This window comes from Acinetobacter sp. YH01024 (assembly GCF_013420195.1).
GTDB classification, from domain to species: Bacteria; Pseudomonadota; Gammaproteobacteria; order Pseudomonadales; family Moraxellaceae; genus Acinetobacter; species Acinetobacter amyesii.
In genome coordinates this window covers 1-41,647 of sequence record NZ_VOYQ01000030.1, presented here as the reverse complement: position 1 = coordinate 41,647, position 41,647 = coordinate 1, and the positions used below count along the sequence as shown (strand labels likewise).

The window sequence follows — 41,647 nt, the reverse complement described above, 5'->3', positions numbered from 1 at the left end:
GATCCTAGATTATCGGCGACCTGTGATCGAACCATTAATTTGGTGGATGGGAGAATTCAGAGTGATTCCAAACACGAGATGGAATGAGCCGGAATGTAGATCACTCTTCTGGTAAAAGCAGTTCAAAGCAGATGCCTTCTGCGCTATTGACTGCCTGATACATTCCCTGATGAAGCGTTAAAATGGATGCCACAATCGATAGGCCTAAACCACCCGTTTGATGAGGGCTTTGTCTGCTGGAACTGCACTGATAAAAACGCTCAAAGAGATGAGGCAAATGCTCAGGAGCAACTTCCAAACCACTGGTGATCACAGATAATGTAATCATCTGCATATTATTAATGTTCTTTCTGTGGCTAAGCACATAAATAGTTCGGTAATTGCTGCCGTGAATGAGCGCATTTAATATTAGATTATACAGCGCTTGTTGTAACAGTTCAGGATCTGCCAATAGCTCAGTCGCTTCAAGCCTTAAAACAAAATTGCAGTGTTGTTCTTCAGCTTGATACTCGAAAATACTGAATATATTTTCTATAAATGATTGAAGTTGAATCTTCTGTTTGTTTAAGCAAACTTTGTGTGCATCTGCGCGGGCGAGAAATAACATGCTGTCAATCATTCGTTTTAAACGTTGATAGTCCTCCAAGTTGGAAATCAAGAGTTCCTGATACTGTGCGGGACTACGTTCATTCATGAGTAAAATTTCGGTTTGCCCGATTAAATTATTCAATGGGGTTCTAAATTCATGGGCAATGTCTTCAGAGAAGCGATTCAGTTGGCTATATCCCATTTCAATACGGTCAAGCATGGCGTTGATATCGGATGCTAGTTGTTCAATCTCTTGAGGGGGATGAACCAGATTGAGTCGCTGCTCAAGTTGCTGAATATTAATGGCATGGGTTTGTTCTCGCAGAGTTCTTAATGCGTTCAATCCCAGACGGCTAGCAATGGCACAGAGTATGAAAATGGCTAAGATGCCTGTAAATACATAAATGAAAAGACGTTTTTGAAAAGGCGAGATGATGGATAAACGTTCAGACCACTGTTTGCCTGCAATTAACACATAGGGCTGCTGATTGATTTGAATGGTTTTCCAAGCAATACGGGTGGGGTAAGTATGAGCTGATAAATCTCGGAATTGAATCTGTGGCTGATGGGTAAATTCAGGCAGAGGAATGCCAAGAGGATTGATGTTGATGAGAATCTGATTGCCCTGAATCAATAAAAACAAATTATCCTGATTTCCCAACATGTTTTGATACAGCTTCGGGCGAGCGATAATCTGTTCAATATTACTACTGTCTTGCAGCAAAATTTCCAGTCGCTCAATTCGTTCAACCAAAGCCCGATCTTGCTGAGCAATTAAAATCTGGTTGATACCCAGATAGGTCATAAATGCTACAGCGCACAAGACCATTGCAGCACACCCTGTAACCAAGAGCGTTAATCGGAGTTCTAAAGAGCGAATGGGCTTGAACATTATGCTTCAACCGAAATTTTATAGCCCAAGCCACGGACAGTATGAATTAATTTTATCTCATGCTCCTCGTCAATTTTACTGCGTAAGCGTCGTACCGCGACATCAATAAAATTCGTATCGGTATCAAAATTGATATGCCAAACTTCGGAAGCAATTTGCCTACGCGTAATAATTTCATTTGGGTGCCGCAGCATAAAGTGCAATAAATTAAATTCTTTTTTACTGAGTTCAATTAACTGCTCATGTCGCCAAACTTTATGATGGATTAAGTCCATTTTTAAGTTGCCCATCCATAGCTCGTTTTCCTGAACATACTGTTGCCGTCTCAGTAAGCTTTTAATGCGCGCAAGTAATTCAATATAAGAAAAAGGTTTGGCCAGATAGTCATCGGCACCTAGTTCCAGACCTTTGACCCTATCAATAATCTGGTCTTTGGCAGTGAGAAAAATCACGGGTATATGGGAAAATTGACGCAATACTTTTAAGACTGCCCAGCCATCAATATCGGGCAGCATCACATCTAATATGACCAAGGTATAAGGTTGTATTTTTAGTTTTTCCAAGCCTTCGAGCCCTGAATGAACACATTCAGCGGCATAGCCAGATTCATTTAAGCCCTTCACGAGATATGAGGCGATCTTCACTTCATCTTCGATAATTAGAATACACATTTTGCTCAGACTCATTTTGAAGATGACAACTTTGTAATGTGATTGTCATGCTTCAAATCATTCAGGTTGTATAAGATTTTGTAAAACTTAATTCGGGGCAATCATGATGAACAACCTCAAAGGGTTTGTTTTAACAGTAATGCTGATGAGTAGCAGTACTTTTGCACAAACCATTCAATTGAATCAAGTTTATTCACTCGATTCCAACGCTGCACACATCCTTGTTGATGCCGCAGTGGCTGCTTGTCAAAAAATACAGCACAATATTGCTGTGGTCGTGGTTGATCGGGGAGGAAATACCTTGATGGCGAGTAGGCATGAAAATGTCGGCCCCCATAATTTGGGCGCAGCCGAAAAGAAAGCTTATACCGCTTTATCGACCAAAACAGCGACCTTGCTGTTAAGTCAAAATGCTCATGAAAACAGTGATGCAAAAAATTTAACCACTTTATCTAATTTGCTGTTGTTAGGAGGTGGTTTACCAGTGCGTTATGAAAATCAGGTGGTCGGTGCAATTGGGGTTGCGGGTGCAGGAGGCGCCAAAAATGATCAGTATTGTGCTGAGGCAGCCATTCAGTATAGTTTTAATCGTTAAGGATTCCATTATGTTTAAGAAGTTTTTACCACTCTCAACACTGTTATTAACATCAATGACGTTTGCACAAAATAACCCATTAAGTGTGCATGTGTTAAATCTAGAAAATGGCTTACCTTCTGCTGATGTTGAAGTAGTGCTCGAAAAGAGTTCTGGCAATAAATGGGTGCAGCTGAATCAGCAAGTTACAGGGTCGAATGGTCGTATTACAGCACTTTTTCCTGAAAATCAGCCGTTAGCGCAAGGGATTTATAAGGTTACGTTCAAAACTGGTGACTGGTTCAAAAAGAATAATCAGAGCACTTTTTTCCCAGAAGTCCCCGTTATTATCAAAGTTGATGGCAGTGTCAGTCACTACCACATTCCCTTATTATTAAGCCCTTATGGATACTCGACCTACCGAGGTAATTGATAATCTAAAGGGCTGGTAAAACTAGCCCTTTTAATTGCTTATAATTAGTAAACGTTAGAAAGAATCACAAAAAATTCATGCCCATATTTTTATACTCTTCACCGAATCAGAATAGATTCAAGTTGTACAAGGGATGTGATGAGGCTTAAAGGCCAAAAATTAGCTTTTACTATTATTTGATTAAAAATGAGAATGGCGTGAATCAATTTGCTGAACAAGATTTATCAAGAATTATCGAAATGGCCTGGGAAGATCGAACTCCTTTTGAAGCTATCCAACGTGAGTATGGTTTAAATGAAGCGACTGTGATTCGTTTGATGCGAAAAAACTTGAAAGTATCTAGTTTTAAAATGTGGCGTGAACGGGTTACCGGTCGAAAAACCAAGCATTTGCAGCTGCGATCACCTGATGTAATTCGGGCTTATTGTTCAAGGCAGTATAAACGTTTCTAAGCGCTTGACTTTGTACACCGTCTGGACTCACGTTTACATCGTTCAGAACAGTATCTGACTTCTTCCCAGCAACGTTGCCATTTCTTACGCCAGTTAAATGGGCGTAAGCAGTGAATACAGATTTTTTTAGGAAGATGATGTTTTTTCATTTTATAACTCATCAATCCGACTAAGGAGCTGCTGCGCATGGGTGATAATCTGCTGCCGATCTTGAAGTTTATCGAGTTGTCGATAGATCATGCCCATACGTGGATGAGTACGAAATATCGCTTCATGCCGAATCATAAAAAACCAGTATAGACTGTTAAATGGACAGCTGTCCGGCTCGGTACGGGTTTTGACATTGTAGGTACAGTGCTTGCAGTAATCTGACATTTTATTAATGTAATTGCCCGAAGCGGCGTAGGGTTTGCTGGCCATTAACCCACCATCAGCGTGCATTACCATGCCCAGCGTGTTCGGTAGTTCTACCCATTCATAGGCATCTGCATATACCGCCAGATACCATTCACTGATCTGCTGCGGGTCTACAGCACTTAACAGGGCAAAGTTGCCAGTAATCATCAAACGCTGGATGTGATGCGCATAGGCATTTTGGAAAGTATTGCGAAAACATTCCGCCATACAGTTCATCTGGGTATGACCAGTCCAGTAAAATTGTGGCAGCGGTGACGAATGCTGCAGTGCATTGCGGTTGGCATATTCCGGCATGTATAGCCAGTAAATGCCTCGTACATATTCGCGCCAACCCAGAATCTGCCGGATAAAACCTTCAACTGCATTCAGTGGTACATGACCGGCATGGTAGGCAGCTTCTGCCGCATCACAGACTTCTTTGGGCAATAGTAGGCCACAGTTTAAATAAGGTGAGAGCAGGCTGTGAAACAGCGTGTCTGTACCCTGTGCCATAGCATCCTGATAATCACCAAAATAAGGCAAACTATAGGCAATAAAATGTTCCAGAACACGCTTGGCATTACTGCGTGTGGTGGCCCAACGGAAATTGGCAAGACTTCCAGAATGCTGGCAAAACTCACGTTTAACCAGTGCAAGCACATCTAAATCAATCTGATCTCGTTCAAAATTAAGTTGCGGGGGCAAGGGCGGACTGCCCAACCAAGCCTTGCGATTGGCGCTGTCATAGTTCCACTGTTGCCCTATGGGCTGCTGTCTCTGCATCAAGTAACCAGTCTGCTTGCGCATTTCTCGGTAAAAATATTCCATACGCAGTGTTTGGTAGCGACTGGCAAAGTGGCGGAACTGCTCCAGACTACAGAAAAAACGGTCGTCATTCAGGCACTGTACGGGCAGTTGTAGCCGTGGGCTCCAGTGCTGTTGAATCTGCTGCTGTAGGCGGTATTCTCCACAGTGTGTAATTACCAGTCCTGTTACGGGGAGCAGTTGTTGTTGTGACTGCACAAAATCCAGCAGGCTACGAATAGGACTATCAGATTCAAAAGCATGATACCGTACACGCCAACCATCAGCTTTAAGCGCCTTGGCAAAGTGACGCATCGCACTAAAAATCAGCGCAATTTTCTGCGGATGATGGGCGACATAAGTGGCTTCCTCAACCACTTCGGCCATCAGAATTACATCCTGAGTGCGATCCAGTACTTTGAGCGTAGCTAGCTGATGATGAAGCTGGTCTCCCAGAATTAAACCGAAACGCATACCAATCTCAAAGTTTATAAACACTAGAACAGTGTAAATGTAGGCAGCTCAATTTTTTGTGAAAATACAGATCATCCCAAAGAGACTGTGTCAGATGCGGATCAACCATTGCACAGAAATCATCATCACTTGAGCAAAGCTGTATTTATCTATAAAAATTTCAAACCATTTTACAATACTCGAATTTAATTATTGTTTAATGCATAGTCGGTGTGAAAATTATGTGATTTTAATCAAAAAGATACAAATTATTGTGTTTGTAATTCAGGCAGCTTTCGCCTAGTATCTGGCTAGAAGTTACTCCATGTAAGCTTCCTTAGTTTTGTCCCATACATCCTCTGTGTGGGATTTTTTTTAATCAAGGAATTGTCATGAGCATACATTCAAAAGCGTATATTTTTAGACAGCAACAATTACTGGTGGATGAGCATTTCCAGTTGCCGCATGTAGAACGACTGCAGCATGACCTGAACCTGTTGGAAAATGGCGCGATCATTGCTCGTGACCTGAAAGAAGACGAACCGATACCGGAAGGTTATCAGCTGGTTCCGATCCGGCAACTGGTGCAAGTCTGGAGCATACCGCAGTTTGAACAGGCCAGCCGTGCGGTACAGTTACTGGAATGGCGCCGTAACCACCGCTTTTGCAGTAAATGCGGTCACGCCACCCAGCAGCATACCAGCCAGTATGCCATGGTCTGTCCATCCTGTTGCTATAACCAGTATCCGCGGGTAAATCCTTGTGTGATTACCATCATTACTCGAGGTGCAGATGAAATTTTGCTGGCAAGAAATGCCCGCAATAAAACCCAGATGTACAGCCTGATTGCAGGCTTTGTTGAAGTTGGAGAAACTCTGGAAGAGGCAGTACGCCGCGAAACGCTGGAAGAAGTGGGGCTACAAATCAAAAATATTCAATATCTGGCCAGCCAGCCGTGGCCTTTTCCCAGCAACCTGATGATGGCTTTCAGGGCAGAGTATCACTCGGGTGAGATTCAGATTCAGGAAGATGAACTCAGCGACGCGCAATTTTTCAAGTATGATCAGTTACCCGAAATTCCGTTCAAGGGTAGTATCGCTTATGCCATGATTCAGCACGTGATGCATGAAACGCCTGTTGCAGATGACAGTAAAGAATGGCTTTGAAATTTAAAAAGAGAAATGTTTGAATATTTAGATGATAATTTCAGGCTGAAATAAGAACGGAAATCTAGAAAAGGAACTCTCAGCACTTGCCACGGACTTTGCCCGTTTTCACTCTATAGACTGAAATAAAGAGCTTGGCAATGATGGTGCTGCATAGTTTTTTAGTGTGGTATCATCGGTTCGACCATGTGAATGTGCTGTATTTTACAGACCTCTATAAACAGATGCCGTCCTGAATAGGTTGGGAATAATTTAGATAATCTTGAAAATTTTTCCACTTGAAGAACTTTGGAAAAACATATCAAAGCTAGGTCGAATATCTTCACCATCCACGGTTATATATTTGATATGGGAGTAAGACTGGCTAGCGTCAAAATGGTGATTAACTGTGGCCTGAATAGAATATTTGATTCCGAATTGATCTTTTATATTTAGATTTTGTTTAAGCATTTACATATACCTTTAATAACAGCACGAAAGAGAAACAATTACATGGCTTCATTATTCATAAATTTTAAGTTAAATCACTTTATGATTTAACTTAAATAATTGATTCATGGAGATATAAAATGTACGACCATCTAAATTTAAATCCACTTCAACGCCAGATTCTAGACGTACTTTTTTACCAACTTCAATCGCTTTAAACCCTTCACGTGTATTTTGCATTTTATTTAAGGGGATTAACGAGACAATAATTTCAGTACCATTTGTAGATTTTGCCACTAATTCATTAATTTTTAACAATGTGTATCCTGTTTTTATGATTTTTTCGAAGAATATGATTAACAACTTTTGAATTAAAAAAGTACAGAGTCGTACTTTTTTAATTCATCTAATTACTTAGACCGCAGTAATATTAACTGCGTTTGGTCCTTTTTGACCTAGAGCAATACTAAATTCAACCTGTTGGCCTTCGAATAAGGTTTTAAAACCTGAGTTGGCAATTTCACTGAAGTGCGCAAAAACATCTGGACCTGATTCTTGTTGAATAAAACCAAAACCTTTAGTTTCATTGAACCACTTAACCGTACCTTTAACAATATTTGAGTTTGACATAATAAATCCTACTGATTTTTTAATAATTTTAGCCATTTTATTGACTGCTGATAACTTGGAAAATAATAATGAATGAGACTTAAAATCTAAAAAAACGAAGGATTATGAATAAAACGACGATACTTAACAGAGATTGAATGAAACAAGACTTTTTTCTAGTTACGCTCACTATACCTTAAAAATAAAATTAATCAAGTTTTTCTTATATGTATATTTAATTATCTTATAAAAGATGGCTGGATCGGGAGTTAATATTTTGATCTAGGTGACTTTTTTAAAAAATACTACCGACAATATTGCTACATTAAATCTGGAAAAACCAATTTACCGCGTTAAAAGGGGGATCCAAGAAAAATGATTTTCTCCATTTTCTCAGGCTTTAAGATTGAAATTTCGCCTACATTCATCCTGCATTTAATCTTCACACTTTGTTCACATCGACTTGGGTTATCTTAATCCTGAGATCCAACAAGGCTAAAAAATGAAGATGCGATTTAAGTCTGCTTTTGCAGCGATAGCACTGTCTATCATCAGCTTTACAACGACTCAAGCAGAAACTGCTGCGCCTCAGGCAGTTGAACGAGTAGATATACAGAAGTATGCCGGTAAATGGTATGAAATTGCGCATTTACCGATGTATTTTCAGCGTAAATGTATAGCTAATATCACGGCACAATATAGCGTCAATGCCGATCAGACTATGGGCGTATTAAATAGCTGCCGGATTGAAAATGGTGAAATGATCAGCTCTGAAGGGGTGGCCTATCCGCAAAATCAGGGCAACAGCAAACTAAAGGTCAGCTTTTTGCCGCCAGGTTTAAGATGGATTCCGTTTACCAAAGGGCATTACTGGGTATTACGCGTGGATCCGGAATATAAAGTGGCACTGGTCGGTGGACCGAGTACCAAATACCTGTGGATTTTATCGCGTGAACCGCAACTGGATGAAGCCATCTATAAGTCTTATCTGGAGACAGCAAAATATTATGGTTATGACATCACAAAACTGATCAAATTGTCGCATTAATCTGTTAACCTTTTGCCGAACTGACCACTCTCTCTACACAGTTCGGCTTTTTTTATTTCATTTCACATAAAATTCATATCTGACTGATTACACTCATCAAATAGAATAAAGACAATCGCTTGAAAATAGGATGAGTCCATGTTGAAAAGTCTGATGCGATGGATAGACAGCTGGTCTACACCCACAGCGCCCGAAACACTGACGGCTGAAAACAGCAAGATTCAGTGGCTGAGGATTTTACCCTTTATTCTATTACATCTAGCCTGTCTCGCCGTGTTCTGGGTGGGAGTGTCATGGTTTGCGCTGGGCTTTATGCTGGCGTTCTACCTCATCCGCATGTTTTCCATCACCGCTTTTTTTCATCGTTATCTGTCACATAAAACTTTTCAGACTTCGCGTTTAGTACAGTTCCTGTTTGTGTTGATGGGTACCATGAGTGCGCAGCGTGGCCCGCTCTGGTGGGCGGCGCACCACCGTTATCACCATCGCTATACCGATACCTTGCAAGACCCGCATTCCTCCACGCATGGTTTTTGGTACAGCCACGTTGGCTGGTTTTTAAACGAATATAACTTTGCCACGCGTAAAGAAGTCATTAGAGATTGGCTGAAATATCCGGAACTGATCTGGCTGGACCGTTTCAGTTTAATTGTGGTGCTGCTGACCGCGGGCGGGATTTATGCGCTAGGGGAGTGGCTGGCCACGGCTTTACCTCAACTCGGCACTTCCGGCCTGCAATTGCTGGTCTGGGGATTTGTGGTCTCCACTGTGTTACTGCTCCATGCCACTTTGTGTATTAACTCACTGGCGCATCATTATGGCAGCCGGGATTTTGACACTGAAGATCACAGTCGCAACAACTTATTCTTATCCATCATTACCTTAGGCGAAGGCTGGCACAACAATCACCATTATTATGCCGGCAGTACCCGGCAGGGTTTTTACTGGTGGCAGATTGATGTGACCTATTACCTGCTGAAACTCATGTCTTTGTTCGGGCTGGTCTGGGGACTCAAGCCGATTCCGGCACGGGTCTATGAAGCCAGTAAAATTGCCCAGGCTCGGAAACAGAAAAAATCCGCTACGGCAGGCACTCACACGATTCAATCGAAGGAATCACCATGAAAATTGCGATTATTGGTTCAGGTATTTCCGGTCTGTATGCCGCCTGGAAACTCAGCAAAGTGCATGAGGTCACGGTGTTTGAAAAGAATAATTATTTTGGCGGCCATACCGATACCCATCAGCTCAACATAGACGGTGAACAGGTCGCAGTAGACAGTGGCTTTATTGTGTTTAACGAGCACAACTATCCACTGTTCTGCGCCATGCTGAAAGAACTCGGGATTCAATCGCAAAGCAGTGACATGGGCTTTTCGGTGAACAATCAGGTCACGGGCTTGCAGTACAATCCATCGAAAAAATTCTCGCTGCTGTTTAGACCGCAAAACTTTTTAAAGGCTGATTTTCGCGCGATGTTGTCGGATCTGTTCCGCTTCTATGCCGCCAATAAAGATCTGGATGTGGAGCAGGTTGATGCACAGCTCAGTATTGATGAATATCTGAATCAGCATGGTTATTCTGAAGCCTTCCGTCAGGAACATCTCTATCCGATGTGTGGAGCGCTGTGGTCCTGCCCGGTGGAGCAAGCCGGACAGATTCCCTATAAATTTGTGGTGAGCTTTTTCCAGCACCATCGCATGTTGCAATTAAAAGACCGGCCGTTATGGCTTACGGTCAAGGGGGGATCAGCTCGCTACGTTCGTGCGATTCAGTCCCAGGCGAATATTAACTTCCGCAAGATGGGTGTTCTGCATGTATCCCGCAGTGCCAATGATGTACTAGTTGAAACAGCACAGGGCACCGAACGTTTTGACTGGGTCGTGTTTGCCAGCCATGCTGATGATAGTCTGAAATTACTGAAAGACCCGACCGCGCAGGAGCTGGACGTGCTAGGCAAGTTCCGCTATCAGGATAACCGCATGGTGGTACATTCCGATACCCGCATCATGCCCAAATCCCGTCGCCAGTGGGCCAGCTGGCATGTACACGTCACGCCGACTCAGGCCACTGAACAGACGCCATTCCAGCACAGTGGCACACATTATGGCTTTAGCTACTGGATGAACCAGTTGCAGAACCTGAACTGCAAAACCCAAGTCTTTGCCACCCTGAATCCTAATTTTGCCCTGAATCCGAAAAAAGTCTGGGTAGAGCGGTATTACCGTCATCCAGTGTTTGATGCCCCGGCGATTGAAGCACAGCAACGCTGGGTCGAGGTCAACGGCCAAAACCGCACTTCATACTGTGGTGCTTACTGGGGCTGGGGCTTTCATGAGGATGGGGCGCGTAGCGCATCATGGGTAGTCGATCAGCTATTGAAACAGGCCGAACAGGCCGCCTAGGAGCACATGATGCAGATGTATCCACTGGCGATTGCCTCTGCCGAAATCCGGCATCGCCGTTATTTGCCCAAAGCCCATGCTTTTGAGACCCAGCTGACCTATTTATGGTTTGATCCGGATCAGCTCGCGACCTTTACCCGAAAATCCTGGCTGTGGTCATCTAGGTGCTGGAATTTCCTCACCTTGGATGAGCGTGACTTTCTGACCATGGAATGTGGCTCGATTCGGCAGAAGGTCGCACGCCTGCTGATCAAGCGGGAAAACTATCTGTTATCGCATGCCGCTTCCATCCGGGTCCTGGCTTTGCCACGCACACTCGGCTTTCGCTTTAATTCCGTGGTGTTTTATCTGGTCTTTGGTGCCACCGATCAACTGCTCTTTGTGCTGAGCGAAATTACCAATACGCCGTGGAATGAACGTCAGGTCTATATCCACGACTGCCGGAACAATGCAGCTGAACATGCGCCGTACCAGAGTCACCAGTTTGATTTTAAAAAGGCTTTCCATGTATCGCCGTTCATGCCGATGGCACTGGATTACCGCTGGCGCTTCAGCTTCTCCGATCAGCAGAACGTGATTCATATGCAGCTGTTTGAGCAGGGCGTGCTGCAATTCGATGCCACCCTGAAATTTTCCCTGCAGGCCATCACGGTTCCTTCACAGCAGCATCGCTATGCTGTGCTGAAAGTTCTTGAACCCTTCAGGATGATCAGCGGAATTTATTTGCATGCCTTTCGTTTATGGAAAAAGAAAATTCCGTTTTACCGGCATCCTAAAAAAGAAAAAGGAAACACATTGCAATGAAAACACTATTCATGGGAGAGCAAAGCACACTGCCGGTAGTATTACGGCATTTGCTGAAATTACGGCATGGTCAGCTGATTTTTAAAGGCGTCTGGAACGGGTCGGTCGGGGAAAACAGCGATCTTGAGGCCGTGATTCAGGTGCATGATGCCCGTCTGATGGAACTGTTGTTCCGTAATGGTGTGCTCGGTGCAGCAGAGGGTTTTATCCGCGGTTACTGGAGCAGTGAAGATCTGGTGGATGTGATCCGCATTCTGGCACGCAACCGCGATGTACTGGACCGGATGAACCAGAATGCCGTGGCCAAGGCTAGCCAGTTGCTGTTAAAGGTCTGGTACCAATCGCGCAAGAATTCGATTGATGGCAGCCGCAAAAATATTGCCGAGCATTATGACCTGAGCAATGACTTTTTCAAGTTGTTCTTGGATAGCAGCATGATGTATTCCAGTGCGGTGTTTAAAGAGCCGGGCATGAGCCTGGAACAGGCTTCGGAGTATAAAAAAGAGCTGATCTGCCAGAAACTCAAGCTGAAACCGATGGATCATTTGGTCGAAATTGGCAGTGGCTGGGGCGGTTTTGCCATTTATGCCGCACAGCAGTATGGCTGTAAAGTCACCACCATCACCATTTCCAAGGCACAGTACGATGAAGCCGTAGCTCGGGTCGCTGCTGCCGGACTGTCACATCGCGTCACTGTCCAGCTGAAAGATTACCGTCTACTGGAAGGCAAATACGACAAGCTGGTGTCGATTGAAATGATCGAGGCCGTGGGTGAGCAGTATTTGCCGACCTATTTCCGCAAATGCCGTGAATTGCTAAAACCGAATGGTTTGGCCCTGATTCAGGCCATCACCATTGAAGATGCACGCTATGCCAAAGCCCTGAATACCGTGGACTATATCAAGCGCTATATTTTCCCAGGCAGTTTTATTCCCTGTATCAGTGTCATGACCCAGACCGCTTCCGAACAAAAACTGCATCTCAAACATCTGGAAGATATCGGCCAGAGCTATGCCCAGACCTTGCACCACTGGCGTCAGCGTTTCTTGCAGCAGCATGATCAGGTCCTGCAACTCGGCTTTGATGAGCGTTTTATCCGCATGTGGGATTTTTATCTGTGTTATTGCGAAGGTGGCTTCCGCGAAGGCGTGATCAGTGATGTACATCTGCTGTTCGAAGCCAGTGCCTACTAAGCCAAGATAAAACAGGAGGACTCAGATGCTGCTGAATTTACTGATGCTGAATGTCTTTATCATGCTCTGTAGCTGGGTGTTGGTGACCTATAACCACAGAGCAGGGCTGGTCGATGTCGCTTGGAGTTTCAGTATTGCACTCAACGTCATTATCGCGGCCTGGGTCGTGGAAACGGCTCCGCTGCCGGTGCGCATGTTTCTGGGACTGGCGAGTGGGATCTGGTTTTCACGGCTGACTTGGCATCTGTTACGGCGCTATGCCAGTGAAACCCAAGAAGACACGCGTTATGCCAACATGCGCCGAGCGATGGGGGATTATCAGCATCTTGGTTTTCTAATGTTTTTTATATTTCAGGCAAGTTTGGCTCTACTGTTTTCTTACCCAATGCTGAAGTTGTTAAGTATCTCGACCGAGCAATGGAATGACTGGACTTTGGTCACTGTGATTGTGGCGGGCATGATCATGTTGCTGGCGCTGATCGGTGAGAGTACCGCTGACCAGCAACTTTACCGTTTTAAGCTCGATCCGCAAAACCGGGGGAGAACCATGGATCAGGGTTTGTGGAAATATTCGCGCCATCCGAATTATTTCTTTGAATGGCTGCACTGGTTTGCCTATCCGGTCCTTGGTCTGGCAGCAGGTGCCTATGGATTATGGATTTATCCGCTGCTGATGTGGCTGTTTCTCTACTATATCACCGGGATTCCCTTTAGTGAACAACAGGCGCTGGCACATCGCGGCGACAACTATAAAGACTATCAACGACGAACTTCAATGTTTATTCCGTGGCCACCCAAACAGTAGGTAAATACATGGACTTTATGATTCAACAATCTTTAAAACTGGTCGAAAGCGGCAAGCTGCCCGATTCGGTCATTCGCGCCGGCATTCGCAGCCTAAGCAAAAAACGTCTGGCACAGGAAGGACGCTTTGACCCGGCACTGGCAGCCCGGCGCTATATGGATGTGCTGCATATGCTGAAAAACAGCGAGATTGCCATCGAGACCGACAAGGCCAATGAACAGCACTATGAACTGCCCACCGCATTTTTCCAGGCAGTACTGGGCAAGCGTCTGAAATACAGTGCCAGCCTGTTTGAACATACTCATACCACGCTGGATCAGGCGGAAGAAGCGGCACTGGCCAGCTATTGCCAGCGTGCACAGTTAAAAGATGGACAGGATATTCTGGAAATTGGCTGTGGCTGGGGATCTTTGAGTCTGTATATGGCCGAGCATTATCCCAAGGCCCGTATCACGGTGGTGTCGAATTCCTCGACCCAGCGCCAGTATATTCAGGAACAGGCGCGTCTGAAAAAACTGCAGAACCTGACGGTGATCACCTGCGACGTCAATGTGCTGCAACTGGAACCCGCGTCCTTTGACCGCGTGGTTTCGGTGGAAATGTTTGAACATGTGCGCAACTACCAGAAACTGTTTGAAAATATCAGCAGCTGGCTGAAAGCGGATGGTCTGCTCTGGTGCCATATTTTCTGTCACCGTTTCCTGCATTATCCGTTTGAAGTGAAAAATGAATTCGACTGGATGTCGAGATATTTCTTTAGTGGCGGACTTATGCCGGCAGCGTCGACCTTTCTGCATTTCCAGCAGCATTTGCAATTAGAGCAGCACTGGCAATGGGCGGGTACGCAGTATGAACGTACCGCAAATGCCTGGCTGGAGAACATGGACCGGAAACAGGTCGAGCTGCAGCCCCTGTTTGAACAGACCTATGGTGCAGATGCCGCCATCTGGTGGCAACGCTGGCGGATTTTCTTTATGGCCTGTGCCGAGCTGTTCGGTTATGAGCATGGACGCGAGTGGGTGATCGGTCACTTTCTGTTTAAAAAGAAAACCGTATAATTGAATGGCGAATCGGATGGGCCAGCGGGGAATGCACCAATGTTAAAGCTGTTCAGGGACAAACACGATCATCCTCTGGGTGAGGTGTTTAACCGCTATTACTGGCTGCAAATCGGATTCATTGCCCTGTCTGTGGTGATCGGGATTGGCTGTAGTGCTTGGGTAATCAAGGGTTCCCTGCTCAGAACTGCGCTAGAACAGGAAATGTCACACTACTGGCAGCGGCTGGAACGTAATCCGGCTGCTGAACTGCCCGACACCAAAAACCTGTATGGTTACCGCTGGAGCGATGTGCCGCCTGTCCAATTTCGCCACATGCAGCTTGAGCAAGGGGTGAACCGGCATTTTGTCGATGGCAAGGAGCGCATGACCGTGTATGGTGAAAAAGACGGACAGCATGTGCTGCTGGTGTTTGGCGAAAGCAACGTCAACAAGCTGGTCTGGCTGTTTGGTCTGGCACCGCTGATGGTCAGCCTGTTTGTGCTATATAGCGTATTGTGGTGGTGGAACCGTCGGGCCCGACGTTATTTTTCCCCGATTACCCGGTTGGCCAATGCGCTGGAACATATCGACTGGGAACATCAGAAAAATCAGGCTTCGCCTTTTCAGGACATCCGCACCGACTCCAATCTGGAAGCTGAATACCTCAAGCAGGCGCTGGAAAAATATCATCAGGTATTAAGCGAATTTATTCAGCGTGAGCGTGAATTTACCGGAGATGTTAGCCATGAGCTGCGCACGCCACTGACCATTTTAAAAGGCAATGTGCAGCTGTGTCAGGCACGCTATGGCGACAACAAGTCCTTTACCCGCCTGCATAACACCATTGAAGACATGCAGCTGCTGGTCGATACCTTGCTGGCCATTGCCCGCAATACCACCAATACTTTAACTGCTGAACCGACCATGCTTTCTGAATGTCTGGACAATCTTGTGCAGGATCTGGAGAGTGTCAGTCATAACAAAGGCATGCAGATAGACCTGCAAAAAGACCTCGATGAACAGCCGCGTAAACTTTATCCATCCATGACCAAAATGGTGTTTGGCAATATTCTGCGCAATGCGCTGAACTATTCACAGGGCACAGAAATTGATGTGATTATGGAAAAAAATAAAGTACTGATTGCTGACAATGGAGTCGGCATGCCTTTACCTAACAATTCTAAAGTTCAGGAACTGTCTGGTCAGCAGCTACAACTGGAAATCAAAGGGCATGGTATTGGATTGCAATTGGTGCAAAAGCTATGCAAACAGCTAGGTTGGCGTGTGGAGCTGTTTGACAGGCAATATTATCTTGACACTCATCAGAATGTTGATCTAGCAATGACCACTGGACTGATTGTTGTTGTGTACCTAAATTAGGCTTCATCTTCGAAAGCAATCTTTAAACCAATCCCAGATATGGTGTGAATCAGCTTTTGTTCAAAGGGTTTATCGACCATTTTGCGTAAATTATAGATATGACTGCGCAGAGCATCACTTTCTGGCTCTTCGTCACCCCAAAGCTCCATCATAATTTCCTGTTTGGTCAGTACTTTAGGAGAGTGACGCATCAGTAGCTTCAAAAGTTTAAACTGAATTGGAGGCAATTCAATGTTCTGGCCAGCTCGAGTTAGCTGCTGTGTTGCGGGGTCCAAAATTAGGTCATGAATTTGCAGACGACTGTTGGATACTTCACCCAGGGAGCGTTTGATCAGGGCCTTGACCCGAACCACCAGCTCGTTAAAGTCAAAGGGCTTGACCAGATAATCATCCGTGCCGGAATTGAAGCCTTTGAGTTTATCATCCAAGGTATCCCGAGCGGTAAGCATCAAGACAGGTAAGTCCAACCCCTCTTCATTGCGTAACCACTCGCACAATTCATAACCAGAACCATCAGGCAAATTAATGTCTAGTAGCAAGATATGGTAGCGTTGCTGTTTCAGTAATTGTCTAGCAGCACTCAGATTGCGGGCATGATCGACCACAAAGCCATGTTCTTCCAGAAACTCGCATAGGGTAGAGGCCAGTTCATAATGGTCTTCAACCATCAGGATAAAATGTTTCGACATAGCGGCAGATACTAATTTAATAATTGCTGTTTTAATTTAGCACTAAATGGCTGGGGACCCAGCCATATATTAAAATATTGTTGTGCCAGAGGATGTTTAAGCTGCCCTAAACCTTGCTGGTTCAAGGATAAGCTCAGGGTCTGTGTAGCATGGTTGTATTTTAAACGGTATAGGTCGCCTGATCTGACCGGACGATACAAATCGGTGATTGGGTTGAATAGAGCATGTATTTTTGCGTCTTTAACATTACGTTTCAGTAAATGTGTGGCCGCACGCTTAAATGCCCATTCCGGAATATTCTGTGTATAGGAAAAGTCCATCTGTATATTTTGTTTTTCCCAGAATTGGCTACAGTTTTGGGCAAAATAACTGGCCATACCGACCTGTTTTTGACCCACCATCAGCGGACCATTGCCGCATTGATTCAGGCTTTGTGCCTGTGCCCATGTACTGAAGCTACATCCCATCACTAACGCCGTGCTGATCGCTATTTTTTGAAAGGCAGTAGCCATGAGTAGACCCCTCCAACATAAGGCAGGGAACGGTACAGGCCGTTCGCAGGGTCCCAGAAATCCTGCTGGAAAATAATCTTGTTGTTTTCGTTGATCTTGATTTCACTGATACCGTAAGAGTCCATACTGCGGGTCGTGCCGAACATTTTAAAATCATAGGCCATATGCCAGTGCACATAGGCAGAGTCCTGATGATAAGAAGCGTTTAACAGCTTGACGCTGACCTTGCTGACCCGTTTGTTCATGCCTTGAAAGTGCTCCAGCAGATTTTGACGGGATGAAAATTGCGATAGAGTATCGTTAATAAACAGCTGGTCAGCATACAGCGATCCGGCTCTTTCCACAAATTCCGGTGTGCCCAAGGTATTAAAGGCTGAGGTAAAGCGGAGGCCGATATCCTGAGCTTTAGCCTGATCCAGCGCTATCCCCTGAATACCGTTTCTGGATTGGGCATAATCGGCTGAATAACTGGGAATACTTTTACATCCGGCTAACAACAGAAGCGGCAAGGATAAGGCTGTAGCAATAAGTGTTTTTACAAGTCTCATCATCAGTGTCCGTATGAAGTGTATCTTTATACCTTAGGCAGCACAGCGTGAACAGAATGTGAAATAGACGTTATAGATGAGCAATTGAATAGAATTTTTCAAATCAAAGATTAAATGTTTAACTTTTTTCTTCGGCCATTAACCAATCAATGATATTCATAACATCACGATTTTCGTTATTTTTTCTGACCATTGCATAAAAATTATAGTCACAATAGATAAAACCAAAAGGGGCAATGATCTTTCCATTTAACATTTCTTTTTCTACTAGAATTTGAGGTGCTATGGCAGTTCCTAACCCAGACACGGCAGCTTCTATCATTAAATTCAGACTATCAAAATAACGGTCATTGGATTTTGGGGAAAAGCCTATTTGAAACTGATTAAACCATGTATGCCATGCACTTTTATTTGAGTGGGTATGAAGTAATGGATAGTTTAAAAGATCATTTACGGAATGAAGAAGATTTATTTCACGATTACAAATAGGACCCATGTTATCGGGAAATAACAGAAATTTATTCAAAAAATTGGGAAGTAAATGATGCTCACTGACGCTATTGATAAATATATCAACCTTCTCTTTTTCTAACAATTTTAAGTCATTACATGTCATTAATTTGATATGGATATTGGGATAAATGACTTCGAGCTTTTCTAATCGAGGAATCAGCCAATTTGCCATAAAACTATGAGAAGCGCCTATGACAACTTCTACTTCTGAAGTTTTATTTGTTAACTCAAAGACGCATTGTTCTAAACGATTAAAAAGCTCCATACAAACGAGCGATAATTCTTCGGCATCCGCCGTCAGAGAGATGGTCGAGGAATGTCGAATAAACAATTTTTTATCCAACCATTCTTCTAACTGCTTTATTTGATGGCTAATCGCGCTATGGGTTACACATAATTCTTCGGCAGCTAAGCTGAAACTTTTATTTCTAGCGACAGCCTCGAATGCTTTTAAAGCATTAAGAGGAGGTAATGTTCTGCGTTTCATGTTGTAAAATTTTCTAACACCTTAAGCTCAAAATATATCAATTATCATCAAAATGAAAATATTTTAAGATCAAACAAGTTTTGATAGTAAAAGAGATATGAGATGACAACCCCTTATACAGGTAATGGTCCTGATGACTTGGGATTTTTTGGTCAATTTGGCGGATGTTATATGCCAGAAAGCTTAATGCCTGCACTTCAAGAATTAGAGCAAGCCTTTAATACTGTTCGGCACAAACCTGAATTTTGGGCTGAATATCAGCAGATTTTAACGGACTTTGTTGGTCGTCCTAGTCCTCTTTTTTATGCAAAAAACCTAACAGCTTATGCAGGCGGCGCTCGAATATATTTCAAGCGAGAAGATTTGAACCATACGGGTGCGCATAAGATCAATAATTGTGTAGGGCAAATCTTATTAGCCAAATTTATGGGTAAAACCAGAATCATTGCAGAAACGGGTGCTGGGCAACATGGTGTTGCAACAGCAACGGTTTGCGCGCTGTTTAAGATGAAATGTACCATTTTTATGGGAGAAACAGACATTCAGCGCCAACAAATGAATGTTGAACGCATGAAATTACTCGGTGCTGAAGTCAGAAGTGTTCAAAAAGGTCGTGGGACTTTAAAAGATGCCATGAACGAAGCATTACGTGACTGGATTCGTCATGTGGATACAACCTATTACCTATTGGGTACGGGTGCAGGCCCTCATCCATATCCCACCATGGTCAGAGAATTTCAGAAAATGATTGGTTTAGAAGCCAGAAACCAAATACTCCTGAAAGAAAATAAACTGCCTGATGCTCTAGTTGCTTGCGTTGGTGGGGGATCAAATGCATTAGGGTTGATGCATCCTTTTCTAGAAGATCTGAATGTCAAAATGTTTGGCGTTGAGGCGGGTGGAAAAGGAACAAATAGCGGTGAACATGCCGCCTCTATTTGCAAAGGTCAAGTCGGTGTGCTGCATGGCAATTTAACCTATTTATTACAAGACTTAGATGGGCAGATTTTAGAAGGGCACTCTATATCAGCTGGCTTAGATTATCCTGGCGTTGGTCCTGAGCATGGCCTTCTCTTTGAAACAGGGCGTGTGATATATACGGCGATCACCGATCAAGAAGCGGTAAATGCCTTTCAGCTTTTAAGCCAACAGGAGGGTATTATTCCTGCTCTTGAGAGTTCTCATGCGATTGCATATGCGATTCAACTTGCTCAAGAAATGTACCCAGAACAGATCATTATTGTCAATTTAAGTGGCAGAGGAGACAAAGACTTAAACACGGTCAAAAAATATCTTACAAGAGCTACAGCATGAACCGTCTAGATCAAAAATTAGAGCAATTGAAACTGGAAAATCGAAGCGGTCTGGTCTGTTATTTTACTGCTGGAGATCCTAATTTTACAGAAAGTTGTCGTCTGTTAAGCCAATTGGGTCAAGCAGGGGCTGACATTATTGAAGTGGGTATTCCATTTTCTGATCCAGTGGCAGATGGAGAGATCATTCAGGCAGCGCATCTTAGGGCTTTAGATGCAGGTCAAACGGTAAAACAGACCATTGAGTTGGTAAAAGTAATCAGGCTACATGATGACCAGACACCAATAATTTTCATGACTTATTTAAATCCGATGATGCAATATGGTTTTGAGACACTTATCGCCGAAACAGAAAATCTTATAGATGGAATATTGATTTTAGATGCTCCATATGGATATCGAGAAAAATTTGAGGTGCAATTAAATGAAAAAAATATGCATTTAATTGCAATGACCGCGCCGACGACTCCAGTTGAAAGGTTAGAGCAAATTTCAGCGCGCGCGACAGGGTTTTTATATCATGTTGCAGAAAATGGCTTAACAGGAGGAGACTTCAATCTATCTAATCTTGAGAAAAAGATTGCTGAAATCAAACCTATTTTTAATATTCCTGTTGCAATTGGCTTTGGGATCAAAAATGAAAACCACGTTAAAGCCTTAGCCAATAAAGTAGATCTTATTGTTATCGGTTCAGCGCTCGTCGACACTTTTTTTAATAAGGGAATGAATGCGACTTTAGAAAAAGTCACAGTTTTTTCGCAAATCCTGAGAGAAAATAAAGAATAAGCCAGCTTCTTTGATAGGTATTCTTTAAAACCATAATTGAATATAAAACAATATTTTATCTTGGCCTTCTCCCGTGAGGGAGATGGAACTTTATACGTGGATTTTTTTCTAAAAGTGATCGCTTTTTAAAAATCACTATTATCATATAGATGTGACATGCGTTTTTGCTTTGTTTCAAGATAAGCTTTGTTAAAGATATTTAAACCAACTTTTAAAGGAATACGTTCAACAACATTAATTCCTAAATCAGTTAAAGATTTAATTTTAAGGGGATTATTTGTAATGAGTTTTACATTCTTTATTTTTAAATAATCTAACATAATGGTACACATATCATATTTACGAGCATCTGCTGGTAAATTTAATAATAAATTGGCGTCAAGAGTATCATGTCCTTGGTCTTGAAGTGCGTAAGCTCGAATTTTATTGGTTAGTCCTATGCCGCGACCTTCTTGGCGCAAGTATAAGATCACACCTTGACCTGCATCATTAATCATTTTCATGGTTGAATGTAATTGGGGGCCACAATCACATTTGACTGATCCAAAAGCGTCACCTGTTAAGCACTCTGAATGAATTCTAACGAGTACAGGTTGATTAGAAATAGTACCCATGCCTTTGGCAAGAGCGATATGTTCTTCACCAGTACTTTGGTCTTGAAATGCTATAATTTCAAAATCACCAAATGCAGTCGGTAGTTTTGATTTTGAAACAAACTCTATAGCCATTGAAGAATACACCTATATAAATTTATATTTGGTACAATTTACTTAATCTAACTTGAAAGCATTGGCCGAATTTTTTGCAGTTATAAATTTCAGCGTTTTACTCTCAATTAAAGAGTATGTATCTGATAGTGAATTTTATGTGAAATGTTATTTAGAATATTTTTATTAGCGTTCTGCTTTGTTGCAAAAACACTCAAAAGCTGAGGCTTGTCTAAACCATCAATATTTAAGATAAGTTGGTTTTTTTTGTATAGTTAATTAAATTTATTGAATAAGTTAATAAAATTAGGTTTGTGGTAAGGTCAATTCTTTGTATGATAGATTCTATGTGTAGGCTTCTTCATTCTGAAATTATATTGCTGAACAATTTTTTGATAACAGCATTAGGCAACAAGGCTCTAATAAACAAAATGTCCTAAGCAGCAGTACAAATAAAGAAATATATAAATGGGAGTAACTCTAAATTCCTAAAATTATCTGATATGGTTTAAATCCTTCGATCACTGCTTCAGAAATCAATTGGATAAAAGCTTCAGTTTTGTCATAAGCCATCCACTGATCCAAAGCTTCATAGTAAGCCACGCGATTTTTCAACTGTAATAACGCAAGGTGGATATCCAGATTTCAGCAACTTAAGGTTCATCAATAGACGTGATGTGCGTCTATTACCATCAATAAAAAATCCAGGTGTACTTTAGCTGCACGTTCAATAGGATGACGCTGATGCGCTTCCGACTTGTACCAACCGACTAGTTGAGCCATTTTGTCATTCAACAATGTATAGTCATGTGGGGTAGTCGTAGCACCTGAAATCAATATATTTCGTTGGTGGTAATGACCTACATTGCCATCATCAATATTTTTTAGAATGCTGAATTTTTACGGTATTTTTTGCGGTACAATGATGTGGGTTGGGTTTAAATATTTATAATAAACAATTGGTTAAATTGTATTTACGGTGCGCGCTGAGCGCACCATTTTTTAGTTTTGACTGTTTAACTAAATTTTGCGAATCAATAGCTTTTTTTATTACTACTTTTCTATTCAACCCGATCAATCTCAAAGCCCAATATTGCTTTAGCCATCATTGATGTATCTTTTTCTATATATAAAATTCAAAATATTTCTCAGTTCTTTTTATTCTAAGTTCAAAGTCATACAAAACATCTAAATTGAAAGCTTATAAAGAGTGAAAATAGAAAGTTCACTGTATTTATATCTGCATCTAAATGAAAAGAATCTATTGAAAACACGATTATAAAAGTCATGCACCAAAATAGTGGAGCTTGGAAACTTAATAGAACACTTATCGTTTTGTATTGCCTAAATAAAATAGGAAAACGATTGGTGTTTTAGTATTAACATACTGAAAAATAACAAAAAATTAATTTTGGCATAATGTGTGCAATACAGTATTCAAACTTGGATACAAGAATGAGCACATCAATGAACTCAATAAAAACTTTAGGCTGGACTTTAGCGGAATGGAAAGCGGGCTACACGAATAACACAATTCAACTCGAAGACTTATATGCCTTGGTCGAGCAATTTGATTTTGCAGATCCAGCATGGATTTCCATTGCATCTATAGAGCAATTAACTGCGCAGATTGAAGCCTTAAAACAAAATGAAAATGCTGCGGCCTTACCTTTATTTGGTGTGCCTATTGCAGTGAAAGATAATATTGATGTGGTGGGTTTTGCATCGACGGCTGCCTTTAAATTATTTACCGAAATTAAAACTGAAGATGCCTTTGTGGTGCAACGCTTAAAACAAGCGGGTGCGATTATTGTAGGCAAAACCAATTTAGATCAATTTGCCACAGGATTGGTCGGTACACGTTCACCATTTGGTGCAGTGCCGAATACTTTTAATTCTGACTATGTAAGCGGTGGTTCAAGCTCTGGTTCAGGCAGTGTGGTGGCGCGTGGTTTAGTCCCGATTGCACTCGGTACAGATACAGCAGGCTCAGGACGAATTCCCGCAGCATTTAATAATATTGTTGGTTTAAAACCGACCAAAGGTCGCTTTTCAAATACAGGCTTATTGCCTGCGTGTAAAAGCTTAGATTGCATTTCAATTTTTGCCTTAACCGTCGCTGATGCGACTGCTGTGGCAGATGTTATGGAAGGTTTTGATGTAAGCGACAGCTATTCACGTGTGAATCCTGCAACAGCGCCTGCAACGTTCAGCGCACAATTAAAGTTAGCCATTCCAAAACAATTAGAATTTTTTTGCGATGCTCAATCGGCGGATGCATTTCAGCAAGCACTGACTAAATTAAAAAACTTAGGCGCAGAACTGACAGAAATTGATTTCAGCGCTTTTAGTCAATTGGCGAGCCAACTTTATCAAGGGTCATGGGTAGCAGAGCGTACGGCAGCCGTAGCTGAAATTTTAGACAGCCATGCAGATGACTTTGATCCAACAGTTTTAGAAATTATTCAAAAAGGGCAGCAGTACACTGCGGTGGATGCTTATAACGCCGAATATTTAAAGCAAGATTTGGCACGCCAAATTCAGCAAACCTTAGCGCAATTTGATGCTTTAGTGGTGCCAAGTTCGCCAACCATTCACACACTGGCTGAAATGGCAGAAGCGCCAATTGAAAATAATAGCCACTTTGGCACCTATACCAACTTTACTAATTTAGCTGACCTCAGTGCCATCGCTGTACCTACAGGCTTTCGTGCCGACGGGCTGCCTTTTGGAATCACATTCATTGCGCCGGCTTGGCACGATACGGCTCTAGCAGACTTTGCAGAAAAATGGCAAAACCACCTGCAATTACCGCTGGGTGCAGTAGCTAAAACATTGCCTGACGCAGCTTCAGTCATTTCTGCACCATCAGCACAGCATTTTCGTGTTGCTGTTGTAGGCGCACATCTCACAGGTATGCCACTCAATTTCCAACTGACAACACGCCAAGCCGTGCATGTTGAAACCACAACGACTTCTGCCGATTACGCCCTCTATGCACTGCCGGGCACAGTACCGCCGAAACCAGGTTTAGCGCGTCAGGAAGCGGGTCAAAAAATTATTGTCGAGCTTTGGGATATTCCAAAAGCACGCTTTGGTGAATTTGTCGCCGAAATTCCAACACCACTAGGTATGGGCAATGTTGAGCTTGCCGATGGACGTTGGGTGAAAGGCTTTATTTGTGAACCTTATGGCCTAAACGGTGCAAAAAATATCAGTGAATTTGGCGGCTGGCGCGCCTATATCCAGTCACTGCACGCAACAACAGCAAAATCAAATTAAAAAATTCGGGGAAATAATCATGTTTAAAACAGTTTTAATTGCAAACCGTGGTGAAATTGCTGTTCGTGCGATTCGTACATTAAAGAAACTCGGTGTTCAGTCAGTTGCCGTGTATTCAGAGACAGACCGTTATGCACAACATGTCTTAGATGCAGATGTGTCAGTTTCACTTGAAGGTGTTAAACCTGCAGAGACTTATTTAAGTATTGAAAAACTGATTCAAGCAGCCAAACAAACCGGTGCTGAAGCTATTTTTCCTGGTTATGGCTTTTTGTCAGAGAGTGCTGACTTTGCCCGTGCATGTGAGGAAAATGGTATCGCCTTTATGGGGCCAACGGCTGAACAAATTTTAGAATTTGGTTTGAAGCATCGTGCGCGTGAATTGGCTGCTGCAGCCAATGTGCCTATGACACCGGGCACAGGTTTATTGGCAAGTTTAGATGAAGCACTCGCATCTGCGGCAGAGATTGGCTATCCCGTCATGCTGAAAAGCACCGCGGGTGGTGGCGGGATTGGTTTAACCCGGTGTGATGATGAGCAATCATTAAAAGATGCGTATGAAAGTGTAAAGCGTCTAGGCGAGCAGTTCTTTAAAGATGCGGGCGTGTTTCTCGAACGTTTTGTCGATAAAGCTCGTCATGTCGAAGTACAAATTTTTGGTGATGGTTTAGGTCAAGTCGCTGCTTTTGGTGAGCGTGACTGTTCCTTGCAGCGCCGTAACCAAAAAGTGGTGGAGGAAACACCAGCACCGCATTTACCAGAAGCAACACGTCAAAAATTGCACCGTGCTGCCGTAGAGCTCGGTCAATTGGTGAAATACCGCAGCGCAGGCACAGTTGAGTTTATCTATGATGCTGCCCGTGATGAAGTGTATTTCCTTGAAGTGAATACCCGTTTGCAGGTTGAACACCCAGTCACTGAAATGGTGACAGGATTAGATCTGATTGAATGCATGCTTAAAGTGGCGGCAGGTGATGCTCTGGACTGGGAAAAACTCAGCAATATTCAGCCCAATGGTGCTGCCATTGAAGTGCGAATTTATGCGGAAGATCCAGTGAAAAACTTCCAGCCAAGTCCGGGTGTACTCACAGATGTGTATTTCCCTGAAGATATTCGTGTGGATACTTGGGTGTCTACAGGGACTGAAATTTCACAATATTTTGACCCGATGATTGCCAAAATTATTGTGCATGCTGCAGACCGAGACAGTGCGATTGCTAAGTTAAAAATAGCCTTGGCGGAAACCCGCTTGAATGGCATCAGCACCAACTTAGACTATGCACATACCGTAGTATCAGATGCACGCTTTGAAAATATGCAAATCTGGACACGTCTACTGGATGATTTTAAATATGTGCCAAATGTGATTGAGGTGCTGCAACCAGGTACACAAAGTACGATTCAGGATTATCCGGGGCGTGTGGGCTATTGGGATATTGGTGTACCACCATCAGGCCCGATGGATGATTATGCATTTCAGTTGGCCAATCAAATTGTCGGTAATCCAAAATCGGCAGCAGGCTTTGAGTTTACCTTACAAGGGCCGAGTCTAAAATTTCATGCAGACAACATTGTAGCCCTTGCAGGTGCGCCATGTAGCGCGACTCTAGATGGTGTGAATGTCGATTTTTGGCAACCGATCAGCATCAAAGCAGGGCAAACATTAGTACTTGGACAAGTTGAGTCGGGTTGCCGTACTTATCTTGCGATCCGTAACGGGCTAAATGTACCTGAATATCTAGGCAGCCGCTCAACCTTTGCATTGGGTAATTTTGGCGGTCATGCAGGGCGAGTGCTGCGTGCAGGTGACATGATTAAAATGGTCAATCCAAGCTTGCCTTTAGATGGATTGGAAATTGCAACAGCAGCACCGCAAGCTTTAGCTGCAGACCGTATTCCAAGCTATGGCAAAGAATGGAAAATTGGTGTGCTCTATGGCCCGCATGGCGCACCAGATTTCTTTAAACCTGAATATATTGAAGAATTTTTTGCTTCAACATGGAGTGTGCACTTTAACTCAAACCGTTTAGGTATTCGCCTAACTGGCCCGACACCAAGCTGGGCACGTGAAAATGGCGGTGAAGCAGGTTTGCATCCATCCAATGTGCATGATTGCGAATATGCCATTGGAGCAATTAACTTCACTGGAGATTTCCCAGTGATTTTGGCGAAAGATGGCCCAAGCCTCGGTGGCTTTGTTTGCCCAGTGACGATTGCCAAAGCAGAACTTTGGAAGATTGGTCAACTTAAGGCGGATGACAGCATCAGTTTCTATCCGATGAGTGTGGAACAAGCCAATGTCTTGGAAGCTCAGCAAATTGCCGATATCCAAAACTTTGCTCAAGCACCTGAAAACTCAGAGGTGGCAAATTTTGAATGTAAGCCTGAAGGGATATTGGCTGTGCGTGAAGCTGATGCACATGCGCCAAAAGCGGTGTACCGTCAGGCAGGTGACAGTTACATCTTGCTTGAATATGGCGAAAACGTCCTCGATTTGGCTTTACGCTTACGTGTCTATCGTTTGATGCAGCTGATTCGTGAAGCGAACATTGATGGCATCTTAGAGCTTTCTCCAGGTGTGCGTTCACTGCAAATTAAATATGATGGATTGCGTTTCAGCCAAGCGAATTTGATCCAGTTTTTATTGGGACTCGAAAATGAGATGGGCGATTTGAGCCAAATCAAAATTCCATCACGAATTATTCACTTGCCGATGACATTTGAGGATTCGGCCACTTTAGGGGCTGTAGAACGTTATCAAGAAAGTGTCTGTGCAAAAGCGCCTTGGTTGCCAAATAACGTCGATTTCATTCAGCGCATTAATGGCTTAGACAGCCGTGAGCAAGTCAAAGACATCATTTTCGATGCCAATTACTTGATTTTAGGTTTGGGCGATGTGTATTTAACTGCACCTTGTGCTGTGCCAATTGATCCACGCCATCGTTTACTCAGCTCGAAATATAACCCTGCACGTACGTTTACCGCAGAAGGCACAGTTGGTATTGGTGGAATGTACATGTGTATCTATGGCATGGACTCACCAGGCGGTTATCAATTGATTGGTCGTACCTTGCCTATTTGGAATAAGTTTAAAAAGAACAAGCAGTTTAGCGATCAGCAATGGTTCTTACGTTTCTTTGACCAAATTAAATATTATGAAGTGACTGAAGCTGAACTTGATCAATTTCGTGCTGACTTTGCCAATGGTGTGGCTGAAATCAAAATTGAAGAAACAGAGTTTGATTTTGCAGCTTATCAAGCCTTTTTAGAAACAGAGAAAGACAGTATTGCCGAATTTAAAGCACAGCAGCAGCAGGCATTTACAACTGAAGTTGAACGCTGGAAAGATGAGTTCGATGCACCTGCGGAAATGGAAATCCTGCAAGATGATACCGACTATAGCCAATTTGCAGCCTTGAATGCATCGATGACCGGCAACATTTGGAAAATTTTTGTCGAAGCTGGACAGTCTGTGAAGAAAGGTGAGACTGTAGCCATTATTGAAGCGATGAAAATGGAGCTTCCAGTCTATGCCGATGATGATGGTATCGTGAAAGCGATTATCTGCCGTGCAGGACAAACGGTACATAGCGGTGAACCGCTGGTTTATATGGAATAAACATGACCACAACCACCATTGTTGGGAAAAGCTCAGACAACTTGTCTGAGCTGGTTTTCCAAAAAATAAAAAACGATATTTTTGATTTCCAGCTCAAACCGGGCGCACGTTTTACCGAATCTGAAATTGCTGAATTGTATGAAGTAAGCCGTACACCCGTACGGCAGGCTTTATACCGTTTACAGCAAGATGGCTATGTAAGGGTGCATTTTCGTAGCGGTTGGGAGGTGAAGCCACTCAATTTTAAAGCCTATGAAGAACTCTATGATTTACGGATTTTGCTGGAATGCTATGCCATTGAGCAGCTCTGCAAAATGGAAACAGAACAACTCAAACAGGCTTTACAGACATTGGTGAATTTGTGGTGTATTCAGCCCGAACAGTTTTTGCATGATTTAAAAACTTTATCGATGCAAGATGAAGCATTTCACTGTCAATTGGTTGAGGCAATCGGTAATAGTGAAATGGCGAAAGTGCATCGGGATGTGAGTGAAAAAATCCGTATTATTCGACGTTTAGATTTTTCTAAAGATTATCGAATTGAAGCCACTTATGCAGAGCATCAACAGATTTTACAATTGATCCTTGGACATAACGTGACAGCGGCATTGGAGAAAATGCGCAGCCATATTCAGCAAAGTAAAGAAGAGGTGAAAAAAATTACTTTGGAAATGTTGGCGCGAATGGCATAGAAGTATTTGCAAAAGATCTACCTCATGGAAAGTCTTGGAAAATATGCATTTTACGAGTCAATCTGTGTCGTTCAGGTCGCGCTTAGAGCTACTAATATCTATATTCATTGGTTAATATGATGGAGCAAAATAAAAAAAACCACGAAGGGGAGGTTCTATATTTCAACTTTAGAAAACGCGATTTCTTTGGCGACTGAACGCCATTTCGGACAAGTCGATAAAGCGGGACAAGCCTATATTCAGCATCCACTTCGTGTGATGCAAAATGTGCAGCATCTTGATGCTAAAATCGTCGCTGTATTACATGACATTTTAGAAGATACTGCGACAACGACGGATGAGCTTAGTGCTATGGGTTTTCAAGCGCATATTATTGACGCGATACTGGCACTGACTAAAACAGCAGGTGAGAACCGATTTCAAGCTGCGCAGCGTACCGCTAAAAATGCAATTGCTTGTGAAGTAAAACTCAGTGATTTGTATGACAATATGGATTTATCTCGCCTAACAACGGTCACAGCAAAAGATCGACGTCGTTATCATCAATATTTAAAAGTTAAACGTAGATTAGAGCGTGCTCGGAGCGTCCATTTACATCTGATCGATTTAAATCTAACAACAGATTATCCGAGATTGCAATTTCAAAGTTCACAGCAAAATTTTCAATATCTGCTCAATGCGATGTTTGATCTTCAGCATTCATTAGGTGGCATTCAGATTGGAAGTCCACAGGAGTGGTGGATTTTATTTGAAGATGTCAGTGCATATTTTGCATATTGCCAAAGAAAGGGAGTGGTTCCTAACCAAGCAACGTTCTTCGATTTAATTTTAAACACAGATCGGGACTATTTCGGTGGCATCTTTCAATCTGAACAAGATCGGCAATTATTTTTCTCTATGTTTAACGTCTTTATGCAAAATCATTTTTATCGCGTGGAAACTGAAGGCTGATTAGATAGATTGCATCAGCAATAGAATAAAATCACCTTTGATTGATGAATTTTATCTAGATAATTAGATGCTGAGTGTCATTTAAGAATATCTCGAAATGCTTAATTTCGAGATGTTTAAAGTGATTCCATCCATTGACATCTCCAATGAAGCATGATGCCATGCTTGCTGAACCTTATGCCTCAATCCTACATGACATCATGGTGGCTGCAGGGTTTATCATTCCAACTTTGGTGTTGATGTGGTTGTATAAACGCAGTGAACGCCTTAGCCAAGCTGGATAAAAAAGCCCTCACATTTGAGGGCTTTTAGTTATTTTACTTCGGGTAAATCAAACCAAATCACTTGAGCATCTTCAAGCGCTTCAATTTGGCTATCTTCTAAGAACGCAATTGCACCACCAGCTTCAACTTTATGTTCAGCAATTTGCACTGAACCTGAAATAACATGGATATAGTTGATATGCTGCGTTGCATGGATATCTAAAGCTTGACCTTTCGTCAAAAATGCAGATTTAACTTCCGCTTGCTGGCGAATATGCATAGCTGCATTGTCATTTGGACCGACAATTAAATGCCATTGATTGGGTTGATCGCGTGGATCACATTTAATTTGTTGATAGGTCGGTTCAGCATCACGTTCATTTGGAACGATCCAAATTTGTAGTAAATGTACATCTTCATCACCTTGGTTCATTTCGCTATGACGCACACCTGTACCTGCGCTCATCAGCTGCCATTCACCCGCAGAAATGCCACCATGGTTGCCCATGCTGTCTTTATGCGTAATGGTACCTTTTAACACACAGGTCAAAATTTCCATGTTGTCATGTGGGTGTTGACCAAAACCTTCATGTGCTGCAATTAAGTCATCATTAATTACACGAAGCGCACTAACGCCCATGTATTTCGGGTCATACCAGTTACCAAAAGAAAAGCTGTGTTTAGACTCAAGCCAGCCCATTTTTACGTGACCACGGTTTTCACTTGGATGTAAAAAAGCATTCATGGCATTCATCCTTATCTTAATTATTGAACATATGCCTATTTTAGGATTGAACTAAATAGTGATATATAGTTTTTTAGCGACAATTCATCCTATTTTTGCAACGCTCAGCCAAGATAGAGTTTTTTGTTATACATAAAGGCGCAACTATAAAAAAAGCCTGCACGAAGCAGGCTTTTTTAAATATGACTAAAATTATTCTAAGAATTTAACAGTCACACCAGATTTCACTTTCTTACCTAAGTCATTTGCATCCCAGTTAGTCAAACGAATACAACCGTGTGATGCTGTTTTAGAGATAGCAGATGGGTTCGGTGTACCGTGAATACCGAATGATTTTTTGCTCAAGCCAATCCAGATATTACCAACAGGACCATTTGGACCAGGTGGTAAAGACAATGGTTTTCTGTTGTTGCCTTGAACAAAGTTAGAAGGTGAGTAGCTGTACCAAGGATTTGGTGCAACACCTGTAACTTTGTATGTACCTGTAGGTGATGGCGTATCTGAACTACCAATCGTTGCAGGGAATGAACCGATCATTTGGTTGCGGCTATTAAACAAGTAAAGTTGTTTCGCGCCTTTATGTGCAACGATTAAGTGAATATCTTCAGGAACTTCGTTACGAATATTCGCAACTAAGATTTTTTCACCAGCTTTTTTAAATGTCGCTTTTGGATTCAACTTTTTCAAAAAGTCTTCGTCCATGTGGAATTTTTCACCCAACATTTCAGTCACACGTGTGTAGTACAAGCCTTTCATTTTTGCTTGTAATGCATAGTCGTGTGGAATTGATGCTGCATAAGGACCTTTCAAGTCTGCATCAGTCAACGTGTATTCAATGAATGCAGGTTTAGAACCTTGTTTCGCAATCAGCGCATCCCAAGTTTCTTTAGTTAAAGTCCCTGTAGGTTTCAACCCATTCATTTGTTGGAATGAAGCGATCGCCTTTAGGGTATTTTTACCACTGGTACCATCAATTGCACCCGGTGAAGCATGTGCATTATTGAGCATGACATGCGCACGTGCATAAACAGGGAATTGACCTTTACCAATGTTGTCATACCACTGAGCATTATTTAGGTCATTTAAACCCCAAGCAACTTTGGCAGCAGGCGAAGTTGGTGTTGGAGTTGTAGCAGTCGATGTAGCAGGTGCAGCACCGATGTCGGCTTTAACATCTTCTGATTGTTGCAGGCTGTCTAAAGTTTGCGATGCTTGGTTCAGATCTTCTTGTTCTTGAGCGCTAATCTGGCTAGTTGCAGATGAAGCTTCAGTCGCTAACGGATCAATGGGATCCTGAACTGCAACATTAGTCACTTTTTTTGGCGTTAATGGTTGTTCAGCAGTAGATGCGGCAATAGCTGTACCAGCAAATATGCAACTTAGGCTCAGTGCGAGCATGGTGCGAACGAACATGTAATTCAACCTTAAGAATTATTCATTTACTGTGTATTAAAAACTGGCTAAGTATTACAGAAAAAAAGTGGAGATGCAGTAGTTGTTTTGTGTAAATATCATTTTTGGCACTCAACATGATCGGTTTTTAAATGCATGAGAAGTTATTATATTTACGACCTTTTTGATATGATGATGCCAATATCGAATTAAGTTGGGAAAGTGAATGACGACCTTAAAAAATGATCGTTTCTTGCGTGCCTTATTACGTGAACCGGTAGATGCAACTCCGGTTTGGATGATGCGTCAGGCTGGCCGTTATTTACCAGAGTATCGTGAAACACGTGCACAAGCGGGTGATTTCCTATCCCTTTGTAAAAATACAGAATTTGCTTGTGAAGTTACTTTACAACCTTTGCGTCGTTATGACTTAGACGCAGCCATTTTATTTTCAGACATTTTGACTGTACCTGATGCGTTGGGTTTGGGACTGTATTTTGAAGCAGGTGAAGGTCCGAAGTTTCATAAAACTGTACGTACCGAACAAGATGTACTGAATTTACCTAAGTTTAATGCCAAATCTGACTTAGATTATGTCATGAATGCTGTGACTACGATTCGTTCAGCATTGGGCGGACAAGTTCCTTTGATTGGCTTCTCAGGCAGTCCTTGGACATTGGCAACCTATATGGTGGAAGGCGGTTCAAGCAAAGATTTTCGTTTTACCAAACAAATGATGTATGCACAACCTGAAGTACTGCATGCTTTATTAGACCGTTTGGCTGTGGCGGTGACTGAATATCTCAATGCGCAGATTGATGCAGGTGCCCAAGCCGTACAAATCTTTGATAGTTGGGGTGGGGCATTAGCACACCGTGAATACATTGAATTTTCACTAAACTACATGCAAAAAATCGTGGCAGGATTACAGCGTGAAAAAGATGGACGCAAAGTTCCTGTGATTTTGTTTACCAAAGGTGGTGGTCAATGGTTAGAGCCAATGATTGCAACGGGTGCAGATGCCTTTGGTTTAGATTGGACTACGCCATTAAATGTGGCGCGTCAAACAGTCGCAGGCCGTGCAGCATTGCAAGGCAACTTAGATCCAGCAACATTATATGGTTCGCCTGAAGCGATTGCGAAAGCGACGCGTGCCATGTTAGATGATGCATATGCCAACGGTGAAAAAACTGGTTATGTGGCGAACTTAGGTCATGGTATTACTCAGTGGGTAGATCCAGCCAATCCAAAAGCCTTTATTGATACGGTACACGAATATAGTGCCAAGTATTTATAAGGCTTCAAGGAAATAGGTTTAGGATTCAACCGTGGTCAAGATGATAAAATCATGTTTTGAGTTCTCTTATAAGGCAGCTTCGGCTGCCTTATTTGGGATATTACTGTTGATTGCTTTTGCATTAACAGCAGCAATGGGAAGTCAGGAATATTTTGGCTTTTTCCGTTATGACTATTTATTGTTTTATGCACTGATCATTCAAGTGTGTTTGCTCTGCTTAAAACTTGAGTCTTGGGCGGAAGCCAAAGTCATAGCACTGTTTCATATCCTTGCAATGGGGATGGAAATATTTCTGACCCATCCACACATTGCCTCATGGCAATATCCGCAGCCTGCCGTTTTCAAACTGCTGACCGTGCCATTATTTGCAGGTTTCATGTATTCGGCAGTAGGAAGTTTCTTTGCACGTTCGTTACGTCTATATCAGGTGTCGTTCAGTAACTTACCGCGTTTTGGCAATATGCTGTGCTTAGCCGTTTTGTCATATCTTAATTTTATGACCAAATTTTTTGTGCCAGATATTCGTATGCTTTTGTTTGCTTGGAGTGTGGTGATCTTTTGGAAAACCAAGCTCAGTTTTCAATTACAAAATCATGTGATTCAGTTGCCCATGTTACCAGTACTGTTGATTTTGGCATTTTTGATTTGGATTGCAGAAAATATCAGTACCTTCTATCAAATTTGGTTATACCCAAGTCAGGTCGATGCATGGCATATGGTCGGTTGGGGGAAACTTGGTTCTTGGTATTTGTTGCTATTACTCAGTCTGGTTTTAGTACTCAAAATCCTTGGAAAACGTGATGAAAATGGTACTTGGTTGCTCAAAAAATAGTGAAAAAGAACGTATTATTTTTAGCCAAAAGTTTTAGATGAAAATGTTTTGCCTTATCTAAAAGATCAAGTTAATCTACAGGTGTGTAATCAAAATTACACATGTTTTAATAATTAAAAACAATGGAATAAAATTCCCTGGAGAAGTGCTATGTTAAAAAAATTAGCTTTAGTTGCAGTCGTTGCACTAGGTTCTACAGCTGCTTTTGCTGACCGTGACGTAGGTTGTGGTGTTGGTTCACAGGTGTGGGCTGGTCAATCAGGTAAAATTCCTAAAATTTTAGCTGCGACTACCAACGGTATTTTTACTAACCAGTTACTTGGTATTACTTTTGGTACTTTAGGTTGTAGCGGTACTGGTACAGTGACTGCTCAAGCGGTAACATTTACCAATGAAAATGCTGAATCACTTGCTCGTGATATGGCGGTTGGTCAAGGTGAGAGCCTGAATGTTTTGGCTGAGCTTTTAAACATCCAATCAACAGATAAAGCACGTTTCTTTGCTGTGTCTAAAGCAAATTTTGCTGAAATCTATTCAGCTGAAAACCAGTCTTCTCTACAAGTACTTGCTTCATTACAAAGCGTAATGGCGAAAGATGAAGTACTTAAAGCATACGTTTAATCGATGCTTTCAAAACCCTGTCTCTCGGCAGGGTTTTTTATTATCTAAAATATATAAAAATGGATTTGAATATAACTGAATGAAATCAATTGCTTTATTTTGTACCTTTATGATTCCGAGCATCTTATATGCTCAGCAAGTTGTAGATCGAAACCTCTCTAAAACTGTAGAGGTGCAGCGATATATTGAACTTGCACAATCAAAAAAACTGTCTGAACACATCAGTTGGCAACGACTTTTATATACAGATCATAAAGGACAAAGTGAAGTTGCCTATACAGGTTATTTTTTAGCTGAAAATGGCCGCCAAAGTGCTCAAGCTGAATTAGAGGCAGATGTCGCTGCACTGTTTAAAACCGCCGAACCTAATCAAGCCTTTCGTTGTCGTTTCCCTGCGCGTAGTCAGTGGCTGATGCAAGAGTTAGCCATCCGTTCGGAGCAGTTACCAGTGGTAAGTTGCCCTGAGTTTGATGAATGGTTTGGGAAAATTAAGCCGTATAAAGCGACATTAATTTACGCCACAGACTTTATGGGTAATCCAAGTTCTATGTTTGGACATACCTTATTGCGTCTCGATCCGAAAGATCAAAAAGAGCTAAATTTGGTGTCCTATGCCATTAACTATGCAGCGACAGTTGCAGGTGAAGATAACTGGTCTTATGCATGGAAAGGCTTAACAGGACAGTATCCTGGTGAATATTCCTTGATGCCGTACTACCGAAAGGTGAAAGAATATGGTGATTTTGAAAGTCGTGATTTGTGGGAATATGAGCTAGCACTGACCGAGCAAGAAACCAGTTATTTGGTTAAACATCTTTGGGAAATGCAAAATGTCAGTTTTCCCTATTATTTTGCCAGTGATAACTGTGCATATCGATTATTGGGCCTAATGGATTTGGTTCGCCCGACACTGAATTTAACCGAAAAATTTAAAGTTGCTTCCATTCCCGTTGAGACGATTAAAGCGATCAATGATGAACAACTGATTCAAGCAGCGGTGTATCGTCCTGCATTAGAAACGCAGCTTTTATCACAAGCGCAGCAACATGGATATCGTTTAGCACGTGAAGCGCATAAGCTCGCTGAAATTGAACCTGCGATGATGTCGACAGCACTCGCTCAGTTTAATGAAGCAGAGCAAGCGAAAATATTAGAAATGGCGTATGACCATCTGTATTTATTGCTGATTGGTCGAAAAGTGAGTGCGGAAGAAACGCAGCCTAAATTGCGTCAAATCTTGGCCTTACGTAGCCAATCTTCACAACCCAAACAACGGACTGAACCTAAGCAGCCAAGTCTAGACCCAGTCAATGGACATCATGCGCGAAATTTTTCAGCCGCAGTAGGCGAAGTTCAAGGTGAAAAATATATCGAACTCGGGCATCGTCAGGCATATCATGACTTGATCGATCCGCAAGGTGGCTTTCGGATTGGTACGCAGTTGATGTTTTGGGATGGCTCGATCCAATATCGAGACGACCAACTCAAACTCAATCATTTTGATTTTTTATCGGTCAATTCTTACAACCCGATCACGCCATTTAAAACACCGCTAAGCTGGGGTTTTAATTTTGGCTGGCAGCAAGTGTCAGTAGATGCAGGTCAATTTAGCGAAACGGAACAACATGGTGTAGCTGAATTAAAAGCTCAATCTGGATATAGCTGGGCCAATCAGGAACGCACACATTTGTGTTATGTGCAGTCTCAAATGCAGGTGCAGGGCGGCAAGTCACTAGATGATGGATGGCGAGTGGGCCTTGGGCCGACATTGGGTTGCCAAAATATTTGGTCGGAAAAATTCAATAGTTTGGTTCAGGCAGAGCTTCCGTATTGGGAAGACACACATCAATGGAATCTGAAACTCGATGCTGAATTACAATATATCGTCAACCAACAAAATGCTTTAAAACTAGGCTATGAATACCAGCAGCAAGATGATCAAGATTGGAATAAATTGAAATTGAGTTATGTATTTTTCTATTAATTTTTAAGATAGATAAAATATGAAATATCAAATAAATTTGTTTTTTTATGTAAGTAAAGCAAGGTATGATTGCTAGCTTTGTAATAGCTGTGGTTTGTGTCACCGAATGAATCAAGAATGTATTACAGGTCTAAGTCAGGCTTGGAAAGATATTTGTGATCAATATACTGAAAATGAACATCTTGCAGCATTGCAATTTATCCAAAGGCATGTTGAACATTTAGTTACTGTTTTTTATGAACAAATGTCACGTGAGCCAGAGTCAGCTGAATTTTTTAAAGACGATATCATTCAAAAAAGGCTCATCGACACTTTAAGAAAATGGTTGTTAGAAACGTTTAATGTCGCACTGAATGGTGAATTTGAAAGCTCAGTCAAAAGACAGCAGAAAGTTGGAATGGTACACGCGCGTGTTGGTATTCCGTCATGGTTCATCATACGTGGTGTGCGTGAAATAGAACGTAAAATATTTGAAATTTTAGAGTTAAACCAAACACAAAATATTCTCCATATGTGTAGTTATATTGTACAAATTATGGGGTTCAGCACTGAAATCATGTGCCGATCTTATGAGATCAATACGGAAAAAAACCAAGAAACAAAACACAATTATCGCTTATTTTCTGCGATGCAAGATGTAGCAGTGCATAAAGATAAACAACGTGGTTCATTGCTCGATTGGGAAAATGAACTGATGTTTAAAATCTTTTCGGGCAATGTTGGTTTTTATCATCCCTTATTTTCAAAATCAGAGTTTGGGCTATGGTTCATTCATAAAGCGGCATATGCTTTTTCAGGTTCAGATCAGGTGCAACTGATTATTGACCGAATTTATGAAGTCGATCAATTAACCCAGCAAACGATGCAGATGACGGAAAAAGATCAGCTGCAACAGTTGATTCAACAGATTCGTGAATTGAACCGTGAAATTCAGCATTTAGTCGATCAACTATTTCAAGTGGCTGAATATATTGAGTCTGGCAATGATTCTTTAACTCAACTTCTGAACCGTCGTTATCTCAGTACTATTATTTCACGTGAAATTACCTTTGCGCGGCAAAATGAAACGCCGTTGTCTTTGCTCGCCTTTGACGCGGATTATTTTAAAATGATCAATGATAAGTTTGGTCATGCGGCAGGTGATCTTGCACTTAAATTTATTGCCGAAGCCTTACAGCGTTATAGTCAAGGTAGCGATTATGCATTCCGTATCGGTGGGGAAGAGTTCTTATTACTCTTGGTGGATACTGGTGTAAACCGTGCGATGAAAATTGCAGAAAATATTCGCCAATATATTGAAAAGGGCCTGATCCGAACGGCACAAGGTCAGCAATTTAGTTTTACCGTAAGTATTGGTTGTGTGCAGTATGATGGACATCCTGACTATCAGCGCTTTTTAGATGCAGCAGATCATGCCTTGTACGCAGCAAAAAATAATGGTCGAAACTGTATTCAAGTCACAAAGCATTTGTCGTATATCTAATTCATCCTGAGAATAAAAACTCCCACATATGGGAGTTTTTTTTATGGGTAAATACGCTTTATGCGAGATGTACCGTAATTTAAACTTCGACAACCACATAGTATTTTTTGACGGCTTCGACAACTTCAAACTTGCCCTGAAACGATGGGGGAATAATGCCCGCTTGGCCAGCGGAAACCTCGATATATCCGCCTTGTTGATCATGAATACGTACTAATCCTTCAAGGATAGTAAAAAACTCTTGTTTGTTCGGTGCAAAGACAATATTCCATGCGCCAACTTCACATTGCCAAATCCCGCAGTCCATATTGGGGTGTACATACAGGCTTGCAGTTTCACGTTTGGGATTGCCCTGAACCAAACGGTCTGGGCGAGGGAAGTCTATGCTGTGTTTGGCTTGCGCTAAACCCTGACCGGCAATATATACATCTGACATGATTCATCCTGAAAATAGTGCTTTGCTATCAAAGCAAACGATTTGCGACATTAAAACACAAATAAAAAAGGCCTCAAGAGCTCGAGGCTTTTTTTATGAGTGCTAACGCTGAATGTTCTATTAATAGCTTTCAGGCACAGCACTTAAGAATTCACGGCGTTCTTCTTTATTGGTTTTAAAGTCACCGACAAAAGAAACGGTACGTGTTGTAGACTCTTGTTTACCTACACCACGCATCATCATGCACATGTGAGCTGAATCAATCACCACAGCAACACCACGTGCACCAGTCACTTCAGCCACAGCTTCAGCGATCTGCTGAGTGAGGTTTTCCTGAATTTGTAAGCGACGGGCAAACATTTCTGTAATACGTGCAAATTTTGATAAACCTAAAACATTGCCTTCTGGGAGATAAGCAATATGTACGCGACCATAAAAAGGTAATAAATGGTGCTCACACAAAGAATAGAATTCGATATTCTTAACTAAGACCATTTCACGGTTATCTGATGGGAAAACCGCATTGTTGGTCACTTCTTCAAGTGTCTGGCTATAACCAGAAGTAAGATATGAAAAAGCTTTAGCAGCACGCATAGGCGTATCTTTAAGACCCGGGCGATTCAGATCTTCACCAACGGCAGTTAGGATATTTGCGTAGGATTGCTGCATAGACATAAGACGTGTTCACTTACACTGAGAGATTGAACAAGGACGGCATTGTAGCAGAAAACTATTACAATGCCTTCTTTTGGAGTTAAATCCGATTATTGTTTAAACTGTGGGTTCTTTTCTGCACGTTTAAGCAGAACCAGTACAGCACCTGTGCCGCCTTGTTTTTCTGGGGCGCTCACAAATGCCAATACATCACGATGTTGACGTAACCAACTATTTACATAAGTTTTTAAAATTGCTTCTGGACCTTTGCCATGCACAATTTTAATGACGTTTTGATTGTCATCTTTCGCCATTTGAATAATTTGCAGCACGGCAGAACGGGCTTCTTCAACAGTGCAACCGTGTAAGTCGACAGCTTCAAACCAACGTAGATTACCAGCTTTTAAATCTTCAAAAACTTTATGTTGTAAGGTTGCAATGCGATAGCTTAAAGCAGCTTGACTGGCAACAGGGTTGAGCATCGCTTGCGTATCAGAAAGTAATGCATCATCTGTTTCCATAGGACCAATTGCAGCAGCACGTTTAGCCAACGTTTGCGCATCAGGTTTTTTACGACCCACTTTTTCCATTTTTGCAGTATTTCCTGCATTCATTTTTTGAACACCTTGCATTTGCTTTTGGAAAAGCGCGAAGTCTTCTTCCTGCTCTTGTTCAACAGTCTTTGGCGTTGGCTCAGGCTGTTTAGCAATCGTAGAGGAATGTGGATTCGTAATTTGCTTTTTAAAAGATTTCAGTAGGTTGTACTGATCTTTTGAAAGCGAAGAATCGTGTTTGCTCATAATGAAAAAACGGGAAATATACAAAAATTTAGAGCAATTATAGCCTTAAATGGCACTGATTTGAACTGGAAAGACTTTATATCAAGAAGATCTCTTAATTCATTACAAGTCCTATTTGGGCTTCAAAGTTGAATTAATTAATTTAATAACTTTTTTATTTTTATATTGTTCTGCAAGAGCTAATGCTGATTGTTCTTCATTAAATTTAGAAAGACACACGATTTCGGTTGAAGCGCCTTTTTCAAGTAAATAAGAAATTATCTGATATTGATTTAGGCGAATAGCTTTACCTAATGGGGAGCATCTAGTGAAATAATATGTTTGTGGTTCAACTTCATCTACTACAAGTTCATTTATTTTTCTCAGCTTCATTTTTTTGATGAAAGAAATATCTGTGTGCTCGATTGCCGCCATAATTAAGGTGGTATCATAAAATTCATTGTTTTCACCTAAATTTAAATATTCAAGATACAAATTTTTGGCTTTTTCATAATTATCAATATCATTTTTCTGTGTCAGGTTCTTTATCGCATTTTGGAAAAAATCATTCATATCATCAAAATCATTTATTGCTGCATGGAACATGAATAGATTTATTAAATATGGCTCATCAGCTAAATTCTTTTTCAATAAATGAGGGTTATCTTTATAAAAAATCTGTTCAAAATGATATAATTTTTCCATGGAAAAAGGGTGCGATTTAATATTGATTGGTTTTGATAAAGAATTTTTATGTTCTTTAGAAATAGAAAAATAGGTTGAATTTTCAATATTGAACCGTACCGGGTTTGTCGGAGACTCAGTATTCTGAGAGAATGTTCCGATGACCAAATTAAAATATACCCCTGAAATCAGAGAAAGAGCGGTTCAATTATTGATTGAATCTGAAAAAGACTATC

41 protein-coding genes and 3 pseudogenes are annotated in these 41,647 nt (G+C 41.9%); 25 read left to right on the top strand and 19 right to left on the bottom strand.

The annotated features are described in order from the left end of the window. A pseudogene (locus FTT88_RS12315) lies at nt 1–87 on the top strand (ABC transporter ATP-binding protein); the annotation flags it as partial. A 13-nt stretch (nt 88–100) separates the two neighbouring features. Here FTT88_RS12315 and FTT88_RS12310 read toward each other — a convergent pair. Further along, nucleotides 101–1,483 (bottom strand): heavy metal sensor histidine kinase, encoded by a 1,383-nt coding sequence (locus FTT88_RS12310; protein ID WP_180173971.1) that lies wholly within the window; start codon nt 1,481–1,483, stop codon nt 101–103. Next, nucleotides 1,480–2,151 carry a heavy metal response regulator transcription factor gene (locus FTT88_RS12305; RefSeq protein ID WP_168378005.1) on the bottom strand — a complete coding sequence of 224 codons (672 nt, stop codon included), beginning with the start codon at nt 2,149–2,151 and terminating at the stop codon, nt 1,480–1,482. The genes FTT88_RS12310 and FTT88_RS12305 overlap by 4 nt, the downstream gene beginning before the upstream one ends. 106 nt (nt 2,152–2,257) lie before the next feature. Here FTT88_RS12305 and FTT88_RS12300 point away from each other — a divergent pair, with 106 nt between their 5' ends. The 3 genes from FTT88_RS12300 to FTT88_RS12290 all read left to right on the top strand — a co-directional run bounded on the left by FTT88_RS12300 (nt 2,258) and on the right by FTT88_RS12290 (nt 3,610). Then, nucleotides 2,258–2,746 carry a heme-binding protein gene (locus tag FTT88_RS12300; RefSeq protein WP_180027295.1) on the top strand — a complete coding sequence of 163 codons (489 nt, stop codon included), beginning with the start codon at nt 2,258–2,260 and terminating at the stop codon, nt 2,744–2,746. A gap of 10 nt (nt 2,747–2,756) precedes the next feature. Further along, nucleotides 2,757–3,158, top strand: a complete 402-nt coding sequence (gene uraH, locus FTT88_RS12295) for a hydroxyisourate hydrolase (protein ID WP_180173970.1) — start codon at nt 2,757–2,759, stop codon at nt 3,156–3,158. Between the two features lie 197 nt (nt 3,159–3,355). Continuing rightward, a complete protein-coding gene (locus FTT88_RS12290) occupies nt 3,356–3,610 on the top strand; it encodes a TIGR03643 family protein (RefSeq protein ID WP_180022958.1) in 255 nt (84 codons plus the stop codon). On the opposite strand, the gene FTT88_RS12285 is transcribed toward FTT88_RS12290, so the two are convergent. Both FTT88_RS12285 and FTT88_RS12280 read right to left on the bottom strand, forming a co-directional pair. Beyond that, nucleotides 3,607–3,759 (bottom strand): DUF2256 domain-containing protein, encoded by a 153-nt coding sequence (locus FTT88_RS12285; protein WP_168379796.1) that lies wholly within the window; start codon nt 3,757–3,759, stop codon nt 3,607–3,609. The two genes, FTT88_RS12290 and FTT88_RS12285, sit on opposite strands and share 4 nt — an antisense overlap. Before the next feature lies 1 nt (nt 3,760). Then, on the bottom strand, nt 3,761–5,284 hold the full coding sequence (locus tag FTT88_RS12280) for a cryptochrome/photolyase family protein (RefSeq protein ID WP_180027294.1): 1,524 nt from the start codon (nt 5,282–5,284) through the stop codon (nt 3,761–3,763). Nucleotides 5,285–5,655: 371 nt separating this feature from the next. On the opposite strand from FTT88_RS12280, the gene nudC reads away from it, so the two are divergent. Beyond that, complete coding sequence (gene nudC / locus FTT88_RS12275) at nt 5,656–6,429, top strand: NAD(+) diphosphatase (protein WP_180027293.1); 774 nt, start codon at nt 5,656–5,658, stop codon at nt 6,427–6,429. A 252-nt stretch (nt 6,430–6,681) separates the two neighbouring features. Here nudC and FTT88_RS12270 read toward each other — a convergent pair whose 3' ends face one another. From FTT88_RS12270 to FTT88_RS12260, 3 genes are all read right to left on the bottom strand, one after another. After that, on the bottom strand, nt 6,682–6,879 hold the full coding sequence (locus tag FTT88_RS12270; protein WP_180027292.1) for a hypothetical protein: 198 nt from the start codon (nt 6,877–6,879) through the stop codon (nt 6,682–6,684). A gap of 69 nt (nt 6,880–6,948) precedes the next feature. Next, the gene (locus FTT88_RS12265) at nt 6,949–7,176 is read right to left on the bottom strand and encodes a hypothetical protein (RefSeq protein ID WP_131324836.1); all 228 of its coding nucleotides are present in this window, start codon (nt 7,174–7,176) and stop codon (nt 6,949–6,951) included. A 96-nt stretch (nt 7,177–7,272) separates the two neighbouring features. Continuing rightward, on the bottom strand, nt 7,273–7,488 hold the full coding sequence (locus FTT88_RS12260; RefSeq protein ID WP_180173969.1) for a cold-shock protein: 216 nt from the start codon (nt 7,486–7,488) through the stop codon (nt 7,273–7,275). 481 nt (nt 7,489–7,969) lie between these two features. On the opposite strand from FTT88_RS12260, the gene FTT88_RS12255 reads away from it, so the two are divergent. The 8 genes from FTT88_RS12255 to FTT88_RS12220 all read left to right on the top strand — a co-directional run bounded on the left by FTT88_RS12255 (nt 7,970) and on the right by FTT88_RS12220 (nt 16,142). Then, on the top strand, nt 7,970–8,515 hold the full coding sequence (locus FTT88_RS12255; protein WP_180173968.1) for a lipocalin family protein: 546 nt from the start codon (nt 7,970–7,972) through the stop codon (nt 8,513–8,515). A 138-nt stretch (nt 8,516–8,653) separates the two neighbouring features. Beyond that, on the top strand, nt 8,654–9,640 hold the full coding sequence (locus FTT88_RS12250) for an acyl-CoA desaturase (RefSeq protein ID WP_180173967.1): 987 nt from the start codon (nt 8,654–8,656) through the stop codon (nt 9,638–9,640). After that, on the top strand, nt 9,637–10,920 hold the full coding sequence (locus FTT88_RS12245) for an NAD(P)/FAD-dependent oxidoreductase (RefSeq protein ID WP_180173966.1): 1,284 nt from the start codon (nt 9,637–9,639) through the stop codon (nt 10,918–10,920). The genes FTT88_RS12250 and FTT88_RS12245 overlap by 4 nt, the downstream gene beginning before the upstream one ends. 9 nt (nt 10,921–10,929) lie before the next feature. Then, complete coding sequence (locus FTT88_RS12240; RefSeq protein ID WP_180173965.1) at nt 10,930–11,724, top strand: DUF1365 domain-containing protein; 795 nt, start codon at nt 10,930–10,932, stop codon at nt 11,722–11,724. Then, entirely contained in the window at nt 11,721–12,917 is a 1,197-nt protein-coding gene (locus tag FTT88_RS12235) for a cyclopropane-fatty-acyl-phospholipid synthase family protein (RefSeq protein WP_180173964.1), read from the top strand. The genes FTT88_RS12240 and FTT88_RS12235 overlap by 4 nt, the downstream gene beginning before the upstream one ends. Before the next feature lie 25 nt (nt 12,918–12,942). Continuing rightward, nucleotides 12,943–13,722: a DUF1295 domain-containing protein gene (locus tag FTT88_RS12230; RefSeq protein WP_180173963.1), complete on the top strand. Its 780-nt coding sequence runs from the start codon at nt 12,943–12,945 to the stop codon at nt 13,720–13,722. An 8-nt stretch (nt 13,723–13,730) separates the two neighbouring features. Next, nucleotides 13,731–14,780 (top strand): cyclopropane-fatty-acyl-phospholipid synthase family protein, encoded by a 1,050-nt coding sequence (locus FTT88_RS12225; RefSeq protein ID WP_005177277.1) that lies wholly within the window; start codon nt 13,731–13,733, stop codon nt 14,778–14,780. A gap of 39 nt (nt 14,781–14,819) precedes the next feature. Continuing rightward, nucleotides 14,820–16,142 (top strand): sensor histidine kinase, encoded by a 1,323-nt coding sequence (locus tag FTT88_RS12220; RefSeq protein ID WP_373685452.1) that lies wholly within the window; start codon nt 14,820–14,822, stop codon nt 16,140–16,142. On the opposite strand, the gene FTT88_RS12215 is transcribed toward FTT88_RS12220, so the two are convergent. The 4 genes from FTT88_RS12215 to FTT88_RS12200 form a co-directional block, all read right to left on the bottom strand. After that, on the bottom strand, nt 16,139–16,831 hold the full coding sequence (locus FTT88_RS12215; RefSeq protein WP_078194299.1) for a response regulator transcription factor: 693 nt from the start codon (nt 16,829–16,831) through the stop codon (nt 16,139–16,141). The genes FTT88_RS12220 and FTT88_RS12215 overlap by 4 nt on opposite strands. 11 nt (nt 16,832–16,842) lie before the next feature. Then, a complete protein-coding gene (locus FTT88_RS12210; RefSeq protein ID WP_180046964.1) occupies nt 16,843–17,343 on the bottom strand; it encodes a chalcone isomerase family protein in 501 nt (166 codons plus the stop codon). Continuing rightward, nucleotides 17,319–17,891 (bottom strand): nuclear transport factor 2 family protein, encoded by a 573-nt coding sequence (locus FTT88_RS12205; RefSeq protein WP_026438210.1) that lies wholly within the window; start codon nt 17,889–17,891, stop codon nt 17,319–17,321. The genes FTT88_RS12210 and FTT88_RS12205 overlap by 25 nt, the downstream gene beginning before the upstream one ends. Before the next feature lie 118 nt (nt 17,892–18,009). Next, nucleotides 18,010–18,891: a LysR family transcriptional regulator gene (locus FTT88_RS12200; protein ID WP_180173962.1), complete on the bottom strand. Its 882-nt coding sequence runs from the start codon at nt 18,889–18,891 to the stop codon at nt 18,010–18,012. Nucleotides 18,892–18,993: 102 nt separating this feature from the next. Here FTT88_RS12200 and trpB point away from each other — a divergent pair, with 102 nt between their 5' ends. Together trpB and trpA are read left to right on the top strand one after the other, a co-directional pair. Continuing rightward, entirely contained in the window at nt 18,994–20,205 is a 1,212-nt protein-coding gene (gene trpB / locus FTT88_RS12195; RefSeq protein WP_180173961.1) for a tryptophan synthase subunit beta, read from the top strand. Further along, nucleotides 20,202–20,990, top strand: coding sequence for a tryptophan synthase subunit alpha (gene trpA / locus FTT88_RS12190; protein ID WP_180173960.1), 789 nt, complete (start codon nt 20,202–20,204; stop codon nt 20,988–20,990). Before trpB ends, trpA begins: the two co-directional genes overlap by 4 nt. Nucleotides 20,991–21,115: 125 nt before the next feature. Here trpA and ribA read toward each other — a convergent pair whose 3' ends face one another. Continuing rightward, nucleotides 21,116–21,718, bottom strand: a complete 603-nt coding sequence (gene ribA, locus FTT88_RS12185) for a GTP cyclohydrolase II (protein WP_180173959.1) — start codon at nt 21,716–21,718, stop codon at nt 21,116–21,118. 459 nt (nt 21,719–22,177) lie between these two features. Continuing rightward, nucleotides 22,178–22,588 (bottom strand): annotated as a pseudogene (locus tag FTT88_RS12180) (Fic family protein); the annotation flags it as partial. Between the two features lie 576 nt (nt 22,589–23,164). Here FTT88_RS12180 and atzF point away from each other — a divergent pair. From atzF to FTT88_RS12155, 5 genes and pseudogenes are all read left to right on the top strand, one after another. Continuing rightward, nucleotides 23,165–24,979 (top strand): allophanate hydrolase, encoded by a 1,815-nt coding sequence (gene atzF, locus FTT88_RS12175; protein WP_180173958.1) that lies wholly within the window; start codon nt 23,165–23,167, stop codon nt 24,977–24,979. Between the two features lie 19 nt (nt 24,980–24,998). Continuing rightward, the gene (uca, locus tag FTT88_RS12170) at nt 24,999–28,598 is read left to right on the top strand and encodes an urea carboxylase (protein ID WP_180173957.1); all 3,600 of its coding nucleotides are present in this window, start codon (nt 24,999–25,001) and stop codon (nt 28,596–28,598) included. Nucleotides 28,599–28,600: 2 nt separating this feature from the next. Next, nucleotides 28,601–29,290, top strand: a complete 690-nt coding sequence (locus FTT88_RS12165) for a GntR family transcriptional regulator (protein ID WP_180107134.1) — start codon at nt 28,601–28,603, stop codon at nt 29,288–29,290. Nucleotides 29,291–29,449: 159 nt separating this feature from the next. After that, nucleotides 29,450–29,851 (top strand): annotated as a pseudogene (locus FTT88_RS17375) (guanosine-3',5'-bis(diphosphate) 3'-pyrophosphohydrolase); the annotation flags it as partial. Between the two features lie 536 nt (nt 29,852–30,387). Next, nucleotides 30,388–30,525 carry a hypothetical protein gene (locus FTT88_RS12155; protein ID WP_180173956.1) on the top strand — a complete coding sequence of 46 codons (138 nt, stop codon included), beginning with the start codon at nt 30,388–30,390 and terminating at the stop codon, nt 30,523–30,525. A 28-nt stretch (nt 30,526–30,553) separates the two neighbouring features. On the opposite strand, the gene FTT88_RS12150 is transcribed toward FTT88_RS12155, so the two are convergent. Continuing rightward, on the bottom strand, nt 30,554–31,249 hold the full coding sequence (locus FTT88_RS12150) for a pirin-like bicupin family protein (RefSeq protein WP_180173955.1): 696 nt from the start codon (nt 31,247–31,249) through the stop codon (nt 30,554–30,556). 192 nt (nt 31,250–31,441) lie between these two features. Continuing rightward, nucleotides 31,442–32,662, bottom strand: a complete 1,221-nt coding sequence (locus FTT88_RS12145) for a L,D-transpeptidase (RefSeq protein ID WP_180173954.1) — start codon at nt 32,660–32,662, stop codon at nt 31,442–31,444. Nucleotides 32,663–32,867: 205 nt separating this feature from the next. On the opposite strand from FTT88_RS12145, the gene hemE reads away from it, so the two are divergent. From hemE to FTT88_RS12120, 5 genes are all read left to right on the top strand, one after another. Continuing rightward, the gene (gene hemE, locus FTT88_RS12140) at nt 32,868–33,938 is read left to right on the top strand and encodes a uroporphyrinogen decarboxylase (RefSeq protein ID WP_180088027.1); all 1,071 of its coding nucleotides are present in this window, start codon (nt 32,868–32,870) and stop codon (nt 33,936–33,938) included. A 40-nt stretch (nt 33,939–33,978) separates the two neighbouring features. Beyond that, nucleotides 33,979–34,770: a DUF817 domain-containing protein gene (locus FTT88_RS12135; RefSeq protein ID WP_180109405.1), complete on the top strand. Its 792-nt coding sequence runs from the start codon at nt 33,979–33,981 to the stop codon at nt 34,768–34,770. Between the two features lie 150 nt (nt 34,771–34,920). Then, nucleotides 34,921–35,391, top strand: a complete 471-nt coding sequence (locus FTT88_RS12130) for a DUF3015 family protein (protein WP_078190276.1) — start codon at nt 34,921–34,923, stop codon at nt 35,389–35,391. Between the two features lie 79 nt (nt 35,392–35,470). Further along, complete coding sequence (locus FTT88_RS12125; RefSeq protein ID WP_180173953.1) at nt 35,471–37,375, top strand: DUF4105 domain-containing protein; 1,905 nt, start codon at nt 35,471–35,473, stop codon at nt 37,373–37,375. Between the two features lie 106 nt (nt 37,376–37,481). After that, nucleotides 37,482–38,858: a diguanylate cyclase gene (locus tag FTT88_RS12120; protein WP_180042362.1), complete on the top strand. Its 1,377-nt coding sequence runs from the start codon at nt 37,482–37,484 to the stop codon at nt 38,856–38,858. Nucleotides 38,859–38,937: 79 nt separating this feature from the next. Here the strand turns inward: FTT88_RS12120 and FTT88_RS12115 are convergent, their stop codons facing one another. The 4 genes from FTT88_RS12115 to FTT88_RS12100 form a co-directional block, all read right to left on the bottom strand. Continuing rightward, nucleotides 38,938–39,294: a cupin domain-containing protein gene (locus tag FTT88_RS12115; protein ID WP_078191972.1), complete on the bottom strand. Its 357-nt coding sequence runs from the start codon at nt 39,292–39,294 to the stop codon at nt 38,938–38,940. A 120-nt stretch (nt 39,295–39,414) separates the two neighbouring features. Continuing rightward, nucleotides 39,415–39,963 (bottom strand): GTP cyclohydrolase I FolE, encoded by a 549-nt coding sequence (gene folE / locus FTT88_RS12110; RefSeq protein WP_171262632.1) that lies wholly within the window; start codon nt 39,961–39,963, stop codon nt 39,415–39,417. Nucleotides 39,964–40,058: 95 nt separating this feature from the next. Continuing rightward, entirely contained in the window at nt 40,059–40,748 is a 690-nt protein-coding gene (locus FTT88_RS12105; RefSeq protein ID WP_078190270.1) for a Smr/MutS family protein, read from the bottom strand. A 111-nt stretch (nt 40,749–40,859) separates the two neighbouring features. After that, nucleotides 40,860–41,432: a hypothetical protein gene (locus FTT88_RS12100; protein ID WP_180173952.1), complete on the bottom strand. Its 573-nt coding sequence runs from the start codon at nt 41,430–41,432 to the stop codon at nt 40,860–40,862. Between the last annotated feature and the right edge of the window lie 215 nt (nt 41,433–41,647).

What these genes read in the sequence shown, in the direction of transcription:
- FTT88_RS12305 (WP_168378005.1), bottom strand. Translation starts at nt 2,151, where the DNA reads ATGTGTATTCTAATTATCGAAGATGAAGTGAAGATCGCCTCATATCTC.
- FTT88_RS12300 (WP_180027295.1), top strand. Translation starts at nt 2,258, where the DNA reads ATGAACAACCTCAAAGGGTTTGTTTTAACAGTAATGCTGATGAGTAGC.
- uraH (WP_180173970.1), top strand. Translation starts at nt 2,757, where the DNA reads ATGTTTAAGAAGTTTTTACCACTCTCAACACTGTTATTAACATCAATG.
- FTT88_RS12285 (WP_168379796.1), bottom strand. Translation starts at nt 3,759, where the DNA reads ATGAAAAAACATCATCTTCCTAAAAAAATCTGTATTCACTGCTTACGC.
- FTT88_RS12280 (WP_180027294.1), bottom strand. Translation starts at nt 5,284, where the DNA reads ATGCGTTTCGGTTTAATTCTGGGAGACCAGCTTCATCATCAGCTAGCT.
- nudC (WP_180027293.1), top strand. Translation starts at nt 5,656, where the DNA reads ATGAGCATACATTCAAAAGCGTATATTTTTAGACAGCAACAATTACTG.
- FTT88_RS12270 (WP_180027292.1), bottom strand. Translation starts at nt 6,879, where the DNA reads ATGCTTAAACAAAATCTAAATATAAAAGATCAATTCGGAATCAAATAT.
- FTT88_RS12260 (WP_180173969.1), bottom strand. Translation starts at nt 7,488, where the DNA reads ATGTCAAACTCAAATATTGTTAAAGGTACGGTTAAGTGGTTCAATGAA.
- FTT88_RS12255 (WP_180173968.1), top strand. Translation starts at nt 7,970, where the DNA reads ATGAAGATGCGATTTAAGTCTGCTTTTGCAGCGATAGCACTGTCTATC.
- FTT88_RS12250 (WP_180173967.1), top strand. Translation starts at nt 8,654, where the DNA reads ATGTTGAAAAGTCTGATGCGATGGATAGACAGCTGGTCTACACCCACA.
- FTT88_RS12245 (WP_180173966.1), top strand. Translation starts at nt 9,637, where the DNA reads ATGAAAATTGCGATTATTGGTTCAGGTATTTCCGGTCTGTATGCCGCC.
- FTT88_RS12240 (WP_180173965.1), top strand. Translation starts at nt 10,930, where the DNA reads ATGCAGATGTATCCACTGGCGATTGCCTCTGCCGAAATCCGGCATCGC.
- FTT88_RS12235 (WP_180173964.1), top strand. Translation starts at nt 11,721, where the DNA reads ATGAAAACACTATTCATGGGAGAGCAAAGCACACTGCCGGTAGTATTA.
- FTT88_RS12230 (WP_180173963.1), top strand. Translation starts at nt 12,943, where the DNA reads ATGCTGCTGAATTTACTGATGCTGAATGTCTTTATCATGCTCTGTAGC.
- FTT88_RS12225 (WP_005177277.1), top strand. Translation starts at nt 13,731, where the DNA reads ATGGACTTTATGATTCAACAATCTTTAAAACTGGTCGAAAGCGGCAAG.
- FTT88_RS12220 (WP_373685452.1), top strand. Translation starts at nt 14,820, where the DNA reads ATGTTAAAGCTGTTCAGGGACAAACACGATCATCCTCTGGGTGAGGTG.
- FTT88_RS12215 (WP_078194299.1), bottom strand. Translation starts at nt 16,831, where the DNA reads ATGTCGAAACATTTTATCCTGATGGTTGAAGACCATTATGAACTGGCC.
- FTT88_RS12210 (WP_180046964.1), bottom strand. Translation starts at nt 17,343, where the DNA reads ATGGCTACTGCCTTTCAAAAAATAGCGATCAGCACGGCGTTAGTGATG.
- FTT88_RS12205 (WP_026438210.1), bottom strand. Translation starts at nt 17,891, where the DNA reads ATGAGACTTGTAAAAACACTTATTGCTACAGCCTTATCCTTGCCGCTT.
- FTT88_RS12200 (WP_180173962.1), bottom strand. Translation starts at nt 18,891, where the DNA reads ATGAAACGCAGAACATTACCTCCTCTTAATGCTTTAAAAGCATTCGAG.
- trpB (WP_180173961.1), top strand. Translation starts at nt 18,994, where the DNA reads ATGACAACCCCTTATACAGGTAATGGTCCTGATGACTTGGGATTTTTT.
- trpA (WP_180173960.1), top strand. Translation starts at nt 20,202, where the DNA reads ATGAACCGTCTAGATCAAAAATTAGAGCAATTGAAACTGGAAAATCGA.
- ribA (WP_180173959.1), bottom strand. Translation starts at nt 21,718, where the DNA reads ATGGCTATAGAGTTTGTTTCAAAATCAAAACTACCGACTGCATTTGGT.
- atzF (WP_180173958.1), top strand. Translation starts at nt 23,165, where the DNA reads ATGAACTCAATAAAAACTTTAGGCTGGACTTTAGCGGAATGGAAAGCG.
- uca (WP_180173957.1), top strand. Translation starts at nt 24,999, where the DNA reads ATGTTTAAAACAGTTTTAATTGCAAACCGTGGTGAAATTGCTGTTCGT.
- FTT88_RS12165 (WP_180107134.1), top strand. Translation starts at nt 28,601, where the DNA reads ATGACCACAACCACCATTGTTGGGAAAAGCTCAGACAACTTGTCTGAG.
- FTT88_RS12155 (WP_180173956.1), top strand. Translation starts at nt 30,388, where the DNA reads ATGAAGCATGATGCCATGCTTGCTGAACCTTATGCCTCAATCCTACAT.
- FTT88_RS12150 (WP_180173955.1), bottom strand. Translation starts at nt 31,249, where the DNA reads ATGAATGCTTTTTTACATCCAAGTGAAAACCGTGGTCACGTAAAAATG.
- FTT88_RS12145 (WP_180173954.1), bottom strand. Translation starts at nt 32,662, where the DNA reads ATGTTCGTTCGCACCATGCTCGCACTGAGCCTAAGTTGCATATTTGCT.
- hemE (WP_180088027.1), top strand. Translation starts at nt 32,868, where the DNA reads ATGACGACCTTAAAAAATGATCGTTTCTTGCGTGCCTTATTACGTGAA.
- FTT88_RS12135 (WP_180109405.1), top strand. Translation starts at nt 33,979, where the DNA reads ATGATAAAATCATGTTTTGAGTTCTCTTATAAGGCAGCTTCGGCTGCC.
- FTT88_RS12130 (WP_078190276.1), top strand. Translation starts at nt 34,921, where the DNA reads ATGTTAAAAAAATTAGCTTTAGTTGCAGTCGTTGCACTAGGTTCTACA.
- FTT88_RS12125 (WP_180173953.1), top strand. Translation starts at nt 35,471, where the DNA reads ATGAAATCAATTGCTTTATTTTGTACCTTTATGATTCCGAGCATCTTA.
- FTT88_RS12120 (WP_180042362.1), top strand. Translation starts at nt 37,482, where the DNA reads ATGAATCAAGAATGTATTACAGGTCTAAGTCAGGCTTGGAAAGATATT.
- FTT88_RS12115 (WP_078191972.1), bottom strand. Translation starts at nt 39,294, where the DNA reads ATGTCAGATGTATATATTGCCGGTCAGGGTTTAGCGCAAGCCAAACAC.
- folE (WP_171262632.1), bottom strand. Translation starts at nt 39,963, where the DNA reads ATGCAGCAATCCTACGCAAATATCCTAACTGCCGTTGGTGAAGATCTG.
- FTT88_RS12105 (WP_078190270.1), bottom strand. Translation starts at nt 40,748, where the DNA reads ATGAGCAAACACGATTCTTCGCTTTCAAAAGATCAGTACAACCTACTG.
- FTT88_RS12100 (WP_180173952.1), bottom strand. Translation starts at nt 41,432, where the DNA reads ATGGAAAAATTATATCATTTTGAACAGATTTTTTATAAAGATAACCCT.